The following is a 49,947-nucleotide window of genomic DNA, read 5'->3' as shown; positions in this document are numbered from 1 at the left end:
AAGATACCTGCGCATACTTTCAAAGATCCGGGGAAGTGGCCTCAGCGCCGTTCCCGTGTGCTGCGAAGTTTCCTTCGTAGCGAGCCGCCCATTATAGCCGGCTTTTCCGCTTCGTCAACACCTTTTTTCAAGGCCGTCTCACCGGAGTGGACGTTGTTGCCGATGCTGCTTCGTCGTTGGACCCGAGGGTCTTTCGTCGTTGCGAGCCGCCTATTATGCCGGACTTTTCGAGTCCGTCAACACCTTCGTTCGATCAACGCGTTCGTCGGTGGTGGCGTCGCTGTTCGCGTGTCGTTTCCGGGGAAGCGATGCGCTGCAGCAAGGGGGCGAATTCTAGAGATCCTGCGGATTTCGTCAAGGCTTTTTTTGCATGGTGATGACAGAAGCATCGCGACATCACGCATGACGTACGCTCGAAGATCACGGCAGCGTTGCCCGCGCGTTGCGCGGTCAACGCCGCAACCCCTCTATCAATGCAGGGATGCACAATGCAGGAATGCACAGTGGAGACAGAGCAATGAGCATGCAGGTGCGGCGCGCGTGGTGGCGCGATCTTTCGATGCCGGCCATCGTCGCTGGCTTCATTACGGTGCTGGTCGGCTTCGCCAGCTCAGCCGTGATCGTGTTCCAGGCCGCCCAGGCTGTCGGCGCCGACCAGGCACAGATCGCCTCATGGATGTGGGCACTGGGACTGGGCATGGGTGTCACCTGCATCGGGCTGTCGCTGCGCTATCGCGTGCCGGTGGTGACCGCATGGTCGACACCGGGCGCGGCGATGCTGGTGGTCGGTGCCGGTGGCGCCTCGCTCGCCGAGGCCACCGGTGCATTCCTGGCCGCCGCAGTGCTTGGCATGCTGGCAGGCTTCTCCGGGGTGTTCGCACGATTGATGCAGCGGGTGCCGATGGCGCTGGCCGCCGGCATGCTGGCCGGCGTGCTGCTGCGCTTCGGTCTGGACGTGTTCGTGGCCATGAATTCCCAGCTGGTACTGGCACTGGCAATGTTCGCCACCTGGCTGGCGGGACGCCGCCTGTTCCCGCGCTATGCGGTGATCGCCACACTGCTGGTCGGCATCGCGGTCGCAGCCAGCCGTGGCCTGCTGCACGCACAGCAGGTGCAGCTGCAACTGGCGATACCGCAATGGGTGACCCCGTCCCTGTCCTGGACTGCGGTAGCCGGCATCGCCCTGCCCCTGTTCGTGGTCACCATGGCCTCGCAGAACATTCCCGGTGTGGCAGTGATGCGTGCCTCCGGCTACGACGCCCCGGTGTCACCGCTGATCGGCTGGATCGGTGTGGTCAATACACTACTGGCGCCGTTCGGTGCGTACGCGCTGAACCTGGCCGCGATCACCGCCGCGATCTGCATGGGCCGTGATGCACATGAGGACCCGGCACGACGCTATACCGCCGCCATGGCGGCAGGTGCCTTCTACATCATCATCGGACTGTTCGGCGCCACCGTGGCCGCACTGTTCGCGGCCTTCCCCAGCGAGCTGGTGGCGTGCGTGGCCGGTATCGCGCTGTTCGGCACCATCGCCAACAGCCTGGCCAGTGCGCTGGCGGTAGAGCGGGACCGCGAGGCGGCACTGGTCACCTTCCTGGTCACCGCCTCGGGCGTCTCACTGGCCGGCATCGGCTCGGCGTTCTGGGGGCTGGTGGCCGGTGCGCTGTGCCTGCTGGTATTGCGGCCCCGTCAGGGCCGCTGACCTGCCCTACCCCGCCAGTGCGGCGCCGACGGTGCTCAACACCACCGAGATGACGATGGCGGCCAGTGTAGCGACCACGCTGGTGCCGCCGCGTGCGGTGAGCTCGCTGTGCAGCCGTGCGTCATCGCCGCCGCTGACGGCACGAGCCTGGGCGATCAGGCGCTGGCAGTGTGCCAGGTACCAGGTGTTGCCAAAGGTGCCGGTGGCGACGCTGAGCGCGATGGTGATGACCAGCGACACGCCTTCGGGCACATCCAGCATGGTCTCCACCACGCTGATCAGCAGCAGCAGACCGACCCACATTGCCGCCAGGCGGTACATTTTGCGGTACATCATCCAGATCGGGCCGAGCAGGAAGGCCGGCCAGTGCCAGGTGCCACTGCCCGTGGCAATGCCCTGATCCAGCCGCCAGCGCTGGCGATAGATCGGGAAGTTGCCGCCGACCACGCTGGCGTACAAGGCCCTCTCGCCCTCCAGCCCCGCAGCCGCAGCCCTGTCCGGTACAGCGACCGGCGCACGATAGGGATCGGACGGATCGCCGACATTCGGCGCAATGCCCTCAACTGCAGGGGCTGCGTCGATATCCGGGGCCGGACCCACCTCGATGGGGGTGGAAGCCTGCTCCAGTTCGGCCAACGGCCGCCATGAGGGCATGCCTTCGCACCAGAGCAGGGTGCGCGCCGTAACCGTCCCTTCCCGCTGCAGCTGGCGAAGACCGGCCAGATCGACCGGCCCACTGCTCTGCCTGCCATTGGCGTACCACCATTGTGCTTCCCGCATGTTTTCCGTCCCTGCTACCTGCCTCGACAAACTGGAACCGCTGCCAGCGCCTACAGCGCGGTACTGCCCAGGGTCTGCACCAGTTGATGGCGCGCACCCGCCGCAAGCGTAATCTGCTCTGGCCCGGCGTTGGCCACTTCCAGGCACACGTAATCGTGACAACCGTCGCCGACATCGGCCATCTTCGCCGCTGCCTCCATGCCGGGGTTCCAGGCCACCAGGGTCTGGCTGCCTTCGCTGCGGATCTCGATCCGCCGCTGCAGGACGGGATCGCGAAGCACGTAGTGGCCGCCGGCACCGGTATAGATGCGGTCGCTGCGCCCCGGATCCCGCGGGTCACGCAGTGACCAGGGCCCCTGCTGCTGGCGCAGCTGCGCGCCGTCCTCGTACTTGTCCAGGTACTGCAGGCCGTCGAGGCCATCGACCTCGACACAAGTGGCATCGCCGACCCGGAAGTAGCTGTGCAGGGCCTGGGTGAAGGTCACCGGCGAGGTTCCGGTGTTCTCGGTGACGAGCTGCTGGCGCAGCTGGCGGCTGATGCGCAGCTGCATCTGCAGGCGCAGGCCTGGATCGGCGCAGAGCGCAGGTGCCAACTGCAGCTCGACCTCGCCATCATCGCTCTGGGTGGCCTGAAGAAGCTCCCAGCGCGCGGTACGTACCAGGCCATGCGCCGGTACATCGGCACTCTGGCCCTGGCGGCCGAACCACGGCCAGCACACCGGGACGCCACCGCGGATGGGCGTGGGCAGCTCGGCGCGCGTGGGCGAAAGCCAGAACAGATCGGGCTGCCCATCGGGAATGAACGACAGCAGCTGGCCACCAAACACACTCACGACCGCTGTGGCATTGGCGGTTCGCACCTGCCAGGCCTCCAGGCCGTGATACAGGCCGGTGCTGATGTCCGGATTCGACTGCATGCGATGACGCTCCTTGAAGACCGCGGCGATGATGTCGCGGTCAACGTGCCGCCGGCAAGGCATTCTGCCCAGCGGGTGCGATGGCGGCCGCCTCTTCCTGCAGCGTGCGCAGGATGCGCTGGCCTGCGCGGCCGTCCACCTCGCTCCAGCCCAGGCGCTGCTGCTCGGCCTGGATCGCGCGACGCGTGGCGGTACCGATCATGCCGTCGGCGGCACCGATGTCGTGGCCGCGGGCCAGCAGCAGGGTCTGCAGCTGGCGACGCTCATCGCGGCCCAGGCCTGGATCGTCGGTCGGCCAGGCGGTAGCCAGCCCGTTGCCGCCGCGCAGCTGGTCGGCAAGCGTCGCGATCGCCAGCGCATAGCTTTCGGCAGCGTTGTAGCTGTAGATCGCGTCGTAGTTGCGGAACACCAGCAACGCAGGGCCCTTGTTGCCGGCCGGCAGCAGCAGGGCGGCGCGCGCATCCGCCGGCAGGTTGGCCGGAGCCAACGCGCTGCCATCCAGCGCGGTCACGCCCTGCGCGCGCCAATCGGCCAGGGCACGACGCTGGGTGCGGCCGGCCTGGCTGGCGTTGAAGCCGGCGGGCACATGCACCTCCATGCCCCATGGTTCGCCACTGCGCCAACCGGCACGCTTGAGGTAGTTGGCGGTGGAGGCCAGTGCATCGGGAATGCTGCCGACCAGATCGCGGCGGCCATCGCCATCACCGTCCACGGCGATGCGTGCATAGGTGCTGGGCATGAACTGGGTGTGCCCGAAGGCACCGGCCCAGGAGCCGGTGAGCCCCTGTGCCTGCAGGTCGCCGCGGTCGATCAGCTTGAGCAGCGCCAGCAGCTCACCGCGGAAGAAAGGTTGGCGGCGGCCGGCGCACGACAGCGTGGCCAATGACTGCAGCAGCGGGCGCTTGCCGAACACGCCGCCGTAGTCGCTCTCCACGCCCCAGACCGCGACGATGGTGGCCGGATCGACGCCATACTGGGCCGACACGCGATCGAGCAGGTCGCGGTGCTGCTGCAGCAGGGCGCGACCATCAGCCACGCGCTGGCGATCGACCAGCGCGGCCAGGTAGTCCCAGATCGGCGTGGTGAATTCGGGCTGTGCATCGAGCAGGCCGAGCACGCTGGGGTCCGGGGTGAGCCCGGCGGTGATCTCGTTGAAGCGGTCAGCGCCGATGCCCTGGGTCGCGGCGGTGGCCTGCAGGCCCGCCAAGCAGCGGCTGAACGCCGGATCGGTGCTGGCGGCGGAAGCCGCAGGCAGCGTCGGGGTCGACGCAAGGGCGGCCGCCAGGCCGAGCGTGGTCAGAACAGGCATGGCGTCCTCCGTGTTGCCGTTGCACGGCCATCTTAGGGGCAGCGGTGCCGCCGAACCTGAAGGGGCACCGGCTGGCCACCACCTCAGGCGCGGCGCAGCAGGCGCAGGCCATAGGCGGGGCTTTCGGCATCCCATCGCTGCGCCACCTGCAGGCCCGCCTGCCGCAACAGCGCGTCGAAGCTGTCCTCGGTGTACTTGTGGCTGTACTCGACGCGAATGGGTTCACCGGCGGCGAAGTGGAAAATGCGGCCATCCAGGTGGACGTCCTGTGCCCGCTGGCTGACCAGATCGGTCTCGATGCGCAACCGCGCGGTGCTGTAGCGTGCACGATGACGGAAGCCATCGAGATCGAAGTCGCTGCCGATCTCGCGGTTCAGGCGGGCCAGCAGGTTGAGGGTGAATGCGGCGGTGACGCCCTGCGCATCGTTGTAGGCCGCCTCGATCAACGCCGGGTCCTTGTGCAGGTCGATGCCGACCAGGGCCAGGCCATCATGCCCCATGGTCTGGCGCATCGCGCGCAGCAGCGCGACCGCGTCCTCGCCTTCAAAGTTGCCCAGCGTGGAACCCGGGAAGAACAGCAGCCGTCGCGCGGATTCGCGTTCGGGCATGGGTACGGCGACGGGACGGGTAAAGTCGGCACAGACCGGCAGCATCTCCACCTCGGGCAGCGCCGGGGCCAGATGGTCGATGCTGGACAGCAGCGCGGCACGTGAGATTTCAATCGGCGTGTAGGCCACCGGGTCGTGCAGGGCGGCCAGCAGCAACGCGGTCTTGCGGCCACTGCCGCTGCCCAGTTCCACCACGTGCAGGTGCGGCCCGACGCTTCGGGCGATGTCCGGCAGTACCCGTGAAAGCAGGGCCAGCTCGGTGCGCGTGGGGTAGTACTCGGGCGTATGCGTGATCTGCTCGAACAGGCGCGAGCCGCGTGCATCGTAGAAGTACTTGGACGGCAGCTGGCGGGGCGTGCGCAACAGCCCGGCCACCACGTCGGCAAGGATCTGCTGGCGGCCGGGAGTGAGATCGGTCAGCGCCTGCAGCGCGTCCTGCACTGTACTCATGCGAGATCCCTGGCCAGGCGCAGCCCGGAGAACTGCCAACGCGCTGGGGGCATGAAGAAGTTGCGGTAGCTGGCACGCACGTGACCACGCGGCGTGGCGCAGCTGCCACCGCGCAGCACCCATTGCCCGCACATGAACTTGCCGTTGTATTCACCGAGGTTGCCGGCGAAAGGGCGAAAGCCCGGATAGGCGCCATACGCGCTGTGGGTCCATTCCCATACATCGCCGAACAGCTGCCGCAGCCCACTGCCCTGCCCCGCCCGAGGGTGCAGCTGATCGTCGTCGGCAAAATGGCCACGCAGGGGCTGCGACGCAGCGGCGGCTTCCCACTCGAACTCGCTGGGCAGGCGCGCACCAGCCCAGCGCGCGCAGGCATCGGCCTCGTAATAGCTGAGGTGGCAGACCGGCGCATGCGGGTCCAGCTCTCGCCAACCGCCGAGGGTGTACTCGCGCTGCAGGGCATCGTCCCAGTACAGCGGATGCTGCCAGCCCTCGGTTTCGCGCAACGCCCAGCCTTCGCTGAGCCACCAGCGCGGCTCGCGGTAGCCGCCAGCCTCGATGAAGGCGAGGTACTCGCCATTGCTGACGGGACGCTCTGCCAGTGCGTGTGCGGGGAGCAGCACGCGATGCGCCGGCGATTCGTTGTCGTAGGCGAAGGCGGCGTGCTGCGGCCAGGCTGCGGCGCCAATGGTGACGATGCGTTCGGGTGATTCGGTCCAGCCCTGCGCACTGGCAGCGCTGGTGGCAGGCTGCAGGTCCTCGCGGTAGGCCGGCTGCAACGGATTGCACCAGAACGCATGCTTGATGTCGGTCAACAGCAGTTCCTGGTGCTGCTGTTCGTGCTGCAGGCCCAACTGCAGGTGGTGCAGCGCCTGCGCGTCGAGGTCACCCGCCGCCAGTCGCGATTGCACCTGTGCATCGACCTGCTGGCGGTAGTCGCGCACCTGCTGCAGCGAGGGCCGCGACAACAGGCCGCGTTGCGGCCGCGCGTGCGCTGGACCGATGCTTTTGTAGTAGCTGTTGAAAAGATAGTCCCAGGCTGGGTCATGCGCCGGCGCGCGGGCGAATCCTGCCAGCACGAAGCGTTCGAAGAACCAGGTGGTGTGGGCCAGGTGCCACTTGCTGGGACTGGCGTCGGCCATGCTCTGCAGCATGGCGTCCTCTGCACTGAGCGGTGCGGCCAACTGCAGGCTGCGGGCACGCACACGTGCGAAGTGGTGGGCGAGGTCGTGCTGCGGGGCAGCGACGGCGGTGGGTACGCTGTCCATGCCTACAGCATCGGCGCAGTGCGGTGAGTGCGACGTCATGGCGGCACACTGCCCCATTCACATGGTTGCGTACCTTTTCAAAAAGCGCGTGTTCAAGAAGCGGGTGAGGACGCCGCTAACGGCAGTGTTGCGGCCGCATCGTCACCGCACTGGACTTCCTGCGTGCCCCTGCATCCACTCCGCCAGCCTGCGCATTACCTGTTCGTGCTGCCCGCCGTGCTGGTCGTCCTGGTGCTGTGGATGGCACTGGGCACCGAGGATGTGGCCAGCCCGGCCCAACGCATCCTGCCCTGGCTGCTGGCCTGCCTCGGCGCGGGCCTGGCCCTGCTCTACCACCAGATACGCACGTTGTGCCTGCTGCTGGTCGTGGCGGTGGTGTTCGCCCTGCTGCACCGGGACGTCGGCGGCTACCTGCGCAGCGGCCATGTCGACGCCTTGACTCCGTTGCGCTTCCACGCAATCTCGGCCTGGGTGCCGCTGCTGTTTGCCGGGCTGGCACTGTGGCCGGAACGCGGACGCCGACGCCAGGACCTGCTGCTGCGCAGCGTGGTCTGCGGCGCGGCCCTGGTGATCTTCCTGCTGCTTGCGGCGCAACAGCCGCAGGGCATGCACGATCTGCTGTCGAGCCGTCACTGGGCCTGGATTCCCGCCGACTGGAATGCGCTGGCGCAGCTGCCGGCGCTGCTGTTCCTGCTGGCGACCGCAGCGCTGGGCTGGCAGGCGTGGCGGCATCCGCGGCCACTGCACACGGCGATGCTGCTGGCCCTGCTGTGCCTGTGGTGGATGCTGCCGCGGATCTTCCTGCAGCCGGTACTGCTGCCGGCGCTGAGCAGCGCCGCCCTGCTGCTGATGCTGGGCGCGATGCTGCAGGAATCCTTCCACATGGCCTTCCGCGATGAGCTGACCGGCCTGCCCGGGCGACGGGCGTTCAACGAGACCCTGCAGCGGGCGCGCGGCACCTACAGCATCGCGATGGTGGACGTGGACCACTTCAAGTCGTTCAACGACACCCACGGCCACGATACCGGCGACGACGTGCTGCGCCTGGTGGGGTCGCGGCTGGCGCGTGTCGGCGACGGTGGCCGAGCGTTCCGCTATGGCGGCGAGGAATTCGCAGTGGTGTTCCTGGACCGCCCAGCGGCGGCCTGCATTGAGGCCGTCGAAGCACTGCGGCAGAGCATCGAGGACACCCGCATGCAGCTGCGCGACCGCAGCACCCGCAGCCGTGACGACGAAGCCGGCCGTCAGCAGCGCGGACGCGGCGGCACCGGCCAGGTGGTGCAGGTGACGGTGAGTATCGGGCTGGCCGACAGCCGCGTGGATCCGCGACCGACGGCAGTGGTCAAGGCCGCCGACCAGGCGCTGTACATGGCCAAGGACGGAGGTCGCAACCAGGTCCGCGCGCACGGTGGCCAGCGCCTGCTGGCTGCATCCAGTGCGTAGGGCTCAGACCGCGTCGAGGTAATACCAGCGGCCGTCGATGCACCGGAATCGGCTGTGCTCGGTCATTCTCACCGCGCTGCCGCCGCCGATGCGGTAGCGCGCGGTGAAGCGCACTTCAGCACTGTCTGCGCCGGTGACCGTGTGGTCGTGCACGGTCAGGCCCAGCCAATGGGTGCGCTGGCCTGGCGCGTCGTCCAGCGACAGCTCGGCCGGACGTGTGTCCGGGTGCCAGGTGTGGCGCAGGTAGCCGGCCAGGCCCCTCACATAGGCGCTGTAGCGCGAACGCATCAGGCGCTCGGCATCGGGCGCGGCCTCGCCGGCATGGAAACGGCCACAGCAGGCGGGATAATCGGCGGGAAGGCCACAGGGGCAGGGATCGGCGGATTTTCGGCTCATGCCGGCATTGTCGCCGGGTTGCAGGGATTGATCCACGCGCGGCGGCAGTCGCCCGGATCAGGACAGGCGTATGCTGTCGCGCCCCCACATTGATTGATCGCCGTGCTGGAACTGGTTCCCCCTGAGTTGTGGTGGCTGGTGGTGATCGCCTTCATCGCCGGTCTTGTGGATGCTGCCGTGGGCGGCGGCGGCCTGGTACAGCTGCCCGGCCTGTTCACGGTGCTGCCACAGCAGACGCCGGCGATGCTGTTTGGTACCAACAAGTTCAGTTCGATGTTCGGTACGGGTGCGGCTGCCTGGCGCTATGCGCGCAATGTGCGCTTCCCGTGGAAGCCGGTGCTGTTCGCGGCCGGCACCGCTTTCATCTTTTCCTTCGCCGGGGCCACGGCGGTCAGCCTGCTGCCGAAGGATGCTGTACGGCCGCTGGTGCTGGTGCTGCTGGTCGCGATGCTGGCCTACACGCTGTGGAAGAAGGACTTCGGCGCGTTGCACCGGCCGCAGGAGATCGGCCGCCGCGAACTGGTGATCGCGCTGGCGATCGGTGCGGCGATCGGCTTCTACGACGGCTTCTTCGGGCCAGGCACCGGCAGTTTCCTGATCTTCCTGTTCGTGCGCTTCTTCGGGCTGGATTTCCTGCGCGCGTCAGCGGCGTCGAAGGTCGTGAACCTGGCGACCAACGTGGCAGCGATCTCGTTCTTCGTGCCGACCGGCAACATCCTGTGGCTGTTCGCGCTGCCAATGGCCGCAGCCAACATCATCGGTTCGGTGGTGGGCACGCGCCTGGCGCTGAAGGGCGGCACGCCCTTCATCCGCAAGCTGTTCGTGGGGCTGGTGGTGGTGCTGATCGCGCGGATGGCGTGGGATACGTTCCGCGCTGCGTGAATGCGCGTCATGACCCGGTAGGTGCCAACCTTGGTTGGCACGCCGTTTCCGGTCGCAAAGAGCAGCCGAGCATGGCTCGGCTCTACGGAATGCCTGGGCGCGGAGTGTTGCCGGCCAGCGGCCGGCACTACCGGATCATGAACCCCGCCCCTGGGTAGTGCCGGCCGCTGGCCGGCATTCCCCTTCAATCGGCCGGGTCAGGCCTCGGCTTCTTCCGGTTCGTTGGCCTGCTGGCGGCTGCGCTCCGGCAGCTTCAGGCGCTTGCCCTCTTCGTCGTACTCGATCAGCAGTACGCCGGAGTCGTGGCGGCCGCTGATTTCGACGAAGCAGGCGCCACCGATGAACGGCTCCAGCGTCATCACCGACTTCAGCGGGGTGGCGACCACCATCTGGAAGCCGAAGTTGTCGAAGATGTTCATCGCCAGCGCGGTGAACTCGTTGTCGGCCTTGTCGAAGGCCTCGTCGAGCACGACCGCCGCGTAACTGGGCAGCTGGCTGTCAGCGCCGCCGAGCTGGTAGCGCAGCGCTGCTGCCAGGCAGGTGGTGGCCAGCTTCTGGCGCTGGCCACCGGACTTGCCGGCGCCGCTGCGGTAGATCTCGACCTGCTGGCGCGTTTCCGCATCCAGCTCGACGCCGATGAACTCCACGTGCATGCGCACGTCCAGCACCAGCTCGCGCCAGCGCTTGTCCTCGCCTTCCTGCGAGCCGAGGCGGTTGACCAGCTGGCGCAGCACGGTGAACTGCGATTCGGCCAGCTCGCGCTGCTCGGTCTGCTGCTGCGACAGCACCTCGCGCAGCTGCAGGTGGAACTCAGCGACCTCCGGCAGGCGGCGGTCGCTCAGTTCGATGGTCAGCAGCGTGCCACGGTTGAACGGCACCTGCTCCAGGCTGGCGTTCACCTCGTCCAGGCGCTGGCCGATCGACTTGCGGGCCTCTGCGCTGTGGCGCTGCAGGGCCAGCAGGTTGTTCTTGCTCTGGTTCTGCAGCAGGTCGAAGAAGCGCTCTTCGTGCTGTGGCAGGCCGTCGCGTTCCAGCCGTTCGAGGCGTGCGAGGAAGTCCTCGGCCGAGGCCACCGACACGGTGAAGTCGCCCGACTCCTCCGGCCACTGCTGGATGAAGCGACGGAAGCAGCCGATCAGCTGGTTCTCGATGCGGTTGAGGTCCTGCTGCGAGGACGACAACTGCTCGTTCAGCGCGTTGCTGACCTGGCGCATGTGCGCTTCGAGCGTTTCCAGGCTGAGCGGACCCTGTTCCTGCAGGCGCTCGGCGAGGCCGGCTTCCTGCTCCTGGGCCAGGCTCGGCAGCACCAGTGCACGGCTCTGCTGGCGTGCGCGGTCCAGGCGATCACGTTCCTTGACCAGCTGGCCGCGCTCAACGCGGACGTCTTCATAGGTGCGGCGGGACTGCTCGATGTCGGCGCGCACGGCGTCGATCTGCTTGGCCAGCTTGGCGAGATCGGCGTTGCCTTCGCGCAGGTCGCGCAGGGTGGCTTCGATATCGCTCAGGCGCTGCTGCGGAGCGGCGATGTCGATCTCGTTCCAGCTGATGCTGACCAGCTCGTGGCAGGCCAGGCGGCGTTCGTTGTCGCGGTCACGCTGCCCGCGCAGGCGCGCGATGTCGGTCTCGCAGCTGGCGATGCGCTTGGCCAGTTCCTGTGCTTCGCGCTCGAAGGCGCCCACCTTGTCGTGGTTGTTGAAGCCGAGGATCCAGCGACGGCGGTCGCCCACCGCACTGCGGTCGTCCTTCTCGAAACGGTCGCCGGGATGCTTGACCTGGCCTTCGCGGGTGATGCCGCGGTCGACGTTGCGCAGCTGCTTGGCATCCACGCATTCGTAGTCGAAGCGCTTGCCCAGCTCGCGGCGCAGCCAGCTTTCGAATACATGCTCGCGCAGTTCAAGCTTGTGCAGCAGCGACTTCGCCGACGGCTCACGGGCGAATGCATCATCGTTGCGGCGCACGCGGTAGTAGGTGAAGCGCATGCCAAGGTGGGTACGGTTCACCCATTCGGCGACGTCGTTGTAATGCTTGTCGTCGACCAGCAGCGACAGCGCGAAGCCACCCAGCACGCGCTCGATGGCACCCTGCCAGCCCTGCTCTTCCGAGCGGACCTGGATCAGTTCGCCGACGAAGGGCAGTGCCGCCTCGGCGATGCCGGTTTCCTCGGCCAGGCGCGCGCGCAGCTTCTGCATCGGCGCCGGGATGTTGGAGGGCGTGCGCTGCATCGCTTCAAGTTCGGCACGGACCTCGCCGAAGCGGCGCTCGTCATCGCGCTTGCCGCCCAGGCGGTCACTGATCGCGTCGTCCAGTGCCGAGGAGGCACGCTGGCGGTCCTGCAGCTCGTTCTGTGCGCGCTCGACCAGTTCGGCGAAGCCATGGGCGTCGTCCGGCAGTTCGGCCCCCAGCTGCTGCGCCGCCTGGCGTGCCTGCTCGCGCTTGGCCTGACGGCGGTCGCGCTCAGCTTCGGCACGACCCTGCTCGCGTTCCAGTTCCTCGATGCGCTCACCGCCCTGCTGGCGGCGCTGCAGCTCCAGTTCGGCCAGGCGCTCGGTGTGATTGTCCAGTGCGGCACGGCGCTGGGCTTCTTCGCCAAGCAGGCCGCGGTCACGTACGTCCATCTCGCGCAGGCGCGCCTCGATCAGCGCTTGGCGCCGGCTTTCGCGGAAGCTGTCAACACCGAGCTTCAGCGCTTCGTCGTCGCCACGACGGCGGTGCATTTCCTTCAGATCGTTGTAGTAGGCGCGCGCCGGCAACAGGGTTTCCACCTGACGGCGGGCAGTGACCACCGCCTGGTGCGCGCCATCAAGCTCGGCGAAGTCGCTGACCAGGCGCTCGGCGGCGTCGAAGGTCTTCGGCGTGTCGAGCATGAAGTCACGCAGGAAGACGTTGAGGTCGCCCAGGTTCTTCGCCGACTGCGTCTTGTGCAGCAGGCGCAGTGCCATCTCGTTGTCGATGCCGAGCAGGTCGCGGAAGCGCTCGGCGTAACCGGAGAACGTGTCGAAGTGGTGCAGGTCGGGCAGCTTCTGCTTCAGCTTGCGCAGGTCCAGGTCGAAACCGCCGAGGTCCTTGGCGATGTCGAACGGGCGCTCGGCGATCATGTAGTGCTTGCGCACGTCACCGGCCGAGGTGCCATTGCCGGAGATCCACAGCAGGCGCACCAGGCTGACCACGCGGCCATCGCCGGCGCGGTATTCCAGCACCAGCGCGGTCCAGGTCGCGCCCTTGCGCAGGTACTGAGTGGCGATTTCGCCGGTGCCGCTGTCCTGCTGGTCGGCCCACGCGCCGCGCACGTAGGACACCAGGTTGCGGTCGCGGCCACTGCGCTCGGCTTCACGCGCAGCGGCGTTGAAGTCGACGATGGCCGGTGGCGTCAGCAGCGCGGACATGGCATCGAGCAGGGTCGACTTGCCCGAGCCGGAGCGGCCGACGAACAGGAAGCCGCGCTCGGCGATCGGTACTTCGGTCAGGCCGTTGAAGGTGCCCCAGTTGTGCACCTGCAGGCGGCGCATGCGGAACTGCTGCAGGCGCGGGTCCGGCAGGCCTTCGTTGAACAGGGCGGGAGTGTGCTTGGAGATAGCCATGCGATGGTCGGGTCTCTCAGGCCTCGGCGGCCGGGGTTTCACGCAGCTGGCGGTAGACCGCCGAAAGCTGGGACACGTCTTCGGCGGAGAACAGCAGCTTCAGCGCCGGCGAGACTTCGTGGCGGTCTTCCTGGCCGCTGAGGCGGGTCAGGATGTGGTTGTCCTTCATCTTCTGCACCGCCGATGCGACGCGACGGTTGAAGCCGGCGCGGTCGGTGGACAGGTTCTTTTCGTAGATGGCCAGCGCTTCGGCCATCTCGGCGTCGGCGACCACTGCGCGGTTGCCGCGCGAATCGGCCTCGGCCAGCTGCTGGCGCAGGTACAGCAGCAGCACCGAGTCGATGAAGGTCAGCGGCGAGGTGCGCAGCAGCACCGGCGCATCGACGTCTTCGGTATCGGCCTGGCGGGTGAACGCCACGCCACTGTCGCGGTCGAGCACCAGTTCCAGGAACAGGTCGGCCAGCGACGAGCGGATGGCCGCCTCGCTGCGGATCAGCGCCGGCCACAGCTTGGCGTGGCGCAGCTGGTCGATGCTGGGGCCGATCAGCAGCTGGCACAGCGCACGGCGCGCATCCAGCGGCAGGCGCCCGGTATCGCCGAGGTAGTACACGTCGTTGCCACGGCGGGGCTGCGCCACGGCCGCCACCGGCTCGGCCTCGTAGGCGTCTTCCGCCACGTCGGCCTGCGGTGCGTCGATGGGATCTTCATGCCAGCTCATGGCGTCTCTCCTGGGTGAACCAAACCAGCGGGATGCGGGCGCGACGGATCTGGCCGTCGCCACCACGCCATTGCGCAAGCTCCTGCTCGCCGGCGATCACGTTGCCGAAGCGCGTGCCCAGCGACAGGTAGCCGATGACGCTGCCAAGACCTTGCGGCGCTTCGCGCTGCGAAAGGGCCTGGGCGATGCTGAGCCGCGGCTGCGCATCGAGAAGGTCGTGCAGGTCGCGGCGCAGGGTACGGAAGTCGATTTCGGACGAAGCGACCAGATCGCCAACGCTTTCCAGGCTGATCGCGGCTGCGTCGTTGTATTCGACGTTGCCATCGACCTGGGCGCTGCGCGGATCGTGCAGTTTCCATTGCGACCACGAGCGCAGGCGGCTGGTGGTCAGCTGCAGGTCGCGGCCGATGCCGCGTTGTGCGGGGAACTCGTCGCGCAGAGCGAGCGCTTCGGACTGCGCCTGCTTGAGCAGCTGGTTGAGGCGACGCTGTTCCAGATAGCCACGGCTCTGCACGAAGCCGCGCAGGCTGCGCGCGAAGTTCTGCAGCACATCGTGCACCTGGCCACCGCGCTCGAGCATGGTGCTGGTGAAGCCGCGCAGGAAGTTGCGTTCGTTGCGGTCCAGGCGGCGGGCGAAGCCACGCGCCAGCACCGCTTCCAGCGCGGCATCGAGCTGGGCGCTCTGCTCGGCGTCGTTGAGCAGGCGCCAGAAGGCCTGGAAGCTACGCCCGGCATCACTTTCGCCAATCACGTCCACGCCTTCGAACAGCTGCGACAGCACATCGCCGCGCTCGCCCTCGTCGTCGATGATGCGTTCGCGGAACTCGCGGTTGAGCTGCTCGAAGTCGTCGCGCACGCGGCGGAAGTCCTCGGTCAGCTCGTCGGCCAGGCCGATGATCTGGCGCGCACGTTCCAGCGCGCGCTTGCCGTCCAGCGCGATCACACGGCCGGCGCCGACACGGGCAATCTCGGCGTCGATCCGGTCGCGCTCGTCGCGCAGCGCCGACAGGCGGGCGTCCGGATCGGATTCGGTCTGCGCGGCCAGCTGCGAGAGCTGTTCGATGACCAGCGCCAGGCGGCTTTCGGTGGCGGCCACACGGGCCTGCTCGAGGCCGTCGGCGAATCGGATCGCCTGCAGTGCCGCGGTCGACAGCTCGTACTGCTCCTGGTCGACACCGTCGGGCAGGCGGCGTTCCAGCCAGCCCTGGGCCAGCCAGTGCGCGATGTAGGCCTGCGCGGTACGCGGCAGCTCGCGCGACAGTTCGTCGCCGTTGAGCTGATCCAGCGCACGCTGCAGGCGCTCGTTGAGCACCGACGACGGCAGCGTGCGCTCGCCGTCCATCAGCAGCCCCTGCAGCAGGCCGATGATTTCCGGGGCGTGGTCGGCAGCAAGCAGCTTCCACTGGGGCTGTTCGCGCAGATGGCGGTAACGGGAGATGCGTTCGCGGTGCTTCATGCAGCGAAAGGAGTCATGAGGGCTGGCGGGGACGAGCAGCCGCCCGCGGCGGCCGCGCGGGCAGCCGTGGGCATGCCGGCCCGCAGAGGCCGGCGGAGTGCGGTCAAGCGGCTCAGCGCTTGCCGCCCACTTCGATGAAGCGCAGGAACTCGGCGCGGGTACGCGCGTCGTCGCGGAAGCTGCCCAGCATCTTGGAGGTGACCATGCTGACGCCGCGCTTGTGGATGCCGCGGGTGGTCATGCATTCGTGGGCGCCCTCGACGACCACGCCGACGCCGATCGGCTGCAGCACATCCTGGATGCACTGGGCGATCTGCGCGGTCATCTTCTCCTGCACCTGGAAACGGCGGGCGTAGGCTTCGACGACGCGGGCCAGCTTGCTGATGCCCACCACCTTGCCGGCCGGCAGGTAGCCGACATGCACGCGGCCGATGATCGGCGCCATGTGGTGTTCGCAGTGGCTTTCGTACTCGATGTCGCGCAGGACGATGAGTTCGTCATAGCCGGCCACTTCCTCGAAGGTGCGCTCCATGTAGGCGCGCGGGTCATCGCGGTAACCGCTGAACCAGTCGCCATAGGCTTCGGCGACACGGCGGGGGGTATCCAGCAGGCCTTCGCGGGACGGGTCCTCACCGGCCCAGCGCAGCAGGGTGCGCACGGCATCCTCGGCCTGGTCCTGGGTCACGTCGCCCTGCGGGGCGGCCTTTTCGTTGTTCTTGCTCATTGCGTACAGCGTCCCGAACGGGGGGCGAGCATCGTACCCGACCGGGGGGTGGGTCGTCCTGTGGGGACGGTTCATCGGGGGGTTCTTGCGGCGCCTCGTTGCTATCGGTTTGGAGGGGGAGAGGGGGCTGCGCAGGACACGCCGTAAACCCGTCCATGGGGGCTCGATGGCGCCATCCATGGCGCCAACGGTCCTGCGCAGCCCCCTCTCCCCCTCCTTGACGGTTTCCTGCGGGCGCGGCCGAACCGCCCGAAAGCGGGGTCAAAAGCTTGGGTTCATGGCTTCGGAAGCGCCGCGCGACTGCGCGACTGCTGTGGTAGGTGCGGACCGTTGGTCCGCACAGCTTTGGCTGCTGCTCCTGCCTTCAAAGAGCCAACCCACCGCGCCCGCGGGGTGATGGGAGGGAAGCGGGGGCCGGGCGGGGCAGGACCGTCCGCGGCATGGATGCCGCGGCCGAGCCCCCAAGGGTGAGGGCGCTTTGCTTGCGAGGCATGCCTCGCAAGCGCCCGAACGCACAGCCGCCAGCGGCTGGGCCGGACCCCGGAGGGGGGTTCACGGCGTGTCCTGCACCGTCCGGCGCCCGCTGCCCCACCCGACACCAGGCAGGCGCAACGCTTTCCTCAACACACCCACCCATTCAGAAAAACCTATTGATAGGAATGAAATTAGTAGTATCCTATCTATCTCTTATGGACCGACCCCTCGACGAGCGCACCGTGCTGCAGATGCAGCTCAGCTCCGGCCTGCTTTATGCAGGGCGGCAGTGGCAGCGCCTGGCCGACAGCCGGCTCGGCAGCTATGGCATCTCCACCGCCTGCACCATGCCGTTGCTGATGATCGGCCGCTCCGGCGGTGGCATCCGCCAGGTGGCGCTTGCCCAGCAGCTGGGCATGGAGGGTCCTTCCCTGGTACGCCTGCTGGACAAGCTGTGTGCCAGTGGCCTGGTCCGCCGCGAGAGCGACGCCAGCGACCGCCGCGCCAACCTGTTGTGGCTGACCGACGAGGGCCATGCGCTGGTCAGCGAGCTGGAAGATCAGTTGATCGGCCTGCGCCAGGACGTGTTCGGCGAGCTTTCCATGGATGAACTGCACGCCGTGCTGAAGGCATGGCGCCTGCTGGCCGAGGCCGCCGACCGCATCACGTAAGAGCGCTGCCCCCGAACACCGCCGCTGCCGTGCACACGCCAGCGGCTTTTGCCCGTTGCTGTTGTTTCGTTGTCCCTCCCTCCCCCACCTCGTCCCCGCCCCCTACCGATGCCCGGTGAATTCAGTCTCCACGGAGTGTTCGTCCCGACCCTGCTTGGGTTGATGGTGTTGGCCTATCTGGTCAACAGCGGCCTGCACGTGCTGCTGCAGCGTGCCGGCGCCTACCGCCATGTATGGCACCCGGCGCTGTTCAACCTGGCGATGTACGGGATCGTGCTTGGCCTGCTGTTCCACCTCCTGCGTTGGATGCAATCGTGAACAAGATCGTGAAGAAGACCCTGCCGGTGCTGCTCACCAGCGCAGCCGTGATCGTCGCCCTGCTGGTGCTGCGCCAGCTGTGGGTCTACTACATGGATGAACCCTGGACCCGCGACGCCCACGTCGGCGCCGACGTGGTGCAGGTGGCGCCGGACGTGTCCGGGCTGGTGGAAACGGTGAACGTGGCCGACAACCAGGCGGTGAAGAAGGGCGACCTGCTGTTCGTCGTCGATCGCGCCCGCTACCGCATCGCGCTGGAGCAGGCCAAGGCCAGCCTGGCCGAGCGCCAGGCCTCGGTGGCACAGCTGCGCCGCGAGATCGGCCGCGACCGCAGCCTGCAGGATCTGGTCGCCGCCGAGGACGCCGAAGTACGCCGCGCCAAGCTGCAGGCCGCACAGGCGGCGCTGGCCACCGCACAGGCGGCGGTCGACCTGGCCGAGCTCAACCTCGGCCGTACCGAGGTGCGCGCCCCGGCCGATGGCCGGGTCAGTGACCGCACGATGCGCGTGGGCGACTACGTGGTGGCCGGCAAGCCGGTGCTGGCGCTGCTGGATACCGGCTCGTTCCGCATCGATGGCTACTTCGAGGAGACCCGGCTGCGCGGCGTGGCGCCGGGGCAGCGCGTGGACATCCGCCTGATGGGCGAATCGGCACCGCTGCACGGCCATGTCGAGAGCATCGCCGCCGGCATCGAGGACCGCTATCGCAGCAACGGCAGCACCCTGCTGCCGAACGTGACCCCGGCCTTCGACTGGGTGCGGCTGGCGCAGCGCATCCCGGTGCGCATCGCCATCGACGATGTGCCCAAGGGCGTGGAACTGATCGCCGGGCGCACCGCCACGGTGACCGTGGACACCGGCCGCCATCCGCACAACGACAAGGCCGGCGCTTCGCCGACACAGGCGGGCCTGTGAACGCCGCCCTGCCCCGTCTCGGCCTGATCGTCGCACTGGCCGGCCTGGCCGCGTGCAGAACCGTCGGCCCGGACTATGCACTGCCGGAAGGCTCGGCGTTCAAGCGCCCGGAGGCCAATGCGGCCTTCATCGATACGCAGAACCCGCAGGTGGCTGCCAACCAGGCGCTGCCCGACCGCTGGTGGTCGCTGTACAACGACCCGGTGCTGGACGGGCTGATCACCCAGGCACTGCGTGACAACGTGGAACTGAAGGCCGCCGATGCGCACCTGCGCCGCGCCGCCGCCGTGTACGAACAGGCGCTGGACGCGGGCGGATTCGAGTACGAGGCCGAGGCCGGCGTCAGCCGCGCGCAGCTGTCGGCCGAATCGTTCCTGCAGGAGCACGAGCTGCCGGTGATCAACCTGGCCGATGGCAAGTTCGCGGTCAGCTACCAGTTCGACCTGTTCGGCAAGCTCAAGCGCGGCGCCGAGGCAGCGCGTGCCGACGAGCAGTCGGTCGCTGCGGCGCGGGACCTGGCCCAGGTCAGCGTGGTCGCGCAGGTGGCCGACAGTTACCTGGAAATCTGCCACGCCAACCACGAACTGCACGTGGCCGAGCATTCGCTGCAGCTGCAGCAGCGCAGCCGCAGTGTCACCGAGCGCCTGATCGCGGCCGGCCGCGGCACGCCGCCGGAACTGGCCCGCGCCAATGCGCAGGTGGCACTGCTGGAGGCGGCACTGCCGCCGCTGCGCGCGCAGCGTTCGGCCGCGGCCTATTCGCTGGCCGCACTGCTGGGCCAGACCCCAGGCCAGTTGCCGGCCGGCGTGATCGACTGCGCGCACGCGCCCAGCCTGGCGCAGCCGCTGCCGGTCGGTGATGGCCGTGCGCTGCTGCAGCGCCGCCCGGACGTGCGCCAGGCCGAACGCAAGCTGGCCTCGGCCACCGCGCGGATCGGCGTGGCCACCGCCGAGCTGTATCCGGACATCCGTCTGGGTGCCTCGGTGGGTGTCGCCGGCCTGCTGGAAGACTTCGGCACGCCGATGACCCAGCAGTGGTCGATCGGCCCGCTGATCTCGTGGACACTGCCCTCCTCGGGCACGCATGCCCGCATCCGCGCCGCCGAAGCCGGTGCCGACGCGGCCCTGGCCGAGTTCGACCACACCGTGCTGCAGGCACTGCGCGAGACCCAGACCGCGCTGGACCGCTATGCGCAGGACCTGCGCCGACTGCAGTCGTTGCGCGTGGCGCAGGAGCAGGCCGCGCTGGCCGCCGAGCAGAACCGCCGGCTGTACCAGGGCGGCCGCACACCCTACCTGTCCAGCCTGGATGCCGACCGCAGCCTGGCCACCAGCGACGCCACCCTGGCCGCCGCCGAAGCACAGGTCTCGCGCGACCAGATCCACCTGTTCCTGGTGCTGGGTGGCGGCTGGCAGGCATCGGTTGCCCCGGCTGCGCCGTCCACCGCACAGGCCTTGGCGAAGTAAGCCATGAACGCGCTGACCGATCGCCAGGCCTGGCTGTTCTCGATCAAGACCTACCTGGCCGCGGTGGCCGCGCTGTACATCGCCATGGCCGGCAACCTGTCGCGCCCCTACTGGGCGATGGGCACGGTGTACATCGTCAGCCAGCCGCTGCTGGGGCCGACCCGCGCCAAGGGCGTATACCGCATCGTCGGCACCCTGGTGGCCGGGCTGGCCACGCTGCTGGTACTGCCGGCGCTGGTGGAAACCCCGCTGGTGCTGAGTGCGGCGATGTCGATCTGGCTGGCCGGTTGCCTGTTCATGGCCCTGCTCAACCGCGGCCCTCGCGGCTACGCGTTCCTGTTGGCCGGCTACACCACCGCCTTCATCGGCTTCCCGGCAGTCACCTCGCCGGAGACCATCTTCGACACCGTGGTGGCGCGCAGCGAGGAGATCATCCTCGGCACGGTAGTGGCCGTGCTGTTTGCCTCGCTGCTGTTCCCGGCGTCGGTACGCCCGATGCTGCGCGCCCGCATCGGCAACTGGATGGAGGACGCCGCGCAGTGGTGCCGGCAGATCCTTGAGCGTGGCCGCGCACACGCGCCGCGCAACCGGCTGGCTGCCGACCTGGTGCAGTTCGAGGCGCTGATCGAATTCCTGCGCCGCGATGATCCACGCCATGCCGGTTCGGCAGTGTCGATGGAGCGCCTGCGCGAGCGCATGCTGTTGCTGTTGCCGGTGTTGTCGTCAATCGCCGATCGCCTGAGTGCGCTGCGCAGCGATGGCCAGGCCCTGCCGGATGGGCTGCCGGCGCTGGTCGACGACATCCGCGATTGGCTGGATGGCCCGACCAACGCCAGCGAGTACGCCCGCCTGCGCGCGCGCATCAGCGCGCTGAAGCCTCAGGTGGACCGCGACCTGCAGCACCTGCAGCTGGCCAGCCTGCTGCTGCGCCTGGAGGAACTGGTGGACCTGTGGCAGGACTGCCGCACCCTGCAGCACGCGATCGATCAGGGCACCGCGCCGTTGGATCGCGCGCACTACCGCATCCGCACCGAACGGGTGGCCGCCGACAAGCATGTCGACTACGGCATGGCGCTGTTCTCCGCGCTCAGTGCCGGCGTGGCGCTGATGAGTTACTGCGTGCTGTGGATCGCGCTGGGCTGGGAAGGCGGCGGCAACGGCGCGATGATGGCGGCGGTGACGGCCGCATTTTTTGCCGCACAGGACGATCCGGCTCCCAGCATGGTGCAGTTCCTGGTGTGGGCGATGGTCGCCTCGGTAGTGGCGGGCGTGTACCTGTTCGGCGTGTTTCCAGCCGTGCACGACTTCGGCCTGCTGGCGCTGGTGCTGGCGGTGGCCTTCCTGCCGCTGGGACTGCTGCTGCATCATCCCAAGAGTGCGCTGTTCGCGCTGCCGCTGACAGTCAATCTGGCCGCGTTGCTGAGCCTGCAGAACACCTACAGCGCCAACATCCAGACCTTCCTCAACTCGTCGATCGCGATGTTCATCGGCATTGGCTTTGCAGTGGTGATGACCCGCCTGTTCCGTTCGGTAGGTGCCGAGTGGACCGCGCGCCGACTGGTGCGGCAGGGCTGGACTACGCTGGCCGAAGCCGCCGAAGGACGTGGCCAGCAGGATCGGCAGCGCTTCGCCGCACGCATGCTCGACCTGCTGGGCCTGCTCGCACCGCGCCTGGCAGCGACGCCGGAGGGCAGCGACATCGCCTCGGTGGACATGCTCAACGAGGCGCGCATCGGCCTGAACATCCTGCAGCTGCGTCGTGCACGGCTGGAACTGCCCGAGCGCAGCCGCGAAGCCGTCGAGCACATCCTGGAAGAGATCGCTGGGCACTACCGGCGGCAGATCGCGGCGCGCAAGCCGATTGCTGCAGACCAGGCGCTGCGCGAGCGGCTGGATACGTCGCTGGGCCGGGTCGGCAGCGTGGCCGCCTGCAAGGCCCGCGACGAAGCGCTGATGGGCCTGATCGGCCTGCGCTTCGCGCTGTTCCCAGAGGCCAAGGCGCTGGCGCCGGGCTTGGCGATGAGTGCAGCCGAACAGCTCTAGCGGGATACCCTGTGCGTCCACAGACCCCGTTGCCGGGGTCGGATCCTTCGCCGCAGGCGAAGGCTCTGACCCCTGCTCTGCACAGGAAGCTCCAATGAGTTACGACATGATGGTGTTCGAGGCCAGCGCCGCGCCACGCGAGGCGGCGGCCTTCATCGCCTGGTTCGAAAAGCAGACGCAGTGGAACGAGCGCCACGAGTACGACGACCCGGCGGTCAGCAGCCCGGCGCTGCAAGCGTGGTTTGCGGAGATGGCGCAGGAATTCCCGCCGTTGAACGGACCACTGAGCAACGACGATGACGATCGTGCCGAAGTGACCGAGTACAGCATCGGCCGGCAGGTGATCTACGGCGCGTTCGCCTACTCGGTGGCCGAGCGCGCGCACGGGCGGGTGCAGGATCTGGCCGAGAAGCACGGCGTGGGCTTCTTCGACGTGAGTGCGGATGAAGCGGCGATCGTGTTCCCGGATGGGCTGGTGCTGATCGCGGAATGACGGGGGCGGCAGGGCTGCGCCCTGCACCTGCCGAGGCAACGTCAACGTCAAAAGCGGGTATTCCTTGGGATGGCGGGGTGGGTCCGGTTGCGGGGGACGCTGCAAGTACGTCCCTGTAAGCTCGGTCGCCGCATCCATGCGGCTCGCGCCCCCGCAACCGGACCCACCCCGCCTTCGACAGTTTCCTGCGATCTGCAGTAGATCCACGCCATGCGTGGATGAACGTCGGAATGATCGAAGTACGCTGTTGTAGAGTCGAGCCATGCTCGACTGCTTTTAGCTGGCGATTCTGGACGTGACTGGAGGGTTCACCGATTCCGGAAAAGCTCCATCGCTTCTTCCATTTCGTCCTTTTCACCGGATACCACAAAGGCCAGCGCCCACGCTGCCGCAGCATTTCCGTGCTCCAGTGCCAGCGCCGTCAGCAGACACGTACTCGTGCTGAAATCGTGCTTCTCCATTACGACGCTACCAGCGAACTTCGCAAGCCGGTGAAGCGCCTCGGAGTACTCGGGTTCAGCGATATCAGGAAGCGCGATACCCGCCTCCCGCCTCTCCATCTCGATGCTAATTGGCAATCCAACGAAGTCAAATGTGAGTGGCTTTGGCTGAAGCAGAAGTGCGTTCACGATATGCGGCACAGCCGCAAACGAAGCGCTGTAGACGTCCGCTTGATGGCACAAGCTGCTCCAAAGTTCCTCCCAGGTGTCTTCAATCGGATCGTCTTCGGATCTTTCGTCTTTCGGAATACTCAGATTCGCCAGCAGCTCCGGAATGTCATCCGCAGCCCCGTAGGCATGCTGTAGTTCGGCCCAGCGAGGGTCATCCAGGGCAATAAGCGCCATGTGCTGGTTCCTGTGTCGTGGGGTAGCAACGCAGGATAGGTAGCGCCGGCGGCGTCATCAAACGGCAAATGCGACATCGGGGCGATGGGGTCAGAGCCCGTTCCCGATGGGAACGGGATCCGACCCCGATTCAGAACAAGGTGCCCTGCACCGTGGGCTGTTCGACACGCGTTGGTGCTTCAACCACGTCTTCCGCACCCAACCGCCAGGCCAGGCCGCCCAAGCGACTGGCGTGCCGCTTCAACGCGGCCTGCAGCACGTCGGCGCTGCCGGCCACATGCAGTACCTGGCGGGCGCGGGTCAGGCCGGTGTAGACCAGTTCGCGTGACAGCACGCGGCTGTCCTGGCGTGGCAGCTGCAACCACACTTCATCGAACTCCGAGCCCTGTGCCTTGTGCACGGTCATCGCAAAGGCGCTTTCGTGCGCGGGCAGTGCTGCGGGGTGGAAGGCGCGTGGTTGGTCGACGGTATCGCCGGGGAACCAGGCCACCATCGCGCCGCTGCCATCACGCAGGCAGATGCCGATATCACCATTGAACAGGCGGTGCCGGTAGCTGTTCTCGGTGACCAGCAGCAGGCGGCCCTGGAAGTAGCCCGGGGTGTTGCCGGCCAGCAGCTGTTCGATGCGGCTGTTGAGCCCGCGCGCACCTTGCGGGCCTTCGCGCAGCGCGGTCAGCACGCGCAGGCGACCGGCCTGCTGCAGGGCACGTACCGGATCCGCGGCCTCGGCCAGTGCACGCCAGTGGCCCAGCAGGTGCTCGCGCTGACCGCGCAATGGATCGGCTTCGCCTTCGTGGAAGTGCACGCCGGCCAGTTCACCACTGCGCAGCAGCTGCAGCGCGGTGCCGCTGTCGCCTTCACGCACGGCATGCGCCAGCGGTGCCAGGTCCAGCGCATCACTCTGCCGGTAGCCGCGTTGCAGCTGCACGCGACGGCCGGCAAAGGCGCGTGGTGCGGCCTGCGGCTGCAGGGTGGCCGGTGCCAGCAGGCCATGCAGCGCCAGCGCATCGTCGGCGCGGGTGCCGATGCCATCGCCGCTGGCGCGCAGGATCGCGCTGAGCACATCACCGGCTTCGACCGACGGCAACTGATCGGGATCGCCGAGCAGGATCAGGCGGGTGCCGCTGGCAATTGCATCGACCAGCTTGGCCATCATCGGCAGATCGATCATCGACGCTTCGTCGACCACCACCACGTCCACCGCCAGCGGATTGTCGGCGTGGTGGCGGAAGCGTGGTGAGTCGGGAATCACGCCGAGCAGTCGATGCAGGGTGGTGCCGCTGCTGGGCAGTGCCGCGCACAGTGTCGGATCCAGTCCCTGTTCCTGCAAGCGTTGCACGGCCATGCGCAGGCTCTCGGCCATCCGCTCGGCGGCGCGACCGGTGGGCGCGGCCAGCGCCACCTCGGGCAGCGGCTGGCCGGCGTGCCGGGCCTGCGCGGCCAGCAGCAGCAACAGGCGTGCGATGGTGGTGGTCTTGCCTGTGCCGGGGCCGCCGGTGACCAGCGCCAGCGGATGGCGCAGCGTCACGCCGGCTGCGCGTGCCTGGTGATCTTCACCGCGCGATGCGTGCGGGAACAGCTGCGCGAACAACGGCGCCAACGCTGCCATGTCCGGCGCCGGCAGCGGATGCCGGCCGATGCGCTGCAGACCGGTGGCCAACTGGCGCTCGTACTCGCGGTAGCGGCGCAGGTACAGCAGCCCGTTCTCCAGCACCAAGGGGGCATCCCCGGCGATGGCGTCAGCCTGCTCCGGTGTGGCCACCCAAGGCGATGCGCGCAGCTGCGCCAGCCAGGCCTGCGCGGCAGGCCACTCGGGCACGCCTTCCAGCAACCGCTGCGGTTGCGCGGGGTCGAATGCGGCGTGGCCCAGCGACACCGCCAGCGAAGCCAGCGCGGCAGCCAGCGCCACGCTCTCGGGCGTGTCGTCGCGCAGCCGCTGCAGGCTGGTCGCCAATGCATGATCGAGAGTGCGCAGCTGGCCCTTCTGGTGCAGTTCCTTCAGCAGGCTCATGCGCTGGCTCCACGGGCACGCGCGGCGAGCTGGGCCTGGGCCTGCTCGCCGCCGGCGAACAGCGCGTCGAGTGCATCCACCAGCGCGAACGGGAAACGATCCACGTGCACGCCGTTGCCCGTGCCATCCAGGCCGCGGCAGAACAGGTAACGGATGCCGCCCATGTCGCGCTCGTAGTCGTAGGCGGCGCCCAAGCGGAAGCGCAGCCAGCGATGCAGGGCCACGGTGTAGATCAGCGCCTGCAGATCGTATTCGCTGTGGCGCATGGCAATGGCCAGCAGGTCCGGGCTGTAGCCGGGCAGGCGGTTGGACTTGTAGTCGAGCACGTACCACCGGCCATCACGCACGTAGGTCAGGTCGATCATGCCGGTCATCAGCCCCTCCAGGCGGCGGCGCTGGCCGAAGCCGCGGCGGCCACTGGAAACACCATGCGCATGCAGCACCTGCAGCAGCGCCGGCACGGTGGTCGCCTCGATGGCGAAATGGAAGTCGATTTCGGCGCGGCGCTCGCCTTCACCGAGGCTGTACAGCGCACCGCCTTCGGGCAGCGGTACGGTCAGCGTGTGGCCCACCAGCGGCACCAGCACCGCCACGCCATCGTCCAGATCGACGTCGGCATAGCCCTCATCGTGCAGCGCCTTGCGCAGCACCTCGGCCTGGCCCTCGGGAGCTTCCCGGCCTGGTTGCCAGTCAGCCCATGCGGCGAAGTCGACGTTTTCCATTGCCTCGTGCAGCACGTTGCCGAAGCGGCTGCCCATGAAACGCGGGTCGAGCGGCGCGCTGTCCTCGGCCACCGCGGCGGCTTCCGGCAGTGCCGGTTCCAGCGGCAGCTCCGGGCCGGTGGGTTCGTCGGCTGCCGGCGCCGGCAGCGCGGTGGCAGCGGCTTCGATGTCACTGCCCGCGCCGGCATCGGCGTGGGCCAGCTGGGTGAAGCTGTACACCCACCAGTCGTGCGGAACGCGCCGGGTCAGTGCACGCACCGCCGGAAGATCCCCTTCCACTTCGGCCGCCAGCTGCGGCAGCGCAGCCGGTACCTCACTGTCATCGATGCGCACATCGGCATGCGCGCGCAGCGCCTGCAGGTCACCCAGCAGCGGTGCCAGCCGCGTCCTGCCGAGCCCGGCCAGATCACCCACGGCGATCCACAGCGCGTGCTCGGCGCGGGTCAGGCCGACATACAGCAGGCGGGCATCCTCGGCACGCTGCTCGCGCTCGCGCTGCGCAGTGGCCGCTTCCCAGGCCTCGTCCTTGCCCAGCTTCCAGTGCAGCTGGCGCTGGCCGCCCACATGCACCGTGCAGTGCGAGGCGGTGTTGGGCGCACCGCCGTCGATGCCCACAAAGGGCAGGAACACCAGCGGGTACTCCAGGCCCTTGCTCTTGTGCAGGGTGATGATCTGCACGCGGCGCGCATCCGATTCCAGGCGCAGCAGCTGCTGCTCGTCATCCTGGTCGGCGCTGGCCATCTGGCCCTGCAGCCAGTCCAGCAGGCCGTGCATGCCCAGCGCCTGCGCCGAGGCTTCCTGCAGCAGTTCGCCCAGCTGCAGGTAGTTGGTCAGGCGGCGCTCGCCATCGATCAGCGCCAGCAGGCGCTCGCCCTGCGCGGCGCAGACGTCGGCAATCACCGCGAACGGGCCGCCGCGCTGCCAGCGCTCGCGCCAATGCAGCAGCTGCGCCTGGAACCCGCGTTGCAGGTCGCCCTCGTGCTCCATCGCCGCGATCGCACTGGCGCGCTGGCCGAGCAGCACTGTGGCCAGCGCTGCGCGCAGGCGACCTTCGTCAGCCGGCTGCAGCAGCGCCAGCAGCAGTGCACGCAGATCACGCGCTTCGCTGGTGGCGAACAGGCTCTGCTTGCCCGCTGCCACGGCAGGAATGCCGACCGCGGCCAGCGCGCGCTGCACCAGCGTGGCCTCGCGATGCGAACGCACCAGCACCGCGATGTCACCCGGCTGTACCGGGCGCCCACGCAGCACCGCATTGCCGGCGCGCGCCGCGACCAGGATCTGGTGGATCGCCGCCACACAGGCCTGGGCGGCTGCTTCGCGCGAGGCATCGGCACTCATCGCCTTGTCACCGCCACTGCGCAGCACGCGCAGAGTGAGTGCCGGGGCGGCATGGCCGTCGCGCTGGTAGTCCGCATCGCTGCGCACGCCACCGGGCCGCACCGGCTCGAACTGGATGCCACGCTCGAGGAAGGCGTCTTCGCCACCGTTGTCGTACAGCGCCTGCAGCGCGCGCAGCACGGCCGGTCGCGAGCGGAAGTTCTGGTCAAGCACCGGCGCCTGTTGCGCCGCCCGCTTGGCCTTCAGGTAAGTGTGGATATCACCGCCGCGGAAACCGTAGATCGCCTGCTTGGGATCGCCGATCAGGAACAGCGCCGGTGCCAGGCCGAGCTCGCGCACTTCCGGTGAATCGCCGAACACGGTGTGGAAAATGCCCCACTGACGGTCGTCGGTATCCTGGAACTCATCGACCAGCGCGATGCGGTACTGCGCGCGCAGCTGCTTGACCAATGCCAGCCGCTGCGGGCCTTCCAGGGCCAGTGCGACGCCATCGATCAGATCGTCGTAGGTCTGCACCCGGCGGGCGCGCTTCAGCGCCTGCAGGCGCTGTCTGGCTTCGTCGCGAAGCACGTGCAGGAAGTTCAACGCGGTGGCACGGAGCCAGGCATCGCGTTCGGCCAGAAGCGCGACATAGCGGGCCAACGGCGCCTGCAATGGCGACGATGGCGTGCGCTCGGCGAATTTCTTGTTGGTCTTGGCTGCCAGCGCCTCCGGCAGCAGTGCCGGCAGGCGCTCGCTGGTCAGCAGCTCGCGCGGGTCGGCGCGCTCGGCCCAGCCCAGCAGTTGCCGGCCCAGCGGGTGCAGCCAGCCCAGCTTGTACGACACGCCGTTGATCCATTTGTTGTCGACCGCATCGCAGAGGTCGATGAAGAACTGCTCGCCATGCTCGCGCACGCTTGCGGACAGCTCTTCGGCAACATTCTGCAGGGCGGCCTGCGGATCGGGCAGCGCCACCGCCTGTGGCAACGGGTGCAGCGGCGGCGCGGCCAGCAGCGCGCGCAGATCGGCGGCCAATGCGTCCGGGGTGGACCACAGCCAGGTCAGCGGTTCCAGCGTGGCCGGATCATTGGCATATACCCGCCACAGGTCGGCCGCGAGCGCTTCCAGCAACTCACGGTCGCTGGCCAGCAGCTCCGGCGGATCAAAGGTGTGGCCGCTCTCCAGCGCATGCTCGCGCAGCACGCGGGTGCAGAAGCCATGGATGGTGAAGATGGACGCAAGGTCGATCTCATCGGCGGCGACCTGCAGGCGGCGCTTCAGTGCGGCGGCGCGCTCGGTACCTCCCTGCAGATGGCGCTGCAGCACCTCGCGGGTCAGCCGCACGTCCGGTGCTTCGCCTTCGACCGCTTCCAGATCGACCAGTCGCGCCGCCAGCGCCAGGCGCTCGCGGATGCGCTTGCGCAGTTCCTGGGTAGCCGCATCGGTGAAGGTCACCGCCAGGATCTGTCCGATGCGCAGGCCCTGCTCCACCACCAGGCGGGTAAACAGCGTAGCCAGGGTGAAGGTCTTGCCGGTACCGGCGCTGGCTTCGATCAGGCGGATGCCATCCAGCGGCAGGGCCAGATAGGGATCGACCGCCATGCACTGGGCTCGCTCATCGATGAAGGCGGGGCTCATGCGCTGCCCTCCTGGCGCGTTTCGGCGCCGAGGGTGCGGCCTTCGCACACCGCGCTGAAGACCACCTGGCTGTTGCGCAGCAGGTCGGCATAACTGGCATCGGAGGCGAACGGGTCGGCACCCCGCATCAGCAGCTGCCAGGCGTCGCTGCTGGATTCACCCCAGCTGCGGTCGCTGCCGTGCCATTGCTTCCAGCCCTCGCTGCGCTGTTTCTCTGCCGGCGCGTTGTACAGCACCCAGCCGGTGTACGGGGCAAAGCGCAGCGGCTCACGCAGGCCGCGCTGGCGCAACTGCAGCAGCGCGCGCAGCGCCGCGCGTGCAGCAGGCGCGCTCAGTGCCGGCAGTACATGCGGGCCGGGACCGGCGTCGCCGCCATCGTGGAACTGCACAAGGGGCAGTGCGTCACCGGCGGCGTTGGCCAGCAGCCAGTCCAGGCCCTGGCGGATCACTGCATTGCCATTGAGCGTGCCGGCGCGCAGCCGCACCAGGCCTTCGGGATGCCGATCGGCCACGCGGCCGTGCAGGCGCACGCCGTCGATGTCCACTTCGTAGCGACGGCTTTCGAGCGGCTCGCCCTGCATCCAGTCCAGCAACGCACTCGCATACGGGCGGGTCTTCAACTGCTCCATCTCGAACTGGCGCTGGCCCAAAGGACCGGACGGCAGCAGGCCACGCGCGCGCAGCCGCGGGTACAACGGTTCGGTATCGCCACTGAGCGTGGCGCGCACCACCGCCGCCTGCACGCTGCGCTTTTCCGGGCCGCGCGATGACAGCACCAGCGGTTCCAGGTCATCAACTTCCCCGGCATCGTCGGCCAGGCGCAGGCCCATCGACTGTGCGAGGAACTGCCCGGCCGGGTCGCACAGGAAGCGGCGCAGGGTGTCGAGCGCGAGCTCGTCTTCCACGGCATCGTCGGGCGGCGGCGGCAGCGGGGCATCGAACCACGGCTGCAGGCCCCCACGCTGGCCGGTGAGGCGGCCGGCAGCGGGATGCCATTGCCGCCGATAGCTGAAGCGGCGTGGATCGCCATCTCCGAACGCCGCCGGTGAGAACGGCTGCAGTGCATGGCGCACGGTAAAGTCGCGGACCGCCGCAGGCGGATCGAGGTGATACGCGGCGGCGGCTTCGATCAGTTCACTGACCAGCACCGACGGCTCACGCACGCTGCCATCGCGTGGATCGGCGCCGAGGTAGCTGAGGTAGAACACCTCCTGCGCGGCGGCGAACAGCTGCAGGAACAGGAAGCGGTCGTCTTCGCGGGTGGAGCGATCGCCCGGGCGGCGGCGTGGCGTGTCCAGCTCGGCGGTGAGCTGGTTGAGACCGGCAGCTGGGTCGCGACGCGGGAAATCGCCATCGTTGAGACCGAGCACGCAGATCACCCGGAACGGCAGCAGGCGCATCGGCACCATGCGGCCGAAGCTGATGCCACCGGTCAGCAGCGGCGCGCGCGTATCGGCCTCGCCCAGTACACCGGCGAAGTGCGAACGCACCACCTCAGGCGGCACGCCGTCTTCGAACCCGGCCTTGGCGGCATCGTCGGCGAACTGATTCAGCAGCTTGCGCAGGCGCTCGAGGGCACGCTGGCTGTTGGGCGAGCTGGGCGCGGTCGGCAGCAGCGCGTCCAGCAGCGTCAGCAGCCGTTGCCGCCACTGCGCCGGGGTCAGCAGCTCGCCGAGGCGACGCTGGTAGACCGCCAGCACGCGCAGCAGCCGCAGCAGCCGGTCCAGTGCTTCCAGCGCGCCGCCTTCCAGCTCGATCCACGGCGCCACGCCGGCCAGGTCCGCCTCGCTGCCGGTGGCGTGACCGAGCACCAGGCGGTCCAGTGCGAACTGCCAGGTGTAGGCGTCGTCGGCCGGCGCCTGGTGCTGGTTGCGGTGCTTCGCATCCAGGCCCCAGCGTGCGCCGGCCTGCTGCAGCCAGCCATGCAGGCGATCGAAGTCCACTGCTTCCAGCCCGGCCGCTTCGGCCAGCGGCGCGCTGGCGAGCAGGTCCAGCACCTCGTTCAGGCCGAAACGCGAGACCGGCAGGCCCAGCAGGTGCACGAACACATCGGCCAGCGGCTCTCCTGCCAGTGGGCTGCTGTCGGCCAGCGCGTAGGGAATGTGCTCCTCCTCGCCGCCGCGGCCGCCGAACACCGCCTCCAGGTACGGCACATAGGGATCGATGTCCGGCGCCAGCACCGCGATCTCGCGCGCCTGCAGCGGCGGGTCGAAGCGAGGGTCCTGCAACAGGCTTCTCAGCTGGTCGTGCAGCACCTGCAGCTCGCGCAGCCGGGTGTGGCAGGCATGCACCTGCAGGCTGGGGTCGTCGCTGCGCAGCCCATCGCGCAGCTCGCCCGAGGGCAGTGCGCGGCGGTGGAACAGATCGCGCTGCAGGCGATGCAGCAGGCTGTCGGACAGGCCGCCTTCGTCCAGGGTCGGCCGGGTGTCTTCCTCCGGATCCGAATACGCGGCAATCTCGCCGGCCGGGTGCACCACCTCGTAGCTGCCCAGCACCGCCATGAAGTCGCGGCCGGCCGCACCCCAGGCTTCCAGCAGGCGGTTCTCACCAGCCGCTTCACCGAAGGGATCGGGCGCGCCGCTGCGCAGGCGCTCGGCCAGCGTCTGCAGGTCACCCCAGTACGACTGCACCGGAGTGGGCATATAGAAGTGCAGCTCGCCCACCCGCGCCTGGGTGGCCATCACCCGCAGCACGTCGGGGGAGATGTTGAGCGTCGCGAACGCGGACATGCGCGGTGGCAGGCCCTGTGGCAGCGGCTGGCCGGCGCCCTCGAAGCGATCCAGGTACGCCTGGATGCGGCGCGCGCGGTAGTCGCGGCCATGGGCGATGGTGCGCCAGAGGATCGCCTGCGGGTCGGCCGGGTCGGCGCCGGCCTCCCAGCGCAGCAACCAGTCGCGGCGCCAGGCCTGGTACTTCTCGAACACCGACGCCAGTTCACCGGCCAGTGCCCACGGCTTCAGGGCGTCGCCGCCGGCAAGATAGGACTGCAGCGCGCGCATCGGTGGCTGCGCCAGCAGCGCCGGGTCGCGCAGTGCCTGGTACAGCTTCCAGTGCAGGCCCGCGGCGTCCAGGTCGTCGCGTTCGCCCGGCACATTGGCATTGAGTGCACGGGCAACGAATTCGCCCGGGGTCAGGAACTCGAGGTTGGCGGCCACGCCATATTCGGCAGCGAGTGTCGCTTGCAGCCAACGCCGCATCGCCACCTGCGGGATCAGCACCACCTCCGGCGCGAGCAACGGCTGGCCTGGAACCGGCACACGCACGTTGCGCGCCAGCAGCGCAGCCAGCACGTCCAGGGAGTTGGAATGGTAGAGGCGGAAATCGCTGCCCGGGTCACTCATCATGCACAGTGTGCAGCACGGCAGGCAGTATTCAATGGCCGGCCCGTCGCCGGTACGGATTGTTCCGCGCTGCCGGCCGATTGTCCCGGCCTGGCAAGGGTCGTGCCGTGCCACAATACTGGACCGTCCAGTCTGCTTATGTTCAGCCGACGGGCCCGATCCTTCGATGTCTAAAAAACGTTAACGGTGCCCATGTCGGCTTCCACCTCCAGTCTGGTGCAGTTATCCAACGTCCGCATCGACCGGAGCGGGCGCACGATCCTGCGCGACGTGTCGCTGCAGGTGCCCAAGGGCAGCATCACGGCCGTGCTGGGCCCGTCCGGCAGTGGCAAGTCGACCCTGCTGGCGGCACTGACCGGCGAACTGCGCCCGGTGGCTGGCGAGGTCACCCTGTTCGGCAAGCCGATTCCGCAGGACAACGGCGCGCTGCTGGAAATGCGCAAGAGTGTGGGGGTGCTGCTGCAGGGCAATGGCCTGCTGACCGACCTCACTGTGGCCGAAAACGTCGCGCTGCCGCTGCGCACGCATACCCGCCTGCCGACCGCCGTGCTGCGCCGTCTTGTGCAAATGAAGCTGCATGCGGTGGGCCTGCTGGCCGCTGCCGATGCCTGGCCGCGCGAACTGTCCGGTGGCATGGCGCGCCGCGTCGCGCTGGCCCGTGCGCTGGCGCTGGACCCGCCGCTGATGATCTACGACGAGCCGCTGACCGGGCTGGACCCGATCGCCTCCGGCGTGATCATGAGCCTGATCCAGCGCCTCAACCACAGCCTGGGCCTGACCAGCATCATTGTCAGCCACCACGTGCACGAGACCCTGCCGATCTGCGACCAGGTGATCGCCATCGCCAATGGCGGCATCGTGTTCCAGGGCACGCCCGAGGCGCTGCAGTCCAGCCAGGACCCGTTGCTGCGGCAGTTCCTGCACGGCCAGCCCGATGGCCCCATTCCGTTCGATGCCGCGCCGCGCGCGAGGGTCGCCTGATGCCGTTCGTCCAAGCCACCCGCTCGCTGGGTCGCGCCGGCCTGTTCTCGCTGACCGTGCTGCGTGGTTCGCTGCCGACCCGTGATTTCCTGGCCGAGCTGACCCGCGAGATCTACAAGATCGGCGCGCGCTCGCTGCCGATCATCGCCGTCGGTGGTGCCTTCGTCGGCCTGGTGCTGACCCTGCAAGGCTACCGCACGCTGACCACCTTCGGAGCGGCCGACGCGCTGTCGACCCTGCTCGGCCTGTCGCTGTACCGCGAACTGGCGCCGGTGCTGACCGCGCTGCTGTTCATCGGCCGCGCCGGCAGCTCGATCGCCGCCGAACTTGGCCTGATGCGCGCCACCGACCAGATCAAGGCACTGGAGCTGATGGCGATCGACCCGGTGGCCAAGGCCGTCGCGCCGCGCTTCTGGGCGGCGGTGCTGACCGTGCCGCTGCTGACCGGCATCTTCTGCTCGCTGGCGATCAGCGCCAGCTACTTCGAAGCGGTGCATGTGCTGGGCCTGGACAATGGCGTGTTCTGGTCGGCACTGCGCAACAGCGTCGATTTCTGGGATGACTTCGGCGTGGCGATGCTGAAGTCGGCGATCTTCGGCGGCACCGCAGCGCTGGTCGCCGCCTATGTTGGTTTCCACGCCGAGCCGACCATCGAGGGCACCTCGGTGGCGACCACCCGTGCGGTGGTCAATGCCTCGCTGCTGGTGCTGATGTTCAACTTCGTGCTGTCGGCAATGTTGTTCACCTAACCCCTCCACCGGCGGTGCGCAGGCGCGCGCGGCCACCACGACTCGATCAGGTAATCCACATGGCCATCCGCGGTCCCAGACTCGAATTCTCTGTCGGCGCATTCCTGCTGCTGGCCCTGGCCTCGCTGATGGTGCTGGCCGTGGCCTCGACCAACCAGCGCTGGAGCTGGGGCAGCCAGGGCTACGAGCTGAAGGCGCGCTTCTCCCAGGTCGGCCAGCTGCGCAAGCAGGCGCCGGTGAAGATCGGCGGCGTCACCGTCGGCCAGGTCGCCTCGATCGACCTGGATCCGGTGAAGTTCGAATCCATTGTGACCCTGCGCATGGACAGCAAGGTCAAGGACCTGCCGGCGGACACCTCGGCGGGCATCTTCACCAGTGGTTTGCTCGGCGAGAGCTATATCGGTCTGCAGCCGGGCGGCGACCCGGACGTGCTGAAGGCCGGTGACGAGATCGTCTTCACCCAGCCGGCGGTGGACCTGATCCAGCTGGTCGGCAAGTACATGTTCAGTGGCGGCGCCGGTGGCGGCGCTGCTCAGAAGCCCAACGATGGCGCGCAGGCGCCTGCAACGGAACCGCAACCATGAAAATGAAACTGATCCCCGCCCTGCTCGCCTCGGCGCTGCTGATGGCCACTCCGTTCCTTGCCCAGGCCCAGGCGGGCGCCCCCGCCGCTGCCGCAGCGCAGGGCCAGGCCGGCAAGGTGGTGATCGATGCCAGCACGCGCATTCTCACCACGCTGCAGCAGCGCCGCAGCGAGTTCAGCAGCAACCCGGCCAGCCTGCGCAGCTACATCGACAGCGAACTGAACCGCACCTTTGACCGCGACTATGCGGCACGCCTGGTGCTGGGCCCGCACGCCCGCGGCGCCTCCGACGCCGACATCAAGCTGTTCGCCGATGCGATGGCCGACAGCCTGATGCAGCGCTACGGTTCGACCCTGCTCAACATCCAGGGCAAGCCGAGCTTCCGCCTGAAGGGTGAAAGCCCGCTGCCGGGCAACCGTGGCGTGCGCGTCAGCACCGAACTGGTGCGCGCCGGCAACGAACCGACCCCGGTCGAGTACTGGATGCGCAACGTGAACGGCCAGTGGAAGATCTTCGACGTCAACATCGAAGGCATTTCCTACGTGCAGACCTTCCGCAACCAGTTCGATACGCCCTTGCGCCAGAAGGGCATCAAGCAGGTGGCCAGCGAGCTGCACAGCGGCAGCATGCAGGCCGGGCCGGCGGGCAATGGCAAGTAACGCACTGGCGCTGCTGGAAGGCGACACCCTGCGCCTGCGCGGGGTGCTCGACCGTGCCGCGGTGATCGCGCTGTGGCCGCAACTGCAGGCCCTGCCAGCCAAGCTGGCGCGGCTGGAGCTGGGCGAGGTCGAGCGCGTGGACAGCGCCGGCCTGGCCCTGCTGGCCGAACTGGCCTCCCGGGCACGCAAGGCGGGCCATGCGCTGGCCATTTCCGGCGCGCCGGCCGGCTTCAACGAGCTGAGCGCGGCCTACCGGCTGTCGCCCGACCTGGACTTCAACGCTACTTCTGCTGCGAGCTGACATGAACGTCGTACGCACTTTCCCCCTGATCCTCCTGGCCACCGCCCTGACCGCCTGTGCCGGCAAGCCCGCGCGCAGCGACGCACCGGTCGCCAGCACCGTGGTCCCGGCCGGCGCTCCCGCCGAAGCGACGCCCGCCGACACCGGCGTGACCGAGGTGGCCCCGGTGGACAACCCGCCGATCGCCACCGCTGCGGCGCCGACCCCGCCCGCAACCAGTGCCGATGCCGATGCGGCCAAGACCGCCGCAGCCACTGCACCGGGCGGTGATGATGATTTCGATGCCCTGTACGGTGGTGCCAGCAACACCGGCAGTGCGGCCGCCTATGACCCGTGGGAACCGTTCAACCGCAAGGTGCACAAGTTCAACAACGCGGTCGACCGTGGCATCGCCCGCCCGCTGGCCACGGCCTACACCCACGTGGTGCCACGCTTCGCGCGTACCGGCATCAGCAACTTCTTCAGCAATCTGCGCGCACCGGTGACCATCACCAACCAGCTGCTGCAGGGCCGCGGTGCAGATGCGTGGGACAGCCTCGGCCGCTTCCTGATGAACAGCACGCTGGGCCTCGGTGGCCTGTTCGATCCGGCCAGCAAGGCAATGGTGCCGCGTCGCAATGAAGATTTCGGCCAGACCCTGGGTGCCTGGGGCTGGCGTCGTTCGCGCTACGTGGAACTGCCGTTCTTCGGCCCGCGTACCGTGCGCGATGTGTTCGGCCTGGCCGGTGACATCCCGTTGTCGCCGATCCGCCGCATCGAGGAAGACAAGGTCCGCATCGGCCTGCAGGGCCTGCAGCTGGTCGACACCCGCGCGCAGCTGCTGGCGATCGACGATCTGCGCGACACCGCCGTGGACGAGTACTCGCTGGTGCGCGATGCGTGGATGCAGCGCCGCAACTACCAGATCGAGAACGACCTGCGCAGCAAGCGCGACCGCGGCCATGACGATGCCAATTCGCCGATCCCCGTGGATGCGATGCCGATGCCGAACTGGAGCAACTGATCGCTGCAACCCGTGCATGAAAAAACCCCGCCTCGGCGGGGTTTTCTTTTCCGGCAGGTGCCAACCCGGATTGGCACGCTTTGCTCAGGCCACCAGCGCGGCCTCGATGGCGTCGCGCAGGCGCACGTCATCGGCCGCCACGTCCGGGGCAAAGCGTGCAATCACCTTGCCATCACGGCCGACCAGGAACTTCTCGAAGTTCCACAGCACCGCCGGTGCCGGATGGATCGGGATCTCCTTGCTGGCCAGGCGCTCGCGCAGCGGGCCTTCGCCGATCGACTGCGGCTGGGCGGCGGTCAGCTGCTGGTACAGCGGGTGGGTGTCATCACCGGCCACGCTGATCTTGGAGAACATCGGGAAACTGACATCGTAGGTGAGCTGGCAGAACTGCTGGATCTCGGCCTCGCTGCCCGGCTCCTGGCCAAGGAAGTTGTTGGCGGGGAAGCCCAGCACTTCCAGGCCCTGCGCATGCTTTTCCGCATACAGCGCCTGCAGGCCTTCGTACTGCGGGGTCAGGCCGCACTTGGAGGCGACGTTGACCAGCAGCAGCACCTTGCCCTGGTAGTCGGCAAGCGAGGACGGCTGGCCGTCGATGGTGGTGAGGGGAATGTCCTGGATCGGGGTGCTCACGCGGGGCTCCGGCTACGGCGGGAATGGCCGACCAGCATAGCGCCGCGCGATGCCGGTAGTGCCGGCCGCTGGCCGGCAATCGTGCGACCGTTCGCACGGGTTCATGAGGCTGCCGGCCAGCGGCCGGCGCGAGGATCAGTCCACGCAGATCGTACCCTGCGCCTTGCCGTCCTCGATACGCTGGCGGCAACCGAAGTTCTGGCTGGCATCACGCTGGCAGGTACCGGACGCCGCATCACCGGCCACTGCCTCGCCTGCGGCCAGGCACTGGCCCGTGCAGTCGCTTTTGCGGCTGCAGGCCTTGCCGGCGTCGGCATAGGGAATCACGCATTGCTCGCGCTGCAGCCGGCCGAGCCGCTGCAGGGTGCCACCGGCGGCCTGGCAGTCGACGTCGCGTGCTTCGCGGTAGGCCTCGACCGCTTCGGGGGTGCTGGAGGCGGCCTGCGTGGTCGTGCCCACGGTCGTTGGCGCGCTGCCGCAGGCGGCGAGCAGCGCGGTCAGGACAAAGCTGGTGAAGCGGGGCAGGCGCATGGCGGTACCTGGTTGAAGCGGACAGGCCGCCAGCATACCCATCGGCGATGCAGGCGGCGTGCCAGCGTGGCTCAGGCCTCGTCGCCCTCGCCGTCACTGCCTTCCTCCTCGGCCACCGCATCACCCTCGGCCAGGTCGCCGAGCAGCGACTGCGCCTGTTCGGACGCCAGCGACTCCACGCCACGCAGGCGGCGTTCGATCGTGCGGGTCTTGCGGCTGGCCTCGCCGATGCTGCGGCCAACGGTAGTGATCTGCTTCTCGGCCTTTTCCAGGATGCCGGCGAACTTCCCGAACTCGCTCTTGACCGCACCCAGCAGGCTCCACACTTCGCTGGATCGCTTTTCAATGGCCAGCGTGCGAAAGCCCATCTGCAGGCTGTTGAGCAACGCAGTGACCGTGGTCGGTCCGGCCACCACCACACGGTGCTCGCGCTGCAGCAGGTCAACCAGGCCCGGGCGCCGGATCACCTCGGCATACAGGCCTTCGGTGGGCAGGAACATCACCGCGAAGTCCGTGGTGTGCGGCGGCACGATGTACTTGTCGCAGATCGACTTGGCCTGCACGCGCACCGCGCGCTCCAGCTGGATGCCCTGCAGGCGCACGCCTTCGGCATCGCCCTGTTCCTGTGCGTCCAGCAGGCGCTCGTAGTCCTCGCGCGGGAACTTGGAGTCGATCGGCAGCCACACCGGCGTGTCGTCGCTGCTGCGGCCCGGCAGGCGCACGGCGATATCGACCATCTCGCCACTATCCGGGCGCACCCTCACCGCACGCGCGTACTGCTCCTGGGTGAGTGTCTGCTCGAGGATGTTCTCCAGCTGCACTTCGCCCCAGCTGCCGCGGTTCTTGACGTTGGTCAGCACGCGCTTGAGGTCGCCCACGCCGGTGGCCAGCTGCTGCATCTCGCCGAGGCCACGCTGCACCTGTTCCAGGCGCTCGGAGACGAGCTTGAAGGAATTGCCCAGTCGCGTTTCCAGCGTCGACTGCAGCTTCTCGTCCACGGTGTGGCGCATCTGCTCCAGCTTCTGCGCGTTGTCGTTCTGCAGCGCGCGCAGCTGTTCCTCCAGCGTGGCACGCATCTCGGCGATGCGCTGCTCGTTGCGCTGTGTCAGTTCCTGCAGGCGCAGGCCCAGACTGTCGGTCAGGCGCTGCTGCGACAGCGCGCCCTCCTCGCGGCCCTTGCGTGCATCGTCCACCAGGGTCTGGCGCAGCGCCCCGAGCTGGGTATCGGTGCGCGCAGTGAGCTCCTGCAGCTGCTGGCCAAACGCATGGATGCGTGCCTCCTGCTGCTGGCCGAAGGTCTCCAGCTGGCCGCGCAGTTCCTGCAGCCGCTGCCCCATCAATGCTGCGCCGCGCTGCTGGCTGTCGGCTACTTCAGCGCGCGCTTTGCGGGCATCTTCGCCCAGCGCTTCGCGCAGCAGGTCCAGGCGCTGATCGGTGCGGGTGGACAGATCGGTCAGCGCGCGGGCGAAGCCATCGAGCTGTTCGCGCAGTTCGCTGCGCCCGGCGCGCGCCTCCTCGCGCACGGCCTGTTCCAGGCGGTCATGCGGCGGGCGGCGCAGCAGGGCGACCAGCTGCAGGATGAGCACGGCCAATAGAAGGCCGGCAATGAGCAGGTATTCGGTTTGCATGGGGCAAGTGTAGGCTGGCCGAGTCTCAGCTGCTGCGTCAGGACCATGCTCGCTCTGTACGGAAAGCCGACCTCCATCAACGTGCGCAAGGTGCTGTGGCTGTGCGCCGGCCTCGACCTGCCACTCCAACACGAGCCAGAACCACCGGCGGACCTGCTGGCCACGTTGAATCCGAACCGGCAGGTGCCGGTCCTGCGCGATGGCGGCTTCGTGCTGTGGGAATCGAACAGCATCTGCCGCTACCTGGCCGTACGTGCTGGCCGTGATGACCTGCTGCCCGGTACGGCGCAGGATCGCGCCCGGGTCGAGCAGTGGATGGACTGGCAGGCCAGCGACCTCAACAGCGCCTGGCGGCACGTGTTCATGGCGCGCGTGCGGCGGCACCCGGACTACCCGGACGATGCCCGCGCCGAGGCCAGCCTGGCGCAATGGAACCACTTGATGGGCGTACTCGACACACAATTGGCCGGTGGCCACTGCCACGTGACGGGCAACGCCTTCACCCTGGCCGACATCGTGCTCGGGCTGTCGGCCCAGCGCTGGCGCAGCACACCCGGCAACAAGCCCGTGCTGCCACACCTCTCGGCGTGGTTCGAACGGCTGCGCGAGCAGCCCGGTTTCGCCACCCACGTCGACAACAGCGTGGCCTGAGGCAGGGGTCAGATCCCTTTCCCTGGGGGGAAAGGGATCTGACCCCAAGGGCGCGCGGGAACCGCCGGTGTTACCAGCCTTCCAGCACGATCTTGCCCTTGGCGCGCTGGCTTTCCAGCAGCGCGTGGGCGCGCCGCATGTTGGCCGCGTCGATGCGCCCGAAGTGCTCGCCCAGGGTGGTGTGCAGCACGCCCGTGTCGATCAGCTCGGCCACACGGTTCAACAGGTCGTGCTGGCGCTGCATGTCGGCGGTGCGGTACAGCGGCCGGGTGAACATCGACTCCCAATGCAGTGACAGTGCCTTGCGCTTGAGCGCCATCACGTCCACCTGGCCCGGGTCATCGATCAGCCCCAGTTGGCCCTGCGGTGCCAGCAGTTCCACGATCTGCGCGTAGTACTGGTCGGAGTGGGTCAGGCTGGCGACATGCTGCACCTCGCTGATGCCGAGCCGCGCCAGTCCCTCGGCCAGCGGCAGGCTGTGGTCGATCACGTGGTGTGCCCCCATTGCGTACGCCCAGTCCTGGGTATCCGGGCGCGAGGCGGTGCCGATCACGGTCAGCCTGGTCAGCTTCCGCGCCAGCTGCACCAGGATCGAACCGACACCACCAGCAGCACCGATCACCAGCAGGGTCTGGCCTTCGCCACCACCCTCCGGGATGCGCAGGCGGTCGAACAGCAGCTCCCAGGCGGTGATTGCAGTCAGTGGCAACGCTGCGGCGGCGGCATCGTCGAGACTGGCCGGCTTGCGCCCAACGCTGCGCTCATCCACCAGCTGGTACTGCGCATTGCTGCCCGGGCGGTCGATGACGCCGGCGTAGTAGACCGCGTCGCCGGGCTGGAACAGGGTCACCTCGCTGCCCACCGCATCAACAATGCCGACCGCATCCCAGCCCAGCACGCGCGGGCCATCGGTGGCCACGCCGCGGCGGACCTTGGTGTCGACCGGGTTCACCGCCACCGCGCGTACCGCCACCCGCAGGTCACGCGGGCCGGGCTGCGGCAGTTCCAGTTCAATATCGATCAGCGCCTGGGCATCATCGATCGGCAGGCCGGCTTGGGTGTAGGCAATGGCGCGCATGGCAGCGGTCCAGTGGGGAAGGAGGCGACAGGTTGCGCCGCACGCGGTCCCTCGGAAAGGCGCAGAATCGGGCAGCACTTTCACTCTGGCGATGAAGATGATCCGCTTCGACGATCTGCAGCTGTTCATCCGTACTGCCGCACTGGGCAGCTTCTCGCAGGCGGCCCGCGAAGCCGACCTGCTGCCGGGGCAGGTTGCTGCGGCGGTGGCGCGGCTGGAACGCGAGCTGGACCTGCGCCTGTTCGTGCGCACCACGCGCAGCCTGCGCCTGACCGGCGAGGGGGCGCTGTACCTGCCGTATGCGCAGGAGGTGCTGGCCACCCTGCGCGAGGGCCAGGCGCGCGTGCAGGGCGAAGACACCGAACTGCACGGCACCCTGCAGCTGTCGGCGCCGTCGGACTTCGGTCGAAATCTGCTGCTGCCCTGGCTGAGCGCCTTTCGCGCCGCGCACCCCCGGCTGCGCCTGCACCTGCGCCTGTCCGACGAAGTGGCCGACGTGTTCCGCGACCCGGTCGACGTGGCCATCCGCATCGGCCACTTCGACGACGCCAACTACGTCGCCCTGCCCCTGCTGGAAGGCAATCGGCGCGTACTCGCGGCGTCACCCGACTATCTGCAGCGGCGCGGCACGCCCACCCGCCTGGAAGATCTGCGCGAGCATGATTGCCTGGTCTACCAGCTCAGTGGCCGCGCCTATGATCGCTGGTCGTTCGAGGTCGACGGGCGCCGCAGCGTGATTCCGGTGCGCGGCCCGCTGGTCTGCGATGACGCCGATGTGGTGCGACGCTGGGCGGTGGCCGGCGAAGGCATCACCTACAAATCCTGGCTGGACCTGCGCGAGGATGTGCTCGCAGGGCGCCTGCAGCTGCTGCTCGACGGCATCGGCAGCCACATACCGTTGCAGCTGGTCTGCCCGCACCGCAAGCAGTTCTCGCCGGCGGTGCGGCAGCTGCACGCGCAGCTGCGCCAGCACCTGCAACCTCTGCTGTCTGGCATGCCCGAGGGTCCTGCCGGCCCCCTGTCGCCAGTCCCGGCGCTGGCCGACAATGGCGGCCCCCCGTAAGAGAGAACGCCGCCATGCCGTGGATGGGCATCCAGGACCTGTGGACGTTTCTGGTCGCCGTGCTGGTGTTTCTCGCCCTGCCCGGCCCCGGTACCTTCACCCTGCTGACCGCCACCGGCCGTGGTGGCGTGCGCGGCGGTTACACCGCACTGGCCGGCCTGCTGGTCGGCGACCAGATCCTGATGTGGCTCGCGCTGGCCGGCGTGGCCGCGCTGCTCAAGGCAAACCCGCTGGTGTTCCACGCCGTGCAGTACCTGGGTGCGGCCTACCTGGTGTGGGTCGGCATCGGCCTGCTGCGCACACCGAAACACGAGGGCGGTGATGCCGGCCCGATCCGCATGCAGCCGGGCCGCTACTTCCAGCAGGCGATCCTGGTCAGCCTGCTCAACCCGAAGGCAATCCTGTTCTACATGGCCTTCCTGCCGTTGTTCATCGATCCCAAGGCACACCAGGGCATCGCCACCTTCGCGGCACTGGCCGGCATCATCCTGGTGGTCAGCATCGCCTACTGCTCGATGCTGATCGGCGTGGGCAACCTGGCCCGTCGCCGGCTGATCCAGCACCCGCGGATCAGCGACGCGCTGCGCCGCGTGGCCGGCCTGTTCCTGGTGGGGTTTGGCATCCGGTTGGGGCTGAACGGATGAACGGGCGGCTGCCGCTGCTCGGCCTGGCCCTGCTGTTCGCCGGCACCGCCTCTGGCGCCACCGTACAGGACCATCGCTGCCTGACCGGCGGTCGCAACGGCAGCATCCACCTGGAATGGCGCTGGCTGGAGGACGGACAGTCCGACGTGCGCTACGCCGGCCAGCGCAAGCGCCTGCCCCTGCGCCGGATCTCGATGCAAACCACGGTGCTGGCCGAAGATCGTCCGTACCAGTTTGACAGCGTCTGGGAAGAGCGCATCGATGGCCGCCTCAACGGCCGCTACCTGTTGAGCACCCAGGGCGCGCTGGTGCTGGATCTGCGTTACGAACGCGCCCGCGACGGCCACAGCACAACCTTCCACGACGACCCCGAAGCTTGGCAGGAGGATGGCTGCCATTGGCCGCGATCACCCTGACCCTCGGTTTGCCCTGCCAGCTGGACGATCGTAGGACGAGTTCGATTTGTTGCTCAGATTGTGCTGATTTCGTCATCATTGACGGCGTTCAGTCTCCATCAGTGACGCATCCAACCCGGGTATGACCCCCGTCAGTGGTAATGCTGCGCTGCGTTCGGTCACACTCGGGAACTTGTCGTTTCCAGTCACCCCTTCCGAGGCCTGCATGTCCCTGTTCCGGCGCAAGTCCCTAGATTCCGTCACCGTCCACGAAGCCGGCAGGCGTCTGATCCCGACGCTCAGCTGGCCGCACCTGATCGCGCTGGGCATCGGTGCCATCGTCGGTACCGGCATCTACACGCTGATCGGCGTCGGTGCCAACCTGGCCGGCCCGGCGGTGCTGATCTCCTTCGCTATCGCCGGTGCGGTCTGTGCCTGTGCGGCGCTGTCCTACGCCGAGCTGTCGACGATGATGCCGGCCGCCGGCAGTGCCTACACCTACAGCTACAGCGCGCTGGGTGAGGTGTTTGCCTGGGTGGTGGGCTGGAGCCTGATCCTGGAGTACTCGCTGGTGGTGAGTACGGTGGCGGTGGGCTGGTCCGGCTACTTCGTCGGCTTCCTCGAATGGGTCCACACCCAGTTCGGCTGGAACGTACACCTGCCGGCCTGGCTGGCAGCCGGCCCGCATGTGGAAGGCGGAATGATCAACCTGCCGGCGATCATCATCACCTGGCTGGTGGCCGGCATGCTGATGGCCGGCACCAAGGAGAGCGCCACCCTCAATGCCATCCTGGTGGTGTTCAAGCTGATCGCGCTGGCGATCTTCGTCGCCGTGGCCCTGCCCGCCTTCGACAGCGCCAACCTGCAGCCGTTCATGCCGTACGGCTTTGCCAAGTCGATGGGCCCCGATGGCGTCGAGCACGGCGTGATGGCGGCGGCAGCCATCATCTTCTTCGCCTTCTACGGCTTCGATGCAATCTCCACCGCCGCCGAGGAGACCAAGAACCCGGGCCGCGACCTGTCGATCGGCATCATCGGTTCGATGATCGGCTGCACCATCGTCTACGTGCTGGTGGCGCTGGCGGCAGTTGGTGCGATGAGCTACGCGGTGTTCGGCCACAGCGCCGAGCCGCTGGCGCTGATCATGCGCCAGCTGGGTCATCCGACCGCGGCAATGGTGATCGGCGTGATCGCGATCATCGCCCTGCCGACCGTGCTGCTGGCCTTCCTGTACGGCCAGAGCCGCATCTTCTTTGTGATGAGCCGCGATGGCCTGCTGCCGCGTGGCCTGTCCAAGGTCAACGCACGTACCGGCACGCCGGTGGCGACCACGTTGTTCACTGCGGTGGTGGTGTCGGCGCTGGCCGGCGTGGCGCGCCTGGATGAGATCGCGGCGCTGGCCAATGCCGGCACCCTGGCCGCGTTCACCGCAGTGGGTGTCTGCCTGGTGGTGCTGCGCCTGCGCGAGCCGAACCGCGAGCGCACCTTCCGCACGCCGGTGGCTTTCGTGGTCGGCCCGCTGGCCGCACTGGGCTGCATCTACCTGTTCATCAGCCTGCCGCACACCACTCAGCTGTACTTCCTGCTGTGGAACGTGGTCGGCCTGGTGTTGTACTTCCTGTACAGCCGCCGCCACGCACTGATCGCGAAGTAACCGGCTCGCCGGTAGTGCCGGCCGCTGGCCGGCACCTCGCATCCTGTTGATACGAGCAATGCCGGCCAGCGGCCGGCACTACCGCAGGGCGCTTCAACCGCCCTGCTTTGCAGCGTAATCCTGCGCCTGGCGCATCACCCGCAGCAGGTTGCCGCCCCAGATGCCGGCAATCTGCTTCTCGGTATAGCCCTTGCGCAGCAGCCACGCGGTGATCTTCGGCAGCTGGCTGACATCGGGCAGGTCACTCAGTCCGCCACCACCATCCCAGTCCAGGCCGATGCCCACGTGCTCGGGCCCGACCACCGAGAGGATGTGCTCGAAGTGGGCGAAGAAGTCGTCCAGGCTGGCGTGGCGCACCGGGTGCTCATGGTCCAGCCCCTGTTCGGCCTTCAGCAGCGCAACGCCCTGTTCGATGCCCATGCCTTCCCAGCCGCCCAGCTGCTTGCTCAGCGCTTCCTCGGCCTGCTTGCGCTCGGGCGTCTTTGCGGTGTCGATCAGGTAGCCGCCATAGGCGTTCACCTGGATCACGCCGCCGGCCTTGGCCAGTTTGCGCAGGCGCGCATCGTCGAGATTGCGCGGATGGTCATAGACCGCCTTGGCCGAGCTGTGCGACAGCACGAACGGCACCGGCATCATTGCCAGCAGGTCGTCGAACACCGCGTCCGAGGCGTGCGACTGGTCGATCACGATGCCCAGCTTCACCGCCTCCCGCACCAGCTCCTTGCCGGCCGGGCTAAGTCCTTTCCATTCCGCGCCCTTGGGATCGGTGGCCGAATCGGCGAACTCGTTGTTGGCGAAGTGCACGGTGCTGAGCAGGCGCAGGCCGGCGCGGTGATAGAACGACAGCAGGCTGGGGTCGGCCACCAGCGGGCTGGCGTTTTCCATGCTGATGTAGACCACGCGCTTGCCGGCAGCCTTGATCCGCGCTGCGTCATCGGCGGTCAGTGCCAGCGCGAAGCGCTCGGGATTGGCCGCCAGCATCTCGCGGATCTGCATCAATCGCTGCAGCCCGTGGTCACGCTCGGCAAGATGCGCGGCGGCGCTGCGGTCGCCCTGATCGGTGTAGATCGCCCAGAAGCCGCCATCCAGCGCGCCTTCGACCATGCGTGGGTAATCCACCTGCGAAAGGGCGTTGCGGTCGTGGCGCTGCTCGATGTCAAAACCGGCTCGGCCGAAATTGGCCGGTGTATCGAGGTGGCTGTCGAGCGTGACCAGGCGCTGCTGCAACGCCTTGGCACGGGCCAGCTCCTGCGCGCTGAACTCGATGGCGTGGGCCGACAGCGGCGCGCACAGCGCCAGGGCGAGCACGACGGACAGGTGGCGCAACGAAGGCATGGGCTCTCACCGGCATGGGGAAGAGCCCGACCATAGCGCCGTGGCCGGCCGTTTTGTAGAGCTGCGCCGCGCCACCTGAACATCGGGGCGCCGTTTTCACGAACGCATCGCAGTGCGCGGAAAGCTGACCGCCGGGCAGTGGACATGATTCATGCCCGGCGAACGCAGAAGCCGACCGTCAATCCACCACGCGGCAGAACACGGCCTTCAGGTAACGCGATTCCTGCACGTGGGCCATGAACGGATGGTCCGGACCAGCGCCGGCCACCTTCAGGATCTGGATCGTGCGGCCGGAGAAGTACGCCGCCCGGCGCAGCATGTCGAGGAACTGGTCCTCGGCCACCAGGCCGGTGCAGGAGAAGGTGGCGAACAGGCCGCCCGGCTTGACCACGCCCAGCGCCAGCTTGTTCATGTCCAGGTACTTCTTCAGTGCGGTGATGACCTGGTCGCGGTCGCGGGTCATCTTCGCCGGGTCCAGGATCACCACGTCGTACTGCTCACCGCGGTTGGCGGCGTCGCGCAGCCACGGGAAGATGTCGGACTGGATGAACTTCGGGCGCACGTTGTTCAGGCGCGAATTGCCCTTGGCGATCTGGATCACGTCTTCGTCGATGTCGATGCCGATCACTTCCGAAGCACCACGCGCCGCCGCGTACACGGCAAAACCGCCGGTGTTGCAGCACAGGTCGAGCACGCTCTTGCCTTCCACCTGCTGGCTCAGCCACTCGCGGTTCTCGCGCTGGTCGGCGAAGAAACCGGTCTTGTGCGCACCGGCCGGGTCGGCGCGGAACTTGATGCCGTACTCGGTGATCACCGACGCTTCGGTGGTGGTGTTGCCGTGGAAGTCGAAGCTTTCCTGCTTCTGCACGTGCTCGTCGGCGAAGCTGTGGAAGCGGCAGCCGGGGAACTGCTCGCGCAGCGCATCGTAGATCCATTCGCGGTGGCGGAACATGCCGGCGGCGAAGAACTCGACCACCACCAGGTCGCCGTAGCGGTCCACCACCAGGCCGGACAGGCCGTCACCTTCGCTGTGCACGACACGCCAGGCGTCGGACACCGCGTCGAGCTTGAGCACCTCACGGCGCAGCGACACTGCCTGGGCGATCTTGCGCGAGAACCAGCCGGCATCCACCGGTACGTTCTGGTCGGTTTCAAGGATGCGCACGGCAATGCGCGAGTGCCCGTTGTAGAACCCGCGGCCAATGAACTCGCCATCGATGCCGACCACGTCGACGATGGAACCGGGCTTGGGCCGGACGGTCGGCTTCTCGACCAGTTTCTGGAAGATCCACGGGTGGCTGGAGCGCCACGCATTCTTGAGGCGGACAATCGGAAGGGGGGTATTCATCCACCCATTGTAAACCGGGCGCCGGGGTCGGATCCCCGCAGGGGCTCTGACCCCGGCAAACCGGCATTTGACGGCGGCGGGGGCCAGACGGCAGAATCGGCGCCAGAAGGGGAGTAGCTCCCAGACGTTGTCGCCGTCATTTCGAGCCCGCAGGCTCCGGTGCAACGGCAGTTCCAGCCGACTGGAACTGCGAGCGAGACCTTCGCCGTACTGGCGAAGCTCTGTCCCTGGATCCCCTCCCGATCCTCCGTTGCAGATCCTCGCCGTCCGGCCTGGCATTCATCTTTCCAACGGACATTCCCAATGCAGACGATCGGTAACGTGTGGTTGTGGGGCGGCTTCGCAGCGGTGGTGGTCATCGCCCTGCTGGTCGACCTCGTGTTGATGCGCCATGGTGGACCGCACAAGGTCACCTTCAAGGAGGCCCTGTGGTGGTCCATCGGCTGGGTCGCGCTGGCCCTGCTGTTCAACGCCGGCCTCTGGTACTACCTGAATGAGACCGCCGGCCAGGTCGTGGCCAACAAGGTCGGCCTCGAGTTCCTGACCGGCTACCTGGTCGAGAAGGCGCTGGCGGTCGACAACATCTTTGTCTTCCTGATGATCATGAGCTACTTCGCGGTGCCGGAAGAGCAGCGCCAGAAGGTGCTGATCATCGGCATCCTGGGTGCGATCGTGCTGCGTACGATCATGATCTTCGCTGGTAGCGCGCTGATCAGCCAGTTCCATTGGCTGCTCTACGTGTTCGGTGCCTTCCTGCTGTTCACCGGCTGGAAGATGTGGTTCGCCGCCGGCCAGGAGCCGGACCTGGAGACCAATCCGGCCCTGCGCTGGATGCGCAAGCACCTGCGCCTGCTGCCGGACTACGCCGGCAACGCGCTGAGCGTGAAGCGTGATGGCGTGCGCTGGTTCACCCCGCTGTTCGCGGTGCTGATCCTGATTGCGGTCACCGACGTGATCTTCGCCGTGGACAGCATCCCGGCAATCTTCGCGATCACCACCGACCCGTTCATCGTGCTCACCTCCAACGTGTTCGCGGTGCTGGGCCTGCGCGCGATGTTCTTCCTGCTGGCCGGCATGGCCGACCGCTTCCACCTGCTGCCGTACGGCCTGGCGCTGGTACTGGGCTTCATCGGCATCAAGATGATGATCATCGATCTGTTCAAGATCCCGACCCCGGTCTCGCTGGGCGTGGTCGCGGTGATCATCGCCGCCACCGTGGTGCTGAGCCTGAAGTACCCGCCGAAGGAAGGCGAAGGCCAGGCCTGAGCCTGACCCGTTGAACGGTGCGGCCGGTGGGATTGTCCCGCCGGCCGCCTCCACTCTCCCGTTACGGTGGCCTTGGTTTCGCGCCAGTCACCGCCATTGCTGAGGTATGGACAACAACGCGCCCCTGCCCGCCGACGACGTGCCGGCTCCCCGCAATGATCGCTCGCGCATCCTGCGGGCGTTCAATGTCAGCCTGGCCGCCGTGCTGGTGCTGGTGGCCGTGTTCGCCCTGCAGGGCACGTTCGACTGGCGACCGTGGGCGGTCGCACCGCTGGAAGCCAAGGGCCTGCTCGGCCTGATCGGCGGCCCGATGCTGCATGCCTCGGTCGAGCACATCGCCGCCAACAGCATCGCGATCCTGATCCTCGGCACCCTCGCCGGCAGCGTGTATCCGAAGGCCACCGTACGCGCGCTGCCCCTGCTGTGGCTGGGTTCGGGCCTCGGCGCATGGATGCTGGGCAATCCGGGCAGCGTGCACCTGGGCGCCAGTGGCGTGACCCACGGCCTGATGTTCCTGCTGGCCAGCCTCGGCCTGCTGCGCCGCGACCGTGCGGCGATCGCCACCGGTCTGATCGGCATGCTGTTCTACGGCGGCATGCTGATGACCATCCTGCCGCACGCCGATGGTGTGTCCTGGCAGTCGCACATGGGCGGCGCCTTCGCCGGCATCATCGCCGCGCTGCTGTTCCGCAACGCCGACCCACTGCCGCCGCGCCAGCGCTACAGCTGGGAAGACGAAGAAGACGAGGCTGAGCCGCTGTCCGACGACGAACTGGAGCCGCCGTCACCGCAGCGCGTGCCGGTGCTGTGGCAGCCGCGCGAGGGCCAGGACTACGTGGTGATCCCGTTCCGCCGCCCGGACGAACCGCGCGGTTGAGGTGAGGGTGGTGCCGGCCGCTGGCCGGCAACCTCATGAACCTTCGTTGGCAATCCTTGCGTTGCCGGCCGCTGGCCGGCAAC

42 protein-coding genes are annotated in these 49,947 nt (G+C 68.0%); 22 read left to right on the top strand and 20 right to left on the bottom strand.

Annotated features, from left to right (window positions below; all coding sequences use genetic code 11):
* The first annotated feature begins 517 nt into the window (after positions 1-517).
* Positions 518-1,705 carry a benzoate/H(+) symporter BenE family transporter gene (locus ACM0PK_RS19920; protein WP_414606792.1) on the top strand — a complete coding sequence of 396 codons (1,188 nt, stop codon included), beginning with the start codon at positions 518-520 and terminating at the stop codon, positions 1,703-1,705.
* Positions 1,706-1,711: 6 nt separating this feature from the next.
* On the opposite strand, the gene ACM0PK_RS19915 is transcribed toward ACM0PK_RS19920, so the two are convergent.
* The 5 genes from ACM0PK_RS19915 to egtB all read right to left on the bottom strand — a co-directional run bounded on the left by ACM0PK_RS19915 (position 1,712) and on the right by egtB (position 7,037).
* On the bottom strand, positions 1,712-2,485 hold the full coding sequence (locus ACM0PK_RS19915) for a DUF2628 domain-containing protein (protein ID WP_414606791.1): 774 nt from the start codon (positions 2,483-2,485) through the stop codon (positions 1,712-1,714).
* 50 nt (positions 2,486-2,535) lie between these two features.
* Positions 2,536-3,402, bottom strand: a complete 867-nt coding sequence (locus tag ACM0PK_RS19910; RefSeq protein ID WP_414606790.1) for a D-hexose-6-phosphate mutarotase — start codon at positions 3,400-3,402, stop codon at positions 2,536-2,538.
* Between the two features lie 40 nt (positions 3,403-3,442).
* Positions 3,443-4,711 (bottom strand): lytic murein transglycosylase, encoded by a 1,269-nt coding sequence (locus ACM0PK_RS19905; RefSeq protein WP_414606789.1) that lies wholly within the window; start codon positions 4,709-4,711, stop codon positions 3,443-3,445.
* An 83-nt stretch (positions 4,712-4,794) separates the two neighbouring features.
* Entirely contained in the window at positions 4,795-5,769 is a 975-nt protein-coding gene (egtD, locus tag ACM0PK_RS19900; RefSeq protein WP_134972185.1) for an L-histidine N(alpha)-methyltransferase, read from the bottom strand.
* Positions 5,766-7,037 carry an ergothioneine biosynthesis protein EgtB gene (gene egtB / locus ACM0PK_RS19895; protein WP_134972184.1) on the bottom strand — a complete coding sequence of 424 codons (1,272 nt, stop codon included), beginning with the start codon at positions 7,035-7,037 and terminating at the stop codon, positions 5,766-5,768. The genes egtD and egtB overlap by 4 nt, the downstream gene beginning before the upstream one ends.
* Positions 7,038-7,199: 162 nt before the next feature.
* Between egtB and ACM0PK_RS19890 the strand changes: the two genes are divergently transcribed.
* Entirely contained in the window at positions 7,200-8,480 is a 1,281-nt protein-coding gene (locus ACM0PK_RS19890; RefSeq protein ID WP_134972183.1) for a GGDEF domain-containing protein, read from the top strand.
* A 3-nt stretch (positions 8,481-8,483) separates the two neighbouring features.
* Here ACM0PK_RS19890 and ACM0PK_RS19885 read toward each other — a convergent pair whose 3' ends face one another.
* Positions 8,484-8,876, bottom strand: a complete 393-nt coding sequence (locus tag ACM0PK_RS19885) for a YchJ family metal-binding protein (protein WP_134972190.1) — start codon at positions 8,874-8,876, stop codon at positions 8,484-8,486.
* A 102-nt stretch (positions 8,877-8,978) separates the two neighbouring features.
* On the opposite strand from ACM0PK_RS19885, the gene ACM0PK_RS19880 reads away from it, so the two are divergent.
* Positions 8,979-9,758: a sulfite exporter TauE/SafE family protein gene (locus ACM0PK_RS19880; RefSeq protein WP_005411690.1), complete on the top strand. Its 780-nt coding sequence runs from the start codon at positions 8,979-8,981 to the stop codon at positions 9,756-9,758.
* 197 nt (positions 9,759-9,955) lie between these two features.
* Here ACM0PK_RS19880 and ACM0PK_RS19875 read toward each other — a convergent pair whose 3' ends face one another.
* From ACM0PK_RS19875 to folE, 4 genes are all read right to left on the bottom strand, one after another.
* Positions 9,956-13,336 carry an ATP-binding protein gene (locus ACM0PK_RS19875; RefSeq protein WP_053496750.1) on the bottom strand — a complete coding sequence of 1,127 codons (3,381 nt, stop codon included), beginning with the start codon at positions 13,334-13,336 and terminating at the stop codon, positions 9,956-9,958.
* 16 nt (positions 13,337-13,352) lie between these two features.
* On the bottom strand, positions 13,353-14,054 hold the full coding sequence (locus tag ACM0PK_RS19870; RefSeq protein ID WP_134972181.1) for a DUF4194 domain-containing protein: 702 nt from the start codon (positions 14,052-14,054) through the stop codon (positions 13,353-13,355).
* The gene (locus ACM0PK_RS19865) at positions 14,041-15,510 is read right to left on the bottom strand and encodes a DUF3375 domain-containing protein (protein ID WP_414606788.1); all 1,470 of its coding nucleotides are present in this window, start codon (positions 15,508-15,510) and stop codon (positions 14,041-14,043) included. The genes ACM0PK_RS19870 and ACM0PK_RS19865 overlap by 14 nt, the downstream gene beginning before the upstream one ends.
* 112 nt (positions 15,511-15,622) lie before the next feature.
* Complete coding sequence (gene folE / locus ACM0PK_RS19860) at positions 15,623-16,234, bottom strand: GTP cyclohydrolase I FolE (protein ID WP_004141296.1); 612 nt, start codon at positions 16,232-16,234, stop codon at positions 15,623-15,625.
* A 689-nt stretch (positions 16,235-16,923) separates the two neighbouring features.
* Between folE and ACM0PK_RS19855 the strand changes: the two genes are divergently transcribed.
* The 6 genes from ACM0PK_RS19855 to ACM0PK_RS19830 all read left to right on the top strand — a co-directional run bounded on the left by ACM0PK_RS19855 (position 16,924) and on the right by ACM0PK_RS19830 (position 22,613).
* A complete protein-coding gene (locus ACM0PK_RS19855) occupies positions 16,924-17,379 on the top strand; it encodes a MarR family winged helix-turn-helix transcriptional regulator (protein WP_005421298.1) in 456 nt (151 codons plus the stop codon).
* Positions 17,380-17,487: 108 nt separating this feature from the next.
* The gene (locus ACM0PK_RS19850) at positions 17,488-17,697 is read left to right on the top strand and encodes a DUF1656 domain-containing protein (protein ID WP_134972916.1); all 210 of its coding nucleotides are present in this window, start codon (positions 17,488-17,490) and stop codon (positions 17,695-17,697) included.
* The gene (locus tag ACM0PK_RS19845) at positions 17,694-18,611 is read left to right on the top strand and encodes an efflux RND transporter periplasmic adaptor subunit (RefSeq protein WP_180885190.1); all 918 of its coding nucleotides are present in this window, start codon (positions 17,694-17,696) and stop codon (positions 18,609-18,611) included. Before ACM0PK_RS19850 ends, ACM0PK_RS19845 begins: the two co-directional genes overlap by 4 nt.
* Entirely contained in the window at positions 18,608-20,077 is a 1,470-nt protein-coding gene (locus ACM0PK_RS19840; RefSeq protein WP_414606787.1) for an efflux transporter outer membrane subunit, read from the top strand. The genes ACM0PK_RS19845 and ACM0PK_RS19840 overlap by 4 nt, the downstream gene beginning before the upstream one ends.
* A 3-nt stretch (positions 20,078-20,080) precedes the next feature.
* On the top strand, positions 20,081-22,120 hold the full coding sequence (locus ACM0PK_RS19835; protein WP_134972760.1) for an FUSC family protein: 2,040 nt from the start codon (positions 20,081-20,083) through the stop codon (positions 22,118-22,120).
* A gap of 94 nt (positions 22,121-22,214) precedes the next feature.
* Complete coding sequence (locus ACM0PK_RS19830; RefSeq protein ID WP_095378904.1) at positions 22,215-22,613, top strand: hypothetical protein; 399 nt, start codon at positions 22,215-22,217, stop codon at positions 22,611-22,613.
* Between the two features lie 308 nt (positions 22,614-22,921).
* On the opposite strand, the gene ACM0PK_RS19825 is transcribed toward ACM0PK_RS19830, so the two are convergent.
* The 4 genes from ACM0PK_RS19825 to recC all read right to left on the bottom strand — a co-directional run bounded on the left by ACM0PK_RS19825 (position 22,922) and on the right by recC (position 32,490).
* Positions 22,922-23,458 (bottom strand): hypothetical protein, encoded by a 537-nt coding sequence (locus tag ACM0PK_RS19825; protein ID WP_134972762.1) that lies wholly within the window; start codon positions 23,456-23,458, stop codon positions 22,922-22,924.
* A 130-nt stretch (positions 23,459-23,588) separates the two neighbouring features.
* The gene (gene recD / locus ACM0PK_RS19820) at positions 23,589-25,469 is read right to left on the bottom strand and encodes an exodeoxyribonuclease V subunit alpha (protein WP_414606786.1); all 1,881 of its coding nucleotides are present in this window, start codon (positions 25,467-25,469) and stop codon (positions 23,589-23,591) included.
* On the bottom strand, positions 25,466-29,146 hold the full coding sequence (gene recB, locus ACM0PK_RS19815) for an exodeoxyribonuclease V subunit beta (protein WP_414606785.1): 3,681 nt from the start codon (positions 29,144-29,146) through the stop codon (positions 25,466-25,468). Before recB ends, recD begins: the two co-directional genes overlap by 4 nt.
* Positions 29,143-32,490, bottom strand: coding sequence for an exodeoxyribonuclease V subunit gamma (gene recC / locus ACM0PK_RS19810; protein ID WP_414606784.1), 3,348 nt, complete (start codon positions 32,488-32,490; stop codon positions 29,143-29,145). Before recC ends, recB begins: the two co-directional genes overlap by 4 nt.
* 189 nt (positions 32,491-32,679) lie before the next feature.
* Between recC and ACM0PK_RS19805 the strand changes: the two genes are divergently transcribed.
* The 6 genes from ACM0PK_RS19805 to ACM0PK_RS19780 are packed head-to-tail and all read left to right on the top strand — an operon-like array spanning position 32,680 to position 36,764.
* Complete coding sequence (locus ACM0PK_RS19805; RefSeq protein ID WP_134972056.1) at positions 32,680-33,468, top strand: ABC transporter ATP-binding protein; 789 nt, start codon at positions 32,680-32,682, stop codon at positions 33,466-33,468.
* The gene (locus ACM0PK_RS19800; protein ID WP_005414955.1) at positions 33,468-34,217 is read left to right on the top strand and encodes an MlaE family lipid ABC transporter permease subunit; all 750 of its coding nucleotides are present in this window, start codon (positions 33,468-33,470) and stop codon (positions 34,215-34,217) included. The genes ACM0PK_RS19805 and ACM0PK_RS19800 overlap by 1 nt, the downstream gene beginning before the upstream one ends.
* Before the next feature lie 59 nt (positions 34,218-34,276).
* Positions 34,277-34,801, top strand: coding sequence for an outer membrane lipid asymmetry maintenance protein MlaD (gene mlaD, locus ACM0PK_RS19795; RefSeq protein WP_005411706.1), 525 nt, complete (start codon positions 34,277-34,279; stop codon positions 34,799-34,801).
* Complete coding sequence (locus tag ACM0PK_RS19790; RefSeq protein WP_414606783.1) at positions 34,798-35,460, top strand: MlaC/ttg2D family ABC transporter substrate-binding protein; 663 nt, start codon at positions 34,798-34,800, stop codon at positions 35,458-35,460. The genes mlaD and ACM0PK_RS19790 overlap by 4 nt, the downstream gene beginning before the upstream one ends.
* Positions 35,450-35,761 carry an STAS domain-containing protein gene (locus tag ACM0PK_RS19785; RefSeq protein ID WP_049417176.1) on the top strand — a complete coding sequence of 104 codons (312 nt, stop codon included), beginning with the start codon at positions 35,450-35,452 and terminating at the stop codon, positions 35,759-35,761. The genes ACM0PK_RS19790 and ACM0PK_RS19785 overlap by 11 nt, the downstream gene beginning before the upstream one ends.
* A gap of 1 nt (position 35,762) precedes the next feature.
* The gene (locus ACM0PK_RS19780) at positions 35,763-36,764 is read left to right on the top strand and encodes an MlaA family lipoprotein (RefSeq protein WP_414606782.1); all 1,002 of its coding nucleotides are present in this window, start codon (positions 35,763-35,765) and stop codon (positions 36,762-36,764) included.
* 84 nt (positions 36,765-36,848) lie between these two features.
* On the opposite strand, the gene ACM0PK_RS19775 is transcribed toward ACM0PK_RS19780, so the two are convergent.
* The 3 genes from ACM0PK_RS19775 to ACM0PK_RS19765 all read right to left on the bottom strand — a co-directional run bounded on the left by ACM0PK_RS19775 (position 36,849) and on the right by ACM0PK_RS19765 (position 39,553).
* Complete coding sequence (locus ACM0PK_RS19775; protein WP_072168758.1) at positions 36,849-37,394, bottom strand: glutathione peroxidase; 546 nt, start codon at positions 37,392-37,394, stop codon at positions 36,849-36,851.
* Positions 37,395-37,529: 135 nt separating this feature from the next.
* Positions 37,530-37,925 carry a hypothetical protein gene (locus ACM0PK_RS19770; protein WP_134971180.1) on the bottom strand — a complete coding sequence of 132 codons (396 nt, stop codon included), beginning with the start codon at positions 37,923-37,925 and terminating at the stop codon, positions 37,530-37,532.
* A 71-nt stretch (positions 37,926-37,996) separates the two neighbouring features.
* Positions 37,997-39,553 (bottom strand): DNA recombination protein RmuC, encoded by a 1,557-nt coding sequence (locus tag ACM0PK_RS19765; protein ID WP_088496512.1) that lies wholly within the window; start codon positions 39,551-39,553, stop codon positions 37,997-37,999.
* Between the two features lie 45 nt (positions 39,554-39,598).
* On the opposite strand from ACM0PK_RS19765, the gene ACM0PK_RS19760 reads away from it, so the two are divergent.
* Positions 39,599-40,204, top strand: a complete 606-nt coding sequence (locus tag ACM0PK_RS19760) for a glutathione S-transferase family protein (RefSeq protein ID WP_134971182.1) — start codon at positions 39,599-39,601, stop codon at positions 40,202-40,204.
* Positions 40,205-40,274: 70 nt separating this feature from the next.
* On the opposite strand, the gene ACM0PK_RS19755 is transcribed toward ACM0PK_RS19760, so the two are convergent.
* Complete coding sequence (locus tag ACM0PK_RS19755) at positions 40,275-41,282, bottom strand: zinc-binding alcohol dehydrogenase family protein (RefSeq protein WP_180885177.1); 1,008 nt, start codon at positions 41,280-41,282, stop codon at positions 40,275-40,277.
* A gap of 91 nt (positions 41,283-41,373) precedes the next feature.
* Here ACM0PK_RS19755 and ACM0PK_RS19750 point away from each other — a divergent pair, with 91 nt between their 5' ends.
* The 4 genes from ACM0PK_RS19750 to ACM0PK_RS19735 all read left to right on the top strand — a co-directional run bounded on the left by ACM0PK_RS19750 (position 41,374) and on the right by ACM0PK_RS19735 (position 45,038).
* The gene (locus ACM0PK_RS19750) at positions 41,374-42,345 is read left to right on the top strand and encodes a LysR family transcriptional regulator (protein WP_414606781.1); all 972 of its coding nucleotides are present in this window, start codon (positions 41,374-41,376) and stop codon (positions 42,343-42,345) included.
* Between the two features lie 14 nt (positions 42,346-42,359).
* Entirely contained in the window at positions 42,360-42,989 is a 630-nt protein-coding gene (gene leuE, locus ACM0PK_RS19745; protein WP_049417162.1) for a leucine efflux protein LeuE, read from the top strand.
* Positions 42,986-43,405, top strand: coding sequence for a hypothetical protein (locus ACM0PK_RS19740; protein WP_065197166.1), 420 nt, complete (start codon positions 42,986-42,988; stop codon positions 43,403-43,405). The genes leuE and ACM0PK_RS19740 overlap by 4 nt, the downstream gene beginning before the upstream one ends.
* A gap of 205 nt (positions 43,406-43,610) precedes the next feature.
* The gene (locus tag ACM0PK_RS19735) at positions 43,611-45,038 is read left to right on the top strand and encodes an amino acid permease (RefSeq protein ID WP_180885173.1); all 1,428 of its coding nucleotides are present in this window, start codon (positions 43,611-43,613) and stop codon (positions 45,036-45,038) included.
* 93 nt (positions 45,039-45,131) lie between these two features.
* Here the strand turns inward: ACM0PK_RS19735 and ACM0PK_RS19730 are convergent, their stop codons facing one another.
* Together ACM0PK_RS19730 and ACM0PK_RS19725 are read right to left on the bottom strand one after the other, a co-directional pair.
* The gene (locus ACM0PK_RS19730; RefSeq protein WP_180885171.1) at positions 45,132-46,373 is read right to left on the bottom strand and encodes a dipeptidase; all 1,242 of its coding nucleotides are present in this window, start codon (positions 46,371-46,373) and stop codon (positions 45,132-45,134) included.
* Positions 46,374-46,551: 178 nt separating this feature from the next.
* On the bottom strand, positions 46,552-47,721 hold the full coding sequence (locus tag ACM0PK_RS19725) for a class I SAM-dependent rRNA methyltransferase (RefSeq protein ID WP_049417152.1): 1,170 nt from the start codon (positions 47,719-47,721) through the stop codon (positions 46,552-46,554).
* Between the two features lie 303 nt (positions 47,722-48,024).
* Here ACM0PK_RS19725 and ACM0PK_RS19720 point away from each other — a divergent pair, with 303 nt between their 5' ends.
* The gene (locus ACM0PK_RS19720) at positions 48,025-48,987 is read left to right on the top strand and encodes a TerC family protein (protein ID WP_134971190.1); all 963 of its coding nucleotides are present in this window, start codon (positions 48,025-48,027) and stop codon (positions 48,985-48,987) included.
* 106 nt (positions 48,988-49,093) lie between these two features.
* Entirely contained in the window at positions 49,094-49,864 is a 771-nt protein-coding gene (locus ACM0PK_RS19715) for a rhomboid family intramembrane serine protease (protein WP_065179045.1), read from the top strand.
* Positions 49,865-49,947 lie beyond the last annotated feature (83 nt).

Origin of the sequence: Stenotrophomonas sp. FR010, assembly GCF_047520755.2 — a bacterium.
Classification (GTDB): Bacteria; Pseudomonadota; Gammaproteobacteria; order Xanthomonadales; family Xanthomonadaceae; genus Stenotrophomonas; species Stenotrophomonas sepilia.
The sequence above is the reverse complement of the archived record's forward strand: the minus strand, read 5'-3'. Positions and strand labels throughout refer to the sequence as shown.

What these genes read in the sequence shown, in the direction of transcription:
- ACM0PK_RS19920 (WP_414606792.1), top strand. Translation starts at nt 518, where the DNA reads ATGAGCATGCAGGTGCGGCGCGCGTGGTGGCGCGATCTTTCGATGCCG.
- ACM0PK_RS19915 (WP_414606791.1), bottom strand. Translation starts at nt 2,485, where the DNA reads ATGCGGGAAGCACAATGGTGGTACGCCAATGGCAGGCAGAGCAGTGGG.
- ACM0PK_RS19910 (WP_414606790.1), bottom strand. Translation starts at nt 3,402, where the DNA reads ATGCAGTCGAATCCGGACATCAGCACCGGCCTGTATCACGGCCTGGAG.
- ACM0PK_RS19905 (WP_414606789.1), bottom strand. Translation starts at nt 4,711, where the DNA reads ATGCCTGTTCTGACCACGCTCGGCCTGGCGGCCGCCCTTGCGTCGACC.
- egtD (WP_134972185.1), bottom strand. Translation starts at nt 5,769, where the DNA reads ATGAGTACAGTGCAGGACGCGCTGCAGGCGCTGACCGATCTCACTCCC.
- egtB (WP_134972184.1), bottom strand. Translation starts at nt 7,037, where the DNA reads ATGGACAGCGTACCCACCGCCGTCGCTGCCCCGCAGCACGACCTCGCC.
- ACM0PK_RS19885 (WP_134972190.1), bottom strand. Translation starts at nt 8,876, where the DNA reads ATGAGCCGAAAATCCGCCGATCCCTGCCCCTGTGGCCTTCCCGCCGAT.
- ACM0PK_RS19875 (WP_053496750.1), bottom strand. Translation starts at nt 13,336, where the DNA reads ATGGCTATCTCCAAGCACACTCCCGCCCTGTTCAACGAAGGCCTGCCG.
- ACM0PK_RS19870 (WP_134972181.1), bottom strand. Translation starts at nt 14,054, where the DNA reads ATGAGCTGGCATGAAGATCCCATCGACGCACCGCAGGCCGACGTGGCG.
- ACM0PK_RS19865 (WP_414606788.1), bottom strand. Translation starts at nt 15,510, where the DNA reads ATGAAGCACCGCGAACGCATCTCCCGTTACCGCCATCTGCGCGAACAG.
- folE (WP_004141296.1), bottom strand. Translation starts at nt 16,234, where the DNA reads ATGAGCAAGAACAACGAAAAGGCCGCCCCGCAGGGCGACGTGACCCAG.
- ACM0PK_RS19855 (WP_005421298.1), top strand. Translation starts at nt 16,924, where the DNA reads ATGGACCGACCCCTCGACGAGCGCACCGTGCTGCAGATGCAGCTCAGC.
- ACM0PK_RS19850 (WP_134972916.1), top strand. Translation starts at nt 17,488, where the DNA reads ATGCCCGGTGAATTCAGTCTCCACGGAGTGTTCGTCCCGACCCTGCTT.
- ACM0PK_RS19835 (WP_134972760.1), top strand. Translation starts at nt 20,081, where the DNA reads ATGAACGCGCTGACCGATCGCCAGGCCTGGCTGTTCTCGATCAAGACC.
- ACM0PK_RS19830 (WP_095378904.1), top strand. Translation starts at nt 22,215, where the DNA reads ATGAGTTACGACATGATGGTGTTCGAGGCCAGCGCCGCGCCACGCGAG.
- ACM0PK_RS19825 (WP_134972762.1), bottom strand. Translation starts at nt 23,458, where the DNA reads ATGGCGCTTATTGCCCTGGATGACCCTCGCTGGGCCGAACTACAGCAT.
- recD (WP_414606786.1), bottom strand. Translation starts at nt 25,469, where the DNA reads ATGAGCCTGCTGAAGGAACTGCACCAGAAGGGCCAGCTGCGCACTCTC.
- recB (WP_414606785.1), bottom strand. Translation starts at nt 29,146, where the DNA reads ATGAGCCCCGCCTTCATCGATGAGCGAGCCCAGTGCATGGCGGTCGAT.
- recC (WP_414606784.1), bottom strand. Translation starts at nt 32,490, where the DNA reads ATGATGAGTGACCCGGGCAGCGATTTCCGCCTCTACCATTCCAACTCC.
- ACM0PK_RS19805 (WP_134972056.1), top strand. Translation starts at nt 32,680, where the DNA reads ATGTCGGCTTCCACCTCCAGTCTGGTGCAGTTATCCAACGTCCGCATC.
- ACM0PK_RS19800 (WP_005414955.1), top strand. Translation starts at nt 33,468, where the DNA reads ATGCCGTTCGTCCAAGCCACCCGCTCGCTGGGTCGCGCCGGCCTGTTC.
- mlaD (WP_005411706.1), top strand. Translation starts at nt 34,277, where the DNA reads ATGGCCATCCGCGGTCCCAGACTCGAATTCTCTGTCGGCGCATTCCTG.
- ACM0PK_RS19790 (WP_414606783.1), top strand. Translation starts at nt 34,798, where the DNA reads ATGAAAATGAAACTGATCCCCGCCCTGCTCGCCTCGGCGCTGCTGATG.
- ACM0PK_RS19785 (WP_049417176.1), top strand. Translation starts at nt 35,450, where the DNA reads ATGGCAAGTAACGCACTGGCGCTGCTGGAAGGCGACACCCTGCGCCTG.
- ACM0PK_RS19780 (WP_414606782.1), top strand. Translation starts at nt 35,763, where the DNA reads ATGAACGTCGTACGCACTTTCCCCCTGATCCTCCTGGCCACCGCCCTG.
- ACM0PK_RS19770 (WP_134971180.1), bottom strand. Translation starts at nt 37,925, where the DNA reads ATGCGCCTGCCCCGCTTCACCAGCTTTGTCCTGACCGCGCTGCTCGCC.
- ACM0PK_RS19765 (WP_088496512.1), bottom strand. Translation starts at nt 39,553, where the DNA reads ATGCAAACCGAATACCTGCTCATTGCCGGCCTTCTATTGGCCGTGCTC.
- ACM0PK_RS19760 (WP_134971182.1), top strand. Translation starts at nt 39,599, where the DNA reads ATGCTCGCTCTGTACGGAAAGCCGACCTCCATCAACGTGCGCAAGGTG.
- ACM0PK_RS19755 (WP_180885177.1), bottom strand. Translation starts at nt 41,282, where the DNA reads ATGCGCGCCATTGCCTACACCCAAGCCGGCCTGCCGATCGATGATGCC.
- ACM0PK_RS19750 (WP_414606781.1), top strand. Translation starts at nt 41,374, where the DNA reads ATGAAGATGATCCGCTTCGACGATCTGCAGCTGTTCATCCGTACTGCC.
- leuE (WP_049417162.1), top strand. Translation starts at nt 42,360, where the DNA reads ATGCCGTGGATGGGCATCCAGGACCTGTGGACGTTTCTGGTCGCCGTG.
- ACM0PK_RS19740 (WP_065197166.1), top strand. Translation starts at nt 42,986, where the DNA reads ATGAACGGGCGGCTGCCGCTGCTCGGCCTGGCCCTGCTGTTCGCCGGC.
- ACM0PK_RS19735 (WP_180885173.1), top strand. Translation starts at nt 43,611, where the DNA reads ATGTCCCTGTTCCGGCGCAAGTCCCTAGATTCCGTCACCGTCCACGAA.
- ACM0PK_RS19730 (WP_180885171.1), bottom strand. Translation starts at nt 46,373, where the DNA reads ATGCCTTCGTTGCGCCACCTGTCCGTCGTGCTCGCCCTGGCGCTGTGC.
- ACM0PK_RS19725 (WP_049417152.1), bottom strand. Translation starts at nt 47,721, where the DNA reads ATGAATACCCCCCTTCCGATTGTCCGCCTCAAGAATGCGTGGCGCTCC.
- ACM0PK_RS19720 (WP_134971190.1), top strand. Translation starts at nt 48,025, where the DNA reads ATGCAGACGATCGGTAACGTGTGGTTGTGGGGCGGCTTCGCAGCGGTG.
- ACM0PK_RS19715 (WP_065179045.1), top strand. Translation starts at nt 49,094, where the DNA reads ATGGACAACAACGCGCCCCTGCCCGCCGACGACGTGCCGGCTCCCCGC.